This window comes from Sphingomonas beigongshangi, from assembly GCF_016820445.1.
GTDB lineage: Bacteria > Pseudomonadota > Alphaproteobacteria > Sphingomonadales > Sphingomonadaceae > Sphingomonas > Sphingomonas beigongshangi.
In genome coordinates this window covers 1-57266 of sequence record NZ_JADHDT010000009.1, presented here as the reverse complement: position 1 = coordinate 57266, position 57266 = coordinate 1, and the positions used below count along the sequence as shown (strand labels likewise).

General features: G+C 67.5%; 54 protein-coding genes, 2 tRNA genes and 1 pseudogene (1 of these 57 running past the window's edge). 27 read left to right on the top strand and 30 right to left on the bottom strand.

Going from position 1 to position 57266, the window contains the following annotated elements; genetic code table 11:
• The 10 genes from IQ292_RS16090 to IQ292_RS16045 form a co-directional block, all read right to left on the bottom strand.
• Nucleotides 1-257: the start of a demethoxyubiquinone hydroxylase family protein gene (locus IQ292_RS16090; RefSeq protein ID WP_238941177.1), read on the bottom strand. It extends 286 nt beyond the left edge of the window; the window shows 257 of its 543 coding nt (coding positions 1-257); its start codon is at nt 255-257; its stop codon lies off the left edge, out of view.
• The gene (locus IQ292_RS16085) at nt 254-736 is read right to left on the bottom strand and encodes a disulfide bond formation protein B (protein ID WP_203311340.1); all 483 of its coding nucleotides are present in this window, start codon (nt 734-736) and stop codon (nt 254-256) included. The genes IQ292_RS16090 and IQ292_RS16085 overlap by 4 nt, the downstream gene beginning before the upstream one ends.
• Before the next feature lie 10 nt (nt 737-746).
• Entirely contained in the window at nt 747-2108 is a 1362-nt protein-coding gene (locus tag IQ292_RS16080) for a S41 family peptidase (RefSeq protein ID WP_203311339.1), read from the bottom strand.
• Nucleotides 2109-2206: 98 nt separating this feature from the next.
• A complete protein-coding gene (locus IQ292_RS16075; protein ID WP_238941176.1) occupies nt 2207-3433 on the bottom strand; it encodes a murein hydrolase activator EnvC family protein in 1227 nt (408 codons plus the stop codon).
• Between the two features lie 62 nt (nt 3434-3495).
• Complete coding sequence (locus IQ292_RS16070) at nt 3496-3918, bottom strand: 23S rRNA (pseudouridine(1915)-N(3))-methyltransferase RlmH (protein WP_203311361.1); 423 nt, start codon at nt 3916-3918, stop codon at nt 3496-3498.
• A 2-nt stretch (nt 3919-3920) separates the two neighbouring features.
• Entirely contained in the window at nt 3921-4244 is a 324-nt protein-coding gene (gene rsfS / locus IQ292_RS16065; RefSeq protein ID WP_203311360.1) for a ribosome silencing factor, read from the bottom strand.
• Between the two features lie 70 nt (nt 4245-4314).
• Complete coding sequence (locus IQ292_RS16060; protein WP_203311338.1) at nt 4315-4923, bottom strand: nicotinate-nucleotide adenylyltransferase; 609 nt, start codon at nt 4921-4923, stop codon at nt 4315-4317.
• Nucleotides 4920-5204 (bottom strand): type II toxin-antitoxin system RelE/ParE family toxin, encoded by a 285-nt coding sequence (locus tag IQ292_RS16055; protein WP_203311337.1) that lies wholly within the window; start codon nt 5202-5204, stop codon nt 4920-4922. The genes IQ292_RS16060 and IQ292_RS16055 overlap by 4 nt, the downstream gene beginning before the upstream one ends.
• The gene (locus IQ292_RS16050) at nt 5195-5455 is read right to left on the bottom strand and encodes a CopG family ribbon-helix-helix protein (RefSeq protein WP_203311336.1); all 261 of its coding nucleotides are present in this window, start codon (nt 5453-5455) and stop codon (nt 5195-5197) included. Before IQ292_RS16050 ends, IQ292_RS16055 begins: the two co-directional genes overlap by 10 nt.
• A 36-nt stretch (nt 5456-5491) precedes the next feature.
• Nucleotides 5492-6745 carry a glutamate-5-semialdehyde dehydrogenase gene (locus IQ292_RS16045; protein ID WP_203311335.1) on the bottom strand — a complete coding sequence of 418 codons (1254 nt, stop codon included), beginning with the start codon at nt 6743-6745 and terminating at the stop codon, nt 5492-5494.
• Between the two features lie 63 nt (nt 6746-6808).
• Here IQ292_RS16045 and IQ292_RS16040 point away from each other — a divergent pair, with 63 nt between their 5' ends.
• Nucleotides 6809-7888 (top strand): DUF3667 domain-containing protein, encoded by a 1080-nt coding sequence (locus IQ292_RS16040; RefSeq protein ID WP_203311334.1) that lies wholly within the window; start codon nt 6809-6811, stop codon nt 7886-7888.
• Here IQ292_RS16040 and IQ292_RS16035 read toward each other — a convergent pair.
• The 9 genes from IQ292_RS16035 to ptsP form a co-directional block, all read right to left on the bottom strand.
• A complete protein-coding gene (locus IQ292_RS16035) occupies nt 7854-8528 on the bottom strand; it encodes a YoaK family protein (RefSeq protein WP_203311333.1) in 675 nt (224 codons plus the stop codon). The genes IQ292_RS16040 and IQ292_RS16035 overlap by 35 nt on opposite strands.
• A 13-nt stretch (nt 8529-8541) precedes the next feature.
• A complete protein-coding gene (locus IQ292_RS16030) occupies nt 8542-8721 on the bottom strand; it encodes a hypothetical protein (protein ID WP_203311332.1) in 180 nt (59 codons plus the stop codon).
• Between the two features lie 86 nt (nt 8722-8807).
• On the bottom strand, nt 8808-9716 hold the full coding sequence (gene bla, locus IQ292_RS16025) for a subclass B3 metallo-beta-lactamase (RefSeq protein ID WP_238941175.1): 909 nt from the start codon (nt 9714-9716) through the stop codon (nt 8808-8810).
• Nucleotides 9717-10054: 338 nt separating this feature from the next.
• Nucleotides 10055-10441, bottom strand: coding sequence for a hypothetical protein (locus IQ292_RS16020; protein ID WP_238941174.1), 387 nt, complete (start codon nt 10439-10441; stop codon nt 10055-10057).
• A 78-nt stretch (nt 10442-10519) separates the two neighbouring features.
• Nucleotides 10520-12484, bottom strand: a complete 1965-nt coding sequence (ftsH, locus tag IQ292_RS16015; RefSeq protein ID WP_203311331.1) for an ATP-dependent zinc metalloprotease FtsH — start codon at nt 12482-12484, stop codon at nt 10520-10522.
• Nucleotides 12485-12699: 215 nt separating this feature from the next.
• Nucleotides 12700-13728: a tRNA lysidine(34) synthetase TilS gene (tilS, locus tag IQ292_RS16010; RefSeq protein WP_203311330.1), complete on the bottom strand. Its 1029-nt coding sequence runs from the start codon at nt 13726-13728 to the stop codon at nt 12700-12702.
• Complete coding sequence (locus tag IQ292_RS16005; RefSeq protein WP_203311329.1) at nt 13691-14632, bottom strand: tetratricopeptide repeat protein; 942 nt, start codon at nt 14630-14632, stop codon at nt 13691-13693. Before IQ292_RS16005 ends, tilS begins: the two co-directional genes overlap by 38 nt.
• Before the next feature lie 95 nt (nt 14633-14727).
• Nucleotides 14728-15717 (bottom strand): helix-turn-helix domain-containing protein, encoded by a 990-nt coding sequence (locus IQ292_RS16000; RefSeq protein ID WP_203311328.1) that lies wholly within the window; start codon nt 15715-15717, stop codon nt 14728-14730.
• Nucleotides 15718-15825: 108 nt separating this feature from the next.
• Nucleotides 15826-18099 (bottom strand): phosphoenolpyruvate--protein phosphotransferase, encoded by a 2274-nt coding sequence (gene ptsP / locus IQ292_RS15995; protein WP_203311327.1) that lies wholly within the window; start codon nt 18097-18099, stop codon nt 15826-15828.
• 140 nt (nt 18100-18239) lie between these two features.
• Between ptsP and IQ292_RS15990 the strand changes: the two genes are divergently transcribed.
• Both IQ292_RS15990 and IQ292_RS15985 read left to right on the top strand, forming a co-directional pair.
• Nucleotides 18240-18989 carry an ABC transporter ATP-binding protein gene (locus IQ292_RS15990; RefSeq protein WP_203311326.1) on the top strand — a complete coding sequence of 250 codons (750 nt, stop codon included), beginning with the start codon at nt 18240-18242 and terminating at the stop codon, nt 18987-18989.
• A gap of 4 nt (nt 18990-18993) precedes the next feature.
• Nucleotides 18994-20406, top strand: coding sequence for a hypothetical protein (locus IQ292_RS15985; protein WP_203311325.1), 1413 nt, complete (start codon nt 18994-18996; stop codon nt 20404-20406).
• Nucleotides 20407-20445: 39 nt separating this feature from the next.
• Here IQ292_RS15985 and ruvB read toward each other — a convergent pair whose 3' ends face one another.
• Nucleotides 20446-21471, bottom strand: coding sequence for a Holliday junction branch migration DNA helicase RuvB (gene ruvB, locus IQ292_RS15980; protein WP_203311324.1), 1026 nt, complete (start codon nt 21469-21471; stop codon nt 20446-20448).
• Between the two features lie 148 nt (nt 21472-21619).
• On the opposite strand from ruvB, the gene IQ292_RS15975 reads away from it, so the two are divergent.
• Nucleotides 21620-21877 (top strand): GlsB/YeaQ/YmgE family stress response membrane protein, encoded by a 258-nt coding sequence (locus IQ292_RS15975; RefSeq protein ID WP_203311323.1) that lies wholly within the window; start codon nt 21620-21622, stop codon nt 21875-21877.
• Between the two features lie 176 nt (nt 21878-22053).
• Here the strand turns inward: IQ292_RS15975 and IQ292_RS15970 are convergent, their stop codons facing one another.
• A complete protein-coding gene (locus IQ292_RS15970; RefSeq protein ID WP_420853712.1) occupies nt 22054-22788 on the bottom strand; it encodes an SIMPL domain-containing protein in 735 nt (244 codons plus the stop codon).
• Nucleotides 22789-23025: 237 nt separating this feature from the next.
• On the opposite strand from IQ292_RS15970, the gene IQ292_RS15965 reads away from it, so the two are divergent.
• The 7 genes from IQ292_RS15965 to IQ292_RS15935 all read left to right on the top strand — a co-directional run bounded on the left by IQ292_RS15965 (nt 23026) and on the right by IQ292_RS15935 (nt 32580).
• A complete protein-coding gene (locus IQ292_RS15965; RefSeq protein ID WP_203311322.1) occupies nt 23026-24210 on the top strand; it encodes an efflux RND transporter periplasmic adaptor subunit in 1185 nt (394 codons plus the stop codon).
• A 5-nt stretch (nt 24211-24215) separates the two neighbouring features.
• Nucleotides 24216-27443 (top strand): efflux RND transporter permease subunit, encoded by a 3228-nt coding sequence (locus tag IQ292_RS15960; RefSeq protein ID WP_203311321.1) that lies wholly within the window; start codon nt 24216-24218, stop codon nt 27441-27443.
• Nucleotides 27444-27612: 169 nt separating this feature from the next.
• Nucleotides 27613-28881, top strand: a complete 1269-nt coding sequence (locus tag IQ292_RS15955; protein ID WP_238941173.1) for a DUF445 domain-containing protein — start codon at nt 27613-27615, stop codon at nt 28879-28881.
• A 111-nt stretch (nt 28882-28992) separates the two neighbouring features.
• The gene (locus IQ292_RS15950; protein WP_203311320.1) at nt 28993-30093 is read left to right on the top strand and encodes an ABC transporter permease; all 1101 of its coding nucleotides are present in this window, start codon (nt 28993-28995) and stop codon (nt 30091-30093) included.
• Nucleotides 30093-30995 (top strand): ABC transporter ATP-binding protein, encoded by a 903-nt coding sequence (locus tag IQ292_RS15945; RefSeq protein ID WP_203311319.1) that lies wholly within the window; start codon nt 30093-30095, stop codon nt 30993-30995. Before IQ292_RS15950 ends, IQ292_RS15945 begins: the two co-directional genes overlap by 1 nt.
• Nucleotides 30995-31957, top strand: coding sequence for an MlaD family protein (locus IQ292_RS15940; RefSeq protein WP_203311318.1), 963 nt, complete (start codon nt 30995-30997; stop codon nt 31955-31957). Before IQ292_RS15945 ends, IQ292_RS15940 begins: the two co-directional genes overlap by 1 nt.
• Before the next feature lie 5 nt (nt 31958-31962).
• Nucleotides 31963-32580, top strand: a complete 618-nt coding sequence (locus tag IQ292_RS15935) for an ABC-type transport auxiliary lipoprotein family protein (protein WP_203311317.1) — start codon at nt 31963-31965, stop codon at nt 32578-32580.
• 733 nt (nt 32581-33313) lie between these two features.
• Here IQ292_RS15935 and IQ292_RS15930 read toward each other — a convergent pair.
• A complete protein-coding gene (locus IQ292_RS15930; protein WP_203311316.1) occupies nt 33314-34195 on the bottom strand; it encodes a peptidylprolyl isomerase in 882 nt (293 codons plus the stop codon).
• Nucleotides 34196-34286: 91 nt separating this feature from the next.
• Here IQ292_RS15930 and IQ292_RS15925 point away from each other — a divergent pair.
• Both IQ292_RS15925 and IQ292_RS15920 read left to right on the top strand, forming a co-directional pair.
• Nucleotides 34287-34377: transfer RNA gene (locus tag IQ292_RS15925), tRNA-Ser, on the top strand.
• Between the two features lie 181 nt (nt 34378-34558).
• The gene (locus IQ292_RS15920) at nt 34559-34732 is read left to right on the top strand and encodes a hypothetical protein (RefSeq protein ID WP_203311315.1); all 174 of its coding nucleotides are present in this window, start codon (nt 34559-34561) and stop codon (nt 34730-34732) included.
• A gap of 141 nt (nt 34733-34873) precedes the next feature.
• Here IQ292_RS15920 and IQ292_RS15915 read toward each other — a convergent pair whose 3' ends face one another.
• Entirely contained in the window at nt 34874-36205 is a 1332-nt protein-coding gene (locus tag IQ292_RS15915) for a M28 family metallopeptidase (protein ID WP_203311314.1), read from the bottom strand.
• 304 nt (nt 36206-36509) lie between these two features.
• Here IQ292_RS15915 and IQ292_RS17835 point away from each other — a divergent pair, with 304 nt between their 5' ends.
• The 11 genes from IQ292_RS17835 to IQ292_RS15860 all read left to right on the top strand — a co-directional run bounded on the left by IQ292_RS17835 (nt 36510) and on the right by IQ292_RS15860 (nt 44526).
• The gene (locus tag IQ292_RS17835; RefSeq protein WP_203311313.1) at nt 36510-36866 is read left to right on the top strand and encodes a winged helix-turn-helix domain-containing protein; all 357 of its coding nucleotides are present in this window, start codon (nt 36510-36512) and stop codon (nt 36864-36866) included.
• Nucleotides 36867-37577: 711 nt separating this feature from the next.
• Nucleotides 37578-37805: a hypothetical protein gene (locus tag IQ292_RS15905; RefSeq protein WP_203311312.1), complete on the top strand. Its 228-nt coding sequence runs from the start codon at nt 37578-37580 to the stop codon at nt 37803-37805.
• Between the two features lie 30 nt (nt 37806-37835).
• Entirely contained in the window at nt 37836-38096 is a 261-nt protein-coding gene (locus IQ292_RS15900) for a hypothetical protein (RefSeq protein ID WP_203311311.1), read from the top strand.
• A 388-nt stretch (nt 38097-38484) separates the two neighbouring features.
• Complete coding sequence (locus tag IQ292_RS15895) at nt 38485-38760, top strand: DUF6356 family protein (protein ID WP_203311310.1); 276 nt, start codon at nt 38485-38487, stop codon at nt 38758-38760.
• A 14-nt stretch (nt 38761-38774) separates the two neighbouring features.
• Nucleotides 38775-40130, top strand: coding sequence for an FAD/NAD(P)-binding protein (locus IQ292_RS15890; protein WP_203311309.1), 1356 nt, complete (start codon nt 38775-38777; stop codon nt 40128-40130).
• A 62-nt stretch (nt 40131-40192) separates the two neighbouring features.
• Complete coding sequence (locus IQ292_RS15885) at nt 40193-42268, top strand: hybrid sensor histidine kinase/response regulator (protein WP_238941171.1); 2076 nt, start codon at nt 40193-40195, stop codon at nt 42266-42268.
• 150 nt (nt 42269-42418) lie between these two features.
• The gene (gene infA, locus IQ292_RS15880; RefSeq protein ID WP_203311308.1) at nt 42419-42664 is read left to right on the top strand and encodes a translation initiation factor IF-1; all 246 of its coding nucleotides are present in this window, start codon (nt 42419-42421) and stop codon (nt 42662-42664) included.
• A gap of 38 nt (nt 42665-42702) precedes the next feature.
• Nucleotides 42703-43305: a Maf family nucleotide pyrophosphatase gene (locus IQ292_RS15875; protein ID WP_203311307.1), complete on the top strand. Its 603-nt coding sequence runs from the start codon at nt 42703-42705 to the stop codon at nt 43303-43305.
• Nucleotides 43298-44251 (top strand): ribonuclease, encoded by a 954-nt coding sequence (locus tag IQ292_RS15870; RefSeq protein ID WP_203311306.1) that lies wholly within the window; start codon nt 43298-43300, stop codon nt 44249-44251. The genes IQ292_RS15875 and IQ292_RS15870 overlap by 8 nt, the downstream gene beginning before the upstream one ends.
• Complete coding sequence (locus tag IQ292_RS15865; RefSeq protein WP_203311305.1) at nt 44251-44421, top strand: DNA gyrase inhibitor YacG; 171 nt, start codon at nt 44251-44253, stop codon at nt 44419-44421. Before IQ292_RS15870 ends, IQ292_RS15865 begins: the two co-directional genes overlap by 1 nt.
• Nucleotides 44422-44450: 29 nt before the next feature.
• Nucleotides 44451-44526, top strand: a tRNA-Phe gene (locus IQ292_RS15860).
• A gap of 742 nt (nt 44527-45268) precedes the next feature.
• On the opposite strand, the gene IQ292_RS15855 is transcribed toward IQ292_RS15860, so the two are convergent.
• The 4 genes from IQ292_RS15855 to IQ292_RS17940 form a co-directional block, all read right to left on the bottom strand.
• Nucleotides 45269-45703, bottom strand: coding sequence for a hypothetical protein (locus IQ292_RS15855; RefSeq protein ID WP_203311304.1), 435 nt, complete (start codon nt 45701-45703; stop codon nt 45269-45271).
• 314 nt (nt 45704-46017) lie between these two features.
• Nucleotides 46018-47322 (bottom strand): hypothetical protein, encoded by a 1305-nt coding sequence (locus IQ292_RS15850; protein WP_203311303.1) that lies wholly within the window; start codon nt 47320-47322, stop codon nt 46018-46020.
• Between the two features lie 325 nt (nt 47323-47647).
• Entirely contained in the window at nt 47648-47824 is a 177-nt protein-coding gene (locus IQ292_RS17945) for a hypothetical protein (protein WP_476749647.1), read from the bottom strand.
• Nucleotides 47825-47845: 21 nt separating this feature from the next.
• A complete protein-coding gene (locus IQ292_RS17940) occupies nt 47846-47902 on the bottom strand; it encodes a hypothetical protein (RefSeq protein WP_476749648.1) in 57 nt (18 codons plus the stop codon).
• Between the two features lie 851 nt (nt 47903-48753).
• On the opposite strand from IQ292_RS17940, the pseudogene IQ292_RS15840 reads away from it, so the two are divergent.
• The 3 genes and pseudogenes from IQ292_RS15840 to IQ292_RS15830 form a co-directional block, all read left to right on the top strand.
• Nucleotides 48754-48875 (top strand): annotated as a pseudogene (locus tag IQ292_RS15840) (IS3 family transposase); the annotation flags it as partial.
• A 568-nt stretch (nt 48876-49443) separates the two neighbouring features.
• Nucleotides 49444-50022: a hypothetical protein gene (locus tag IQ292_RS15835; RefSeq protein ID WP_203311302.1), complete on the top strand. Its 579-nt coding sequence runs from the start codon at nt 49444-49446 to the stop codon at nt 50020-50022.
• Between the two features lie 128 nt (nt 50023-50150).
• Nucleotides 50151-50902 (top strand): IS5 family transposase gene (locus IQ292_RS15830; RefSeq protein ID WP_203311301.1). Its coding sequence is split into 2 segments (ribosomal slippage): nt 50151-50477 and nt 50480-50902, totalling 750 coding nucleotides; the frame shifts between segments, so codons are not numbered across the junction.
• Between the two features lie 1132 nt (nt 50903-52034).
• Here IQ292_RS15830 and IQ292_RS15825 read toward each other — a convergent pair.
• From IQ292_RS15825 to IQ292_RS15815, 3 genes are all read right to left on the bottom strand, one after another.
• Nucleotides 52035-53429, bottom strand: a complete 1395-nt coding sequence (locus IQ292_RS15825; RefSeq protein WP_203311300.1) for an HlyD family type I secretion periplasmic adaptor subunit — start codon at nt 53427-53429, stop codon at nt 52035-52037.
• On the bottom strand, nt 53426-55606 hold the full coding sequence (locus IQ292_RS15820) for a type I secretion system permease/ATPase (protein ID WP_203311299.1): 2181 nt from the start codon (nt 55604-55606) through the stop codon (nt 53426-53428). Before IQ292_RS15820 ends, IQ292_RS15825 begins: the two co-directional genes overlap by 4 nt.
• 1427 nt (nt 55607-57033) lie before the next feature.
• Nucleotides 57034-57266 (bottom strand): calcium-binding protein (locus IQ292_RS15815; RefSeq protein WP_203311298.1); only part of this gene is annotated, 233 nt, incomplete at its 5' end.

Genomic DNA, 57266 nt, shown 5'->3' with positions numbered 1-57266 from the left:
CCGGCGACATTCCAGAACGGCTGCATCAGCGTCGGGCGCACGCCGCGATCCGCGATCATCCGGTCGAAGAAGGCACGGTGGCGTTCTTCCTGCACCGCCATGTGGTGGATCGCGCGGCTCGCCGGGTGGCGATCGCCCAGCACCGCGAGCTGACCGGCATAGATGCGCGTCGCGCCATATTCCCCCGCCTGGTCGACGCGGATCATCGCCTTCACCGGCTCGCGCCGGTCGCCGGGCTTCCAGCTGGCTTTGCTCATCGGCTCTTCCTCATCAGCATCAGGATGGTGAACGCACCACCGAGCGAGAAGATCGCGTTGAAGCCGGCGAGCGAGATGCCGGCCAGCGTCCACTGCGGCGCGTCGCAGCGCACGACCGGCGCCTTCATCAGCGCGGCGAGGCGGTCCGCCGCGTTCATTCCGCGCATGTCGACCGTCGAGGTGCAGGCGGTGAAGCCGTTCCACCAATGATATTCGACACCCGCATGCGCGACGCCGATCGCGCCGGATACGGCGATCAGCAGCGCGGCGAGGATGACGCAGGTCTTGGCGACGCTCCGCTGCGGCACGACGAAGGCGAGCAGCGCGAAGGGCAGCGCGGCATAATGCGGCCAGCGCTGCCAGTGGCACATCTCGCACGGATAGAGATGGCCGAAGATCTGCGAGCCCCAGGCGCCGGCGAGCAAGGCCGCCGGGATCAGCAGCGCCAGCAGGCGCGCGAGTCGTTCGTTGCGCGTCATCGCCGGCCGGTCACTGCGCGGTCGCGGTGGGCGGCGTCTTGACGGGGCGCGGCTTGGTCGCGGCCGCGATCTGCGCCGGTCCGCCAAGCCGGGCGATCGTCTTCAGCGCGTAATAGAGCTGGAAGTCGTCGATCCCCTGCTTCTTCAGCTGCTCCGCCGTCATGCCGAAGCGCGGATCGTCCTTCGTATCCTCTTCCAGGATCTTGTCGTCCGCCTTGACCTCGTTGATCAGGTGGCGCCGCAGGTCCGCCTCGCGGAAGACGGGGCGCGACTTGAAGTCGGGATCGCTGATCTCGGGTACCTTGATGTCCGGCACGATACCGCCTTCCTGCACGCTGCGGCCCGACGGCGTATAGTATCGCGCCGTCGTCAGGCGCAGCGCGGTCTTTGGGCCGAGCGGCAGCAGCGTCTGCACCGAACCCTTGCCGAAGGTCCGCTCGCCCATGATCAGCGCGCGGTGATGATCCTGTAGCGCACCCGCGACGATCTCGGAGGCGGAGGCGGTGCCGGGATTGGTCAGCACGATCACGGGAAGGCCGTGCGCATCGTCGCCGGGCTTGGCGAAATAGCGCTCGATGTCGCTCTTCTCGCGGCCGCGCTGCGAGACGATCTCGCCATGGTCGAGGAAGGCGTCGCTGACCGCGATCGCCTGCGTCAGCAGGCCGCCGCCATTGTCGCGCAGGTCGACGACATAGCCGAGCGGGCGATGCCCCAGGCTCTTGTCGATCGCCATGATCGCCGCACGCGTGTCGGCGCCGGTGTTTTCGGAGAAGGTGTTGATATTGATGTAGCCGACGTCGCCGCGGACTTCCCACTTCACCGGCTTCTGGACGATCACCTCGCGGTTCATCGTGACGTCGATCGGCTTGTCGGTACCGGGGCGCACGAGCGTGAGGCTGATCTTGGTGCCGGGCTTGCCGCGCATCAGGCCGATCGCCTCGTCCAGCGTCTCGCCGTAGATCAGCTTGCCGTCGATATGCGTGATATAGTCGCCGGACTTGACCCCGGCGCGATAGGCGGGCGTGTCCTCCTGCGGCGCGACGACCTTCACCGCGCCGTCCTCCATCTGCACCGTCAGACCGAGGCCGCCGTAATTACCCTCCGTCTGAATGCGCAGATTGTCATAGTCGAGCGCGTCGACATAACTCGAATGCGGGTCCAGCGCGGCGAGCATGCCCTGGATCGCACCCTTGATCAGCGTCTTGTCGTCGACCTTGTCGACGTAATCGGCCTTCACGCGGTTGAACACGTCGAGGAACTGATCGAACTCGCGATAGGTGTCGGTGTCGACGGCGGCCATCGCCTGCGTCGCGAGCGGGATCAGGCAGAGCGAGCCGACAATCGCGGTCGCGGTAAGCAGCGGACGGGCCATCGAAATTCCTGAAGGCACTGAAAAGCGTCGGTCACCCTAGCCGAGTTCTGGCCGCAATCAAAGCGCGCGCCCGGCTTAACCGCGGCTGAGCGGGCGCATCAATCCAGCAGCGCGACGATATCCATGGGCCGTCCCCGGCGACGCAATTCCACCGAGACTTCCGGCTCGTCGCCGACGCGCGCCCGGCCGATGATCGCCCCGGCCGCGACCCGCACACCGGGCTTCACCGCCGTGGCGGCCAATCCCGTGACGAGGCTGGTCCAGCCGTCGCCGTGATCGAGGATGACGATCGTGCCATAGTCGCGGAACCGCCAGGCATAGCGCACGATGCCCGCCGCGGGCGCGACGACCGTGGCGCCGGGCTGCACGACGAAGGTCAGGCCGCGCGCGCGGACGCCGGCCGCGGACAATTCGTCGAATCCGGTGACGAGCCTTCCCCGCACCGGCAGGCGATAGACACTCGTCGGATGGGCCGGCGCGGTGGCGCCCGGGGCCAGCGGGCGCGGCAGTGGCCCGGGCAAGGCGGCGAGGTCCGAGGCGGTCGCCTGCGCATCGTCCGCCTGCGCCAGCCGGTCGACCAGATCGCGCGCGCGTTCGCCCAGCGCCAGCGCGCGATCCTCCTCGCTCATCGCATCATGACCGAGCGTCCGGCTGCGTGCGCGATGCGCCGCCTCGAGCGCGGCGAGCTGCGTTCGATCCGCCTCCAGTCGCGCCCGACCCTCGCGCAGCACGCCCTCGGCGAGTGCCGCCTGCGCCTGCAGCGCCCGTGTCCGGTCGATCGCGCCACGGACCTGCACCGTCGCCGCGCGTATCGCCGGCAGGGCGCCGCCCAGTACCGCCCGGACGTGGACGAGGTCGTCGACCGATCCTGGCTGGGCGACGGCGACGATCGCCGGTCGACGCGCCAGGGCCTGCAGCGCCGCGAGCAATCGTGCCACCGGCGCCTGCCGCGCCGCCAGATCGGCCCGCTGGCGTGCGAGCAGCAGCGCGACGAGCTGCCGGCGCGCCTCGGCCGCCGCCAGGTTCGCCTCCGCCGCGGTCACGCGCGCGGCCAGCGCCGCCTCCTGCGCCCTTGCCCGATCGGCGGCGTTGCGCTCGGCGGCGGCGCGTCGGCCGAGCGCCCGCGCACGCGCGACCGCCAGCGCCGAATCGCGTTTCGCCGCGGCCAGACGTTCACGCTGCTGGTCGAGCGACTGGCCGGTGGCGACGACACTGCCGGACAGGAGCAGAGCGGCCGGAAGCCACAGGAACACGCGGCGGAACGGCATGCGCGGGGGCATCCGGCGCGACGGAGGATGCGCGTCGCCGTCGGCCAGCCCCATCATTCGCCGTTGCCCCGCTATCCTGCCACCGATCGGATGAAACGCCCCCTGCCCCCCGGCCATGCCTATCCCTCCCGGTGATAGGGGTGGCCGGCCAGGATGCTGGTCGCGCGGAACAGCTGCTCCGCCAGCATCGCGCGCGCCAGCATATGTGGCCAGGTCGCGCGGCCGAACGAGACCAGGAGGTCGGCCTCGGCGCGCTCGGCATCGCCGAAGCCGTCCGCCGCACCGATCAGGAAACGCGTCTCGCGCACCCCGTCGTCGCGCCACCGTTCGAGCCTGCGCGCGAAGTCGATCGATCCGAGCATGTCGCCCTTCTCGTCGAGCAGCACGCGCCGCGTCTGCGGTTCGAGCGGCGGCATCCGTCCGCCGGTATCCGGCAGTTCGGTGACGCGCGTCGGCCAGGCGATCCGCTTCAGATAGCGGTCGACCAACTCGGCCTCGGGCGAGCGCCCGATCCGGCCGCGCGCGACGATATGGAGAAGAATGGCTAGGCCTGGGGTTGCGGCGCGGCCGGAGCCTCGCCGAACTGCCACATGCGCTCCAGATTGTAGAAGGAGCGCACTTCCGGCCGGAACAGGTGGATGATCACGTCGCCCGCGTCGAGCAGCACCCAGTCGGCCGCCGGCAGACCTTCGATGCGCACGATGCGGCCGCACTCCGCCTTGATCTTTTCGGCCAGCTTCGTCGCCATCGAGGCGACCTGCCGCGTCGAGCGGCCGCTGGCGATCACCATATAATCCGCGATCGACGACTTGCCGGCGAGCGGGATGGATACCGCTTCCACCGCTTGATCGTCTTCGAGGGAGGTCATGACAAGCCGATGCAGCGCCTCGACCTCTGCGGGATCGGACGTCGGAACGGCATGGGGGGTAGTCGCCAAGTTAGCTCCTGGGTTGCTGGGCCGGTTGGCGCCGGTGCCAGTCGGGATCGGCCGCGCGGGCCGCGGTCGCGGACGTCGGGTCGGGGCGGAAGTGCAGCAGCACGAGGGCCGGCAATCTCCACGTCGTCCAATCGCTCGCCTGGTCTGCGGGCCGTTGGAAGCGTCGCAGCCAGCCCATCGCGACGCTCGCGAGGGCGTCGTCGTCATACCCCGGACGCGCAATGACCGCAATCGGCATCGTGCGCGCGATCTCGCGCCAGCCGCGCCAGCGATCGAACTGCGCCAGATTGTCCGCGCCCATCAACCAGATGAAGCGCCGCTTGGGATAGCGGCGGCGGAGTTTGCGCAACGTGTCGAGCGTGTAGCGCGTGCCGAGACGCACCTCGATGTCGCTCGCGCGGATCGGCGCGCGGCGCGCCATCCGCCGCGCCGAGGCGAGCCGCGCGGCAAAGGGCGCCATGTCCGGCGCGCCCGCCTTGAGCGGATTGCCCGGCGATACCAGCCACCACGCCTCGTCCAGGTCGAGCGCGCGGATCGCCGCCAGCGTGATGCCGCGATGGCCGCGGTGCGCCGGGTTGAACGATCCGCCAAGCAAGCCGGTGCGGGTCAAGGTTCCAGCTGCCAATCCTCGCGCTCGTGGTGGACGCGGATGACCTCCACCGTATCGTTCTTGATGCGGTAACGGATCAGATATGGCGTGTCGAATACACGCAGGATGCGTTGGCCATCGCCATGAGGCCGGCCGCCGTGCGGAAAATCTTCCAGGAAACGTGCGCGATGCCGTATCGCGCCGACAATCCGCAACGCCGTCGCAGGCGTGGCATCCTGCTCCAACCAGTCGCTGATGCCGCGGATATCCCCAACAGCCAGGGGTGACCAGCTTATCCGCATCGCGCCCGATGCTTCGCGATCATCGCGTCGAGCTCAGCCATCACCTGTTCGTGAGGCACGCCTTCACCGCGATTGAGCGAATCGATACCGGCCTGAATGAACGCATCAAAGTCCGCATCGCTTTCTGCCGCACGGCGGATCGCCTGCGCCATGAAATCCCGGCTGCTGATCCCGCGACGCATCGCAACACGATCCACCAGCGCCATGGTTTCGGGATCGACATCGGTCGTTACGGGAAGAGCATCTGCCATGAGCAGAACATAGGCCGTCTCGCGACCCGGCTCAACTCAACCGCGCACCTGACCCGTGCCCCTGCCGATCCATTTGTAGGTCGTCAGCCCCTCCAGCGCGACCGGGCCGCGCGCATGGAGGCGACCGGTGGCGATTCCGATTTCCGCGCCAAGGCCGAACTCGCCTCCGTCCGCGAACTGCGTCGACGCGTTCCACAGCACGATCGCCGAATCCACGCCTGCCAGGAAGCGCTCGGCGACGCCTTCGTCGTCGGCGACGATCGCATCGGTGTGGTGCGAGCCGTGCGCGGCGATATGCGCCATCGCCGCCGCGATCCCGTCGACGATCGCGACGGCGGCGATCGCATCGAGATATTCCGTGTCCCAATCCTCCGCCGAGGCCGGCTGCAGCCCGGGGACCAAAGCCTGCGCGCGCCCGTCGCCGCGTACGACGCAGCCAGCATCGCGCAGCGCCGCGATCAGGCCGCCCGCGTCGGGGAAGGCGCGGTCGATCAGCAGCGTCTCCATCGCCCCGCAGACTCCCGTGCGGCGCAGCTTGGCGTCGAGGACGATGCGTCGCGCCATGCCGGGCTCCGCCGACCCGTCGACATAGACGTGGTTGATCCCGTCGAGGTGCGCGAGCACCGGCACGCGCGCCTCCGCCTGCACGCGCGCGACCAGGCTCTTGCCGCCGCGCGGGATGATCAGGTCGATGACCCCGTCCGCGCCCAGCATCGCCCCGACGGCGGCGCGGTCGGCGATCGGCACCAGCTGCACCGCGTCGGCGGGCAGGTTCGCGGCCACGAAACCCCGCAGCATGGCGGCATGGATCGCGGCATTGCTGTGCGTCGCCTCGCTGCCGCCGCGCAGGATCGCGGCATTGCCTGCCATCACGCACAACGCCGCCGCGTCCGCGGTGACGTTGGGCCGCGATTCGTAGACGATGCCGATGACGCCGATCGGCACCCGTACGCGGCACAGGTCCAGGCCGTTGGGGCGCGTCGTGCGATCGATCACCTGGCCGACCGGATCGGGGAGCGTCGCGACCGCCTCGACGCCCGCCGCGATCGCGGCGACGCGTCCGGCATCCAGCCGCAGCCGGTCGAGCATCGCCACCGTCAGCCCGCGCGTCTCCGCCGTCGCCATGTCCTGCGCATTGGCGGCGAGGATCGCCGCCGCGTCGTCGCGCAGCGCCGCCGCCGCCGCGCGCAACCCCGCCGCCCTGGCGGACGTCGACAGCCTCGCGAGCCCGGCGGCGGCGTCACGGGCGCGGCGTCCCAGATCGGCGATCAGCGATGCGGCATCGGTCATGCCTCCCGCGCTATCACGCCCTTCCCCCTTGCGCCACGCCCCGCGCCTTGCCACGCTCGCGCCATGTCGGGGGATATCGCAGCAGCAGCGGACATCATCACGGGCGCGCTCACCGCGCGCAGCGTGGAGCCGTCCGCGGGGGAAGGCCATGGCCATGGGGACGGCCTGTGCCTCAATTGCGGGACGCGGCTGATCGGCGCGCATTGCCACGCCTGCGGCCAGCCGGCGCACGTCCACCGTTCGATCGGGGCGATCGGGCATGAGATCGCGCACGGCGTCTTCCATTTCGAGGGGAAGATCTGGCGCACCCTGCCGATGCTGGTGACGCGGCCCGGCGACCTGACCCGCCGGTACATCGCCGGTGAGCGCGCGCGCTTCGTCTCGCCGCTCGCGCTGTTCCTGTTCACCGTCTTCCTGATGTTCGCGACGATCAGCGCGCTCGGTGGGGACATCGCCGAAATCGTGTCGCCCGAATCGATGGGCCGCAACGTCGTCACCTTCGCCCGCGGCATCGACAAGGCGCAGTCGAAGCTCGAATTACTGGAAAAGCGCCGCACCAGGCAGGTCGCCGCCGGCGAGGCGACCGCGGAAACGGACCGCGACATCCGCGCGCTGCGCACCACGATCGATGCGCTGAAGCGCACCCAGCCCGGCGCGAAGACGCAGGCGGGCGACGATCTCCCGTTCACCATCACCAATTTCAAAACCGGCTGGGCGAGCCTCGACCACGGGATCGACAAGGCGAACAAGAACCCCGGCCTCGCGCTCTACAAGCTGCAGTCGAGTGCCTATAAGTACAGCTGGCTGCTGATCCCCCTGTCGACGCCGTTCGTTGCACTGCTGTTCCTGTGGCGGCGGCGATTCGGGCTGTACGACCATGCGATCTTCGTGACCTACAGCCTGGCCTTCATGATGCTGATGGTCATCGCGCTGATGCTCGCCGGCGTCGTCGGACTGGGGGGCGGATGGATCGCCCTGGCGGTCCTGATCGTGCCGCCGCTGCACATGTACAAGCAGCTGAAGGGTGCCTATTCGCTGCGCCGCTTCTCCGCGCTGTGGCGGACGGTGGCGCTGCTCGTCTTCGCCTGGACCGCGCTGCTCGCGTTCGTCACGCTCCTGCTGCTCCACGGTCTGACCGACTGACGCCGCCGGGCGGCCCCGCGATCAGGGACAGGATCGCCAGCACCCCCGCTATCGCGGCGGCCAGCCAGATCGCATCCGTGCCGTACCAGCGCCGCGCCGCCGCACCGGCAGCCGCGCCGGCGGTCAGTGCCATCCACAGCGCGAGATGTGGAAGCCAGCCCCAGGCATCTTCGCCGCGGATCAGCGCCGCGATACGCTGGCCGAGGCGGACCAACGTACCCGTCATGTACGTCAGGCCGACCGTCACCTCGCCTTCGTGCGCGAAGATGGCGTTCTCCGCCCCCATCGCGACCGCGAGGACGAAGGCGGCGGCGATCCCGCCGGCCCGTCCCTCGACCACCGCCGCCGTCGCCAGCAGCAGCGCGACCAGGACGAGCACGGCCGGCGCCCGGCGCGCTCCTGCCGCCTCCGCCACCACGCTGCCGCCCGTCACGCCGAGGACGAACGTCGCTACGAGGCCACCGGCGATCGCGGCGGCATGGGTCTGGCTCGCCAGCCCGATGCCGAGCTGCGTCGAATTGCCGCTCATGAACGACACGAAGAACCCGCCCAGCGCGAGGAAGCCGACCGCGTCGACGTAACCCGCCAGCGCGGCCAGTCCGATCGCCAGCATCCGAAGCCGCCGCGGATAGCGTCGCATCCGGCGCGCGCCGTCAGTGCAGCTTGGCGATCGACAGCCCGTCCGCCTTGGCCCGCTCCTTCACCGATTCCTCGCTACGGGTCAGCGCCTTGGCAATCGCCTTCAGCGCCATGCCCTTTTTGGCGAGCGTGTGCAGCTTCTGGACCTCGTCGGGCTTCCAGGGCTGGCGATGTCGTTCGAAGCGTTCGGCCATGGCCGGCAGGGTAACGCAGTCGTTGCGCCGCGTCACCGTCGCATGAACCCCGGGTCGATGCGGCCGCCAAGGCCGGGCAGGCGCGCTCAGGGCTGGACGCGCGCCTCGCGGGTCAATCGTGCGTCGAGCCCTGAGCGCCCCGTCGCCGCATAGTCGCGGCACGCGGTCGGCGACGTCAGGGGCTTCGCCCCGGCCAACCGCTGATAAAGGTCGCTCGCACCGGGATGCGGCGTGATGATCAGGTCGCAGGGCAAGGCGGCGACCCGGGCCAGAGCCACGCGGAACGTGCGGACATAGGCTGGGTGATCCGTGAAGCGATAGGCGTCCGTCGACACCGCGCTGACGCTGTCGGCATAGGCGACGCGGCGGCAGGCGCGCCCGGCGCAGCTCGTCCACGTCCAGGACGTGCTGCCCGGCGCGTGGCCCGGCGTGCCATGGGCGGTGAGGCGGAGCGATCCGAGCGTCACGACCTCGCCGTCGCGGATCACGCGATCGACCTCCGTCCCCGCGAAGGGCGGCAGCGTGCCGCCGCGCTGCGGATCGGTCGCGGTCGGTTGCCCGCGCTCGATCGCCGGGCGTTGCGCCGCGGTGGCCACGACGCGCGCACCCGTCGCGCGGCGCAGCGCGGCAAGGCCGCCGACGTGATCGGCATGCTCGTGGCTCGCCAGCAGCAGCTTGACGTCGCGCGGCGCCAGGCCGAGCCGGCGGATGTTGGCAAGGATCGTCGGCGCCGCCTCGGCGGTCGCGGCATCGATCACCGCGGCGCCGCGGTCCCCCGCGATCAGCAGCACCGTGATGCCGCACGTGCCGATGTCATAGACGTTGGCGAAAATCCGCACCGGCGGCGCCGGGTCGCTCCACCCGTCCTTGCCCGCACAGGCGGCGCGATGCGTCGCGAGGGGGGCCGGATGGAGCGGCGCCGGCGAAGGTAGCGACGACGAAGCCGCCGCGGCCAGCATCGGCGCCAGAACCATCGTGATCGTCACCATATTCATCCCGCCGCTCCCTCATGCCGACCATGGCGTCCGCCGCGTCGTACAGGTGGCAGACCGATAGGGGATCGGCGGCCGCATGAGGACGGCCGCGGAACGTCGCGCACGATCATGCCCCTCGGCCTAGCGCCACCGCCGCTCGGCACGAGGATCGTCCGGGACGAAGCACCGTCCGACCACTCGGGAATCGCGGCATGGGGGCACACCCGACCCTATAGCTGGAATCGGCCTGACGCCGCCCCTTGCCGCCGACATTCTCCCCGGCCGGCCGTCGGGACGGCAGCGCAGACGTAGTCGGCGCTCGCGTCCCTCCGCCGCCGCTGCGCCCAGGACCGACCGGCTCAAATACCTTCGGCGCGCGCGCCGCAGGGGAAGCGCTTGGCGAGCACGCGCGCATAGCCGTCCTTCAGCGGCAGGCGCTTCTCCGCCGGCGACAGCGCGTCGAGGCCGGTCAGCATGTCGAGGATGCCCAGCGATTCGCCCTCTGGAATACAGGCGATCGGGGGTTTGCCCGCCGCGGCGCGGGCGGCACGATCCGCCTTCAGTGCGCGCGTCGCCGCATCCGCCTCCGCCTTTAACACGGGATAATCGGGATTGGTCAGCGCGGTGAAGGGATTCGCGCGCAGCGGCGCCGCCTTGGACAGGAAGGTTCCCACCGTCATCGCGGCGTCGGCGGGCGCCGCGATCAGCGCGACAGCGGCAAGGAACACGGGCATTCGAAACGACATCGGCGACACTCCAATTCGGAATGCCGCCGACTATCGCATCCTGCCTTTAGGCGGGCTGAACCGCCGCCGCCCCGCCCGTCAGGCGCCGAGCGGGCTCGGCTGGCCGAACGGGCCACCGGGGCGGCGCGTCTTGGGAATGGACGTGCCGGCGCGCGGCACGTTGGACTTGGGGCTCGGATCGGGCCGGCCGATTTCCTCGCCCGCGATCAGCTTCTTGATCTCGTCGCCCGACAGCGTCTCATATTCGAGCAACGCGCCGGCGAGGAGGTGGAGCTGGTCGACATGATCGGTCAGCACCTGCTTCGCCTTGGCCAGCCCACCCTCGACGATGCCCTTGATCTCGTCGTCGATCAGCTGCGCGGTCGCGTTCGACATGCGGACCGGCTGGCTGGAGGAATAGCCCAGGAACGACTCGCCTTCCGGCTGCGCATATTCGACCGGCCCGACCTTGTCGGACATGCCCCATTTGGTGACCATGTCGCGCGCCAGGCCCGTGGCGTACTGGATGTCGCCGCTCGCGCCGCTCGACACCTTGTCGTAGCCGAAGATGATCTCTTCGGCGACGCGGCCGCCCATGCTCACTGCCAGGTTCGCGTACATCTTGTCGCGATGATAGCTGTAGCTGTCTCGCTCCGGCAGGCGCATCACCATGCCCAGCGCGCGGCCGCGCGGAATGATCGTCGCCTTGTGGATCGGATCGGACGCCGGCTCGTGCAGCGCGACGATCGCATGCCCCGCCTCGTGATAGGCGGTCATCCGCTTCTCGTCCTCGGTCATCACCATCGAGCGCCGCTCGGCGCCCATCATGACCTTGTCCTTGGCCTCCTCGAACTCGGCCATGGCGACGAGGCGCTTCGACTTGCGCGCCGCCATCAGCGCCGCCTCGTTGACCAGGTTCGCGAGATCCGCGCCCGAGAAGCCCGGCGTGCCGCGCGCGATCGTGCGCGAGTCAACGTCGGGGGCGAGCGGCACCTTTTTCATGTGCACTTCGAGGATCTTGATACGACCCTCGATGTCCGGGCGGGGCACGACGACCTGGCGGTCGAAGCGGCCCGGACGCAGCAGCGCGGGGTCAAGCACGTCGGGACGGTTGGTGGCGGCGACGATGATGATCCCCTCGTTCGCCTCGAACCCGTCCATCTCGACCAGCAGCTGGTTCAGCGTCTGCTCGCGCTCATCGTTTCCGTTGCCGAGGCCGGCACCGCGATGGCGGCCGACCGCGTCGATCTCGTCGATGAAGACGATGCACGGCGCGCTCTTCTTGGCCTGCTCGAACATGTCGCGCACGCGGCTGGCGCCGACGCCGACGAACATCTCGACGAAATCGGAGCCGGAGATGGTGAAGAACGGCACGCCCGCCTCACCCGCGATCGCGCGGGCGAGCAGGGTCTTGCCGGTACCGGGCGATCCGACCAGCAGCGCGCCCTTCGGAATCTTGCCGCCCAGGCGCGCGAACTTGGTCGGGTCCTTCAGGAATTCAACGATCTCAGTCAACTCGGCACGCGCTTCGTCGATACCGGCGACATCGTCGAACGTGACCTTGCCTTCCTTCTGCGTCAGCATCCGCGCGCGGCTCTTGCCGAAGCCCATCGCGCCGCCGCCGGTGTTCTTCTGCATCTGCTTCAGCACGAAGAAGGCGATGCCGAGGAACAGCAGGAACGGCAGCGACTGGTAGAGCAGCAGCATCCACATCGACGTCCCCTCGTCCGGCTTTGCGGAGATGGTGACGTTCTTCTGCCGCAGGTGCGGGACCAGCGTCGGATCAGAGATCGGATAGGTGCGGAACTTGTCGCCGCTCGTACCGGTGCCGGTGATCACGTCGCGGCTGATCGCCACGTCCTTCACCGTACCCTCATCCACCCGGTCGAGGAACTTCGAATAGGGGATCGTGTTGCTGCCCGCCGCCGTCGTGGCGCCGCCGAACTGAGTCAGGAACAGTCCGATGGCCAGCAGGATGCCGACCCAGATCAACAGGCTTTTCATCCAGGGGCTGCCACCCCCGTTGTTGCCGTCGCCCTGTGGCTGCTTGTCGTTGTCGCTCATCCGGAAAAGCCTTTCGCGCACAAGATAGGCGCACGCAGGTTAATGACAATGGAACAGCCGCCCGTTTTGGCCGATCCGGGTGAACAGCCCGGCTCAGAGTCTGATCCACGTGCGTGGGCGGTGCCGGCCCTCCCCGAACTAGCTTTGCTGGACCGCACACTAGCGACGATACCGCAGGACGCGCGCGCCGGCCAGCGGCCGATGCGGAGGCCCGTTCAGCCCGTCCGTCGCGCGGGCGCCGGGCGGAATCGCCACTCGTCGCCGCTCGGCGCCGCGACTACGCCCGCCTGGGTGGCGCGCTTGCCGGCGGCAAGCGCATCGAGCAGCGCCTCGACGTTCGCGGCCTCGCTCCATTTCGGTGCCGACAGGCCCGCGGTCGCGATGACATGGCCGATCGCCCGGCGGGCGAGCCGCCGTGTCAGCTCGCGCGGCAGGCCCTCGACACGCACCCGCGCGCTGGCGCCGCTGACGCGCGCGCGCTCCGCCCAGAGCCAGTCGACGATCGCGCGCACGTCACCGTCCGCGTCGCCCAGCGCGGCGGCGGCGCGCGCCAGCTGCGGCGGCCCGAGCCACTCGTTGGCGTCGAGCAGGCGGCGGAATCGCGTGCGATCATGCGCCGGGTCGTGGTTGGCGGGATCGTCGACGAACGGAATCTCCAGCCGGCGCACGATCGCGCGCAGCTCGGCGCGCCGCCATTCCAGCACCGGCCGCACCACCACGACGCCGTCGATCACCGCGCGCGGCCGTACGCCGGCGAGGCCCGACAGGCCCGACCCGCGCGCCGCGCGCATCAGGAAGGTTTCGGCCTGGTCGTCGACATGGTGTGCGGTCGCCAGCGCCTTGGCGCCGATCGCGCGGGCATGGTCGGCGAGCAGCCCGTAGCGCGCGCTGCGCGCCGCCGCCTGAATGCTCGCGCCCGATATGGCGACATGCGGCGTCAGCGTCGCGTGCGGAACGCCGATCGCGGCGCAGTGCGCGGCGACCATCGCCGCTTCCGCCGCCGCCTCCGGGCGCAGCCGGTGGTCGACGCTCGCCGCCGCGATTCCGCCGGGCAGACCGCCCGCCGCCGCGACTTGCGCCGCCAGCGTCAGCATCGCCATGCTGTCCGGCCCGCCGGACACGGCAAGCAGCACCGGCGCGCCGGGCACGTGGCCCAGCGCGCGGATCAGATCGTCGCGGAACCGGTCGCTCTCGGCGACGATCGGCTCACTTGCACTTGGCGGCGGTACGGCCCTTCTCGACATCGGCCTTCATCTGGGAAGAGATCTTGCCCCCGTAAACGTCCGTCAGCTCGCCGTATACCTTGCAGGCGTCGGCGGGCTTGTTCAGCTTCATCAGCGCCTGGGCAAGGTAGTAGAGGCTGTCCGGCGCGCGTTCGCCGTCGGGCATCTTCTTGTAATTGTCGTAGAACGCCATCGAGGCGAGGCTCGGCTTGCCCTCGTCCAGATAGGCGCGCCCCAACAGGTTCTGCGCATAGCTCGCACGCTTCGACTTGGGATAGTCGGCGACGACCTTCTTCAGCTGTGCCTCGGCCTGGGGATATTGCTTCGCCGCCCAGAGCCGATAGCCGTACATATAGTCGTCCTCCGCCGCATTGCCGGTCGAAGGCTTGACGACGCCGGCGACCGCGCTCGTGTCGGCAGCCGCGTCGACGGGCTTCGCCGCCGCGGTATTGCGCGTGGGACGGGGCGCCGCAGGACGCGACGGTGCGGCCGCGGTATCACCGGCTAGGCTTTCATCGGACGTCACGCTGGTCGCGGCTGGCGCCGGCGCGGCCGCCAGCGTCTTCAGCTTCGCGTCGGTCGCGCGCTTGTAGGCGTCGAACTGATCCTGCAGCTGGCGCAGCTTGTAGCCGTTCTGCTCGATCTGGTCGGTCATCGACGCCATCTGCCCCTCCAGCGCGGTGACGCGGCTGGTCAGGTCGGCGACGGCGCTGGTCGCGGGTACGCCGCCCGCCTGAACCGGCGTATCGGGACGCGTCACCTCGGGCTGCAGATACTGGCCCGCGCCGCCCGGGAAGACCTTGCGCTGCACCGCGCGCATCTCGCCCTCCAGCTTGCCGACGCGCCCGTCCAGGTTGCTCTGCGCGAGCGCGCCGACGGGCATCAACGCGGCGGATGCCGCGAGCGTCCAGATAATCTTACGCATGGTCCTGACGCCCCCCGGCGTGCTTGGTGGTCAACAACCCGCTCTGCATAGCGGCATCCGGGGTGCTCCCGCCAGCCCCTCCCGGCGTCTGGCGCTTATGGCGCACTACCATTGCTCGACGGGCTGGTCGCAGCCGGCGGCGGCGCGTCCGCCGCCTGCAAATTGGCACGCTGGGTCTCGCTCAGCGCCGCGCCCGCCTCTCGGCGGGGGCGCGACGCGGCCGCGCGGCGCGGCGTCGATGCCGTGGCCGGTGCGGCCGCCGGAGCTGCCGCAGCGGCGGCCGGCAGGGACTGGTCCGAAAGGCGCGCGGCGATCGCGGCACCGTCGATCCGCACGTCCTTGATCGGCCGCGATCCGTCGCCCAGCGGCGGCACCGCCGAACCGTTCAGCGTCACCGTCAGCTTGTCCGGCCGCCCGACGTTGATCATCGGCTGCTTCGCGTCGGCGGGGACGTCATAGGTGTCGCCCGCCTTCATCGTGTTCTGGAACAGCTTCTTGCCATCGGCATCGTAGACGCGCAGCCACACCTCGCCGTTCGCGGTCAGGCGGACCTGCCCGCCCTGCACCGGCGCGGGGGTCGGCGTGGCCGAGGGCGCGGCGGCGGGTTCGATCGCCTGGCTGGCGATCGCCTCGCCCGACGGGGCGGCGGACTGGCGCGGCTGGAACAGGTTGGTCCCGTACCAGAGCGCGACGAGGATCAGCACTGCGAGCGCCACGCCCGCGCCGATCACCGCGACGCCGCGCGAGGGCACGCGCGCCGGATCGGCGGTCTCGTAGGGCACATATTCCGGCTGGCGCGGCCCGAGCCGGTCGAGCTCGCGGCGCACGTCCTGCGCCACGCTGACCTCGTCCAGCCCGACGGCGCGTGCATAGGCCTTGGAAAACCCCATCGCGTAGGTCGGCGCGGGAAGCTGGCCGTAGCTGCCCGTCTCCAGCGCCTCCAGATGCCGCTGCGGCACGCGGGTGCGGCCCGCGACCTCCGCCAGGCTCAAGCCGCGCGATTCACGCGCCGCGCGCAACCGGTCGCCCGCGGTGACGGGGGTCGTCGGTTTTGCATCGGGCTGGCCGCGATCGACCTCGTCCATTCTATTCTCCAAGGGAGGTGACGGTTCTTGATGGCCGTCGCTGACGGGCGGACATTCCCAGAGGGCATCAGGCATGTCAACGCGTTGGCGGAACGCTTGACCCGCCGTTCAGGCCAGATCGACGCCGTTCTCCGCCGCCCATGCCGCCAGCGCGCCGCGCATGTCACGCGGCGGCCTGGCGAGCAGCCCGTCGACGAACGCGCCGATCGCGCCGCGATCGAGGCTGCGCACCATCGCCTTGACCGGGCCGATCGCCGCCGGCGTGATCGACAGCCGCTCAATTCCAAGGCCGATCAGCGTCATGGCCTCCAGCGGCCGCCCACCCATCTCGCCGCAGACCGCCAGCGTGACACCCGCCTCGCGCGCCGGACCGATCACCCGCCGCAGGAATCGCAGGATCGACGGGCTCAGCCAGTCGTAGCGCTCGGCGAGCTTCGGGTTGGCGCGATCGGCCGCGAACAGGAATTGCGTCAGGTCGTTCGTCCCGACCGACAGGAAATCGATCTCCGGCAGCAGCAGGTCGAGCTGCTCGGCGAGCGCCGGCACCTCCAGCATCGCGCCGTAGCGGATCTCGAGCGGCAGCCGCCGGCCGCGCCCAGCCAGCCAGCTGCGCTGCGCCTCGAACAGGGCCTTGGCCTCGGCGAATTCCCATGCCTCGCTGACCATCGGGAACATGACGTTGAGCGTGCGCCCCGCCGCCGCCTCGATCAGCGCGCGCGCCTGCGCCTTCATCAGGCCCTCGCGCTCCAGCGCCAGGCGCAGCGCGCGCCAGCCCATCGCCGGATTCTCCTCGTCGCCGTCGGCGTGCTGCAGATAGGGCAGCGCCTTGTCGCCGCCGATGTCGACGGTGCGAAACACCACCGGCCGCTCGCCCGCCGCGTCCAGCACCTCGCGATACAGCCGCTGCTGCCGCTCGCGCTGCGGCAGGGTGGCGGAGACGAGGAACTGGAACTCGGTGCGGAACAGGCCGATGCCGTCCGCGCCCGTCACGTCGAGCGCGGCCGCGTCGTCGCGCAGGCCGGCGTTGACCATCAACGTGACGCGGTGCCCGTCCTTGGTCACCGGCGGCACGTCGCGCAGCGCGGCGAAGGCCGCCCGCCGCTTCTGTCGCAGCGCCAGTTTCGCGTCGAATGCCTCTTCCATCGCCGCCGATGGGCGCGCGAAGACATTGCCCGCGACTGAATCGAGCAGCAAAAGGTCGCCTTCCGCGATGAGCCGACGCACATCGCGCACCCGGCCGAGCACGGGCACGCCCATCGCCCGCGCGACGATCGTCACGTGCGCGGTCAGCGACCCTTCCTCCAGGATCACGCCCTTCAGCCGCCGCTTGTCATATTCCAGCAGTTCCGCGGGACCCAGGTTGCGCGCGATCAGGATCGTGTCCTGGCGTAGGCCCAGCTGCGCCGCGGTGCCCATCTGTCCGGACACGATGCGCAGCAACCGGTTGGACAGGTCCTCCAGGTCGTGCATCCGGTCCGCCAGCAGCGGGTCGTCGATCTGCCGCATGCGCTGGCGCGTGCGTTGCTGCACCCGTTCGATCGCCGCTTCCGCGGTGAGGCCGGAATCGATCGCCTCGTTGATCCGCCGTGCCCAGCCCTCGTCATAGGCGAACATCTTGTACGTCTCGAGCACCTCGCGATGCTCTCCGTCGACGCCGAACTCCGCCTCGCGCGTCATCCGCTCGATCTGCTCGCGCATCTTGTCGAATGCGGCATAGACGCGGTGCCGTTCGGCATCGATGTCCTCGGCGACGGTATGTTCGACGATGACGCGCGGCTGGTGGAAGACGGCGAGGCCCGATCCCATGCCCTCGACCAGCTTGAGGCCCATCAGCCGCACCGCCGCGGTCGACTGGACCCGGTCCTTGGCGGCGCCCGCCGTATCGATTAGCCCGGCATTGGCGATGAGCTCCGACAGCACCATCGCCACGGTCTGCAGCGCCTCGATCTCGACATCCTGGTAGCGGCGCTGCTCCGAATGCTGGACCGCGAGCACGCCCACCGCGCGCTCGCGGCGGATGATCGGCACGCCGGCGAAGCTGTGATAGCGCTCCTCGCCCGTCTCGGGCTTGTAGGCGAAGTCGGGATGGCTCGCCGCCTCGTCGAGGTTGAGTACCTCGACGCCCTCCGCGATCGTCCCGACCAGCCCCTCGCCCAGCGCCAGCTTGGTGACGTGCACCGCCTCCTTCGCCAGCCCGCGCGTCGCGAACAGTTCCAGCACGCCCTCGCGCAGCAGGTAGATCGAGCAGACCTCGCTATCCATCGCCTCGGCGATAATGCCGACGACGGCGTCCAGCTTCGCCTGGGCGGGATTTCGGCCCGCCATGACATCGTGCAGGCGGGTCAGAATTTCGCGGGCGGAGGCGGCGGCCGAACTGGGCATGGTCGTCGGCTATCAGAAGCGATCGCGGCATGCCACGCAACATTCTTTTGCAGGCAATGGAACAAAAGCCTCATTTCCGATCCGATTGTTGGCGTGATCCGCCTTGTGCGCCAACGGTCGATCCGTGAAGAGGATCGAATATGAACGAATCTTCCCTCCCGCCGCCGGCCCTCGCGGTCCGCGGGCTCGCCAAGCGCTTCGATCGGCCGGTGATCGCCGACCTCGACCTGACGATCCGGGCGGGCGAGCTCTATGCGCTGCTCGGCGCCAACGGCGCGGGAAAGACGACGACGCTGCGCATGGTGACGGGGCTCGCGCGCCCCGATGCCGGAACGATCCGGATATTCGGCATCGACGCGCGGCGCGACCCGCTTGCCGCCAAGGCGATCACCGCCTGGCTGCCCGACGATCCGATGCTCTACGACAAGCTGACGCCGTCGGAATATCTCGCCTTCGTCGCGGGCCTGTGGCGGATGGAGCCGGGCCATGCCGCGGCGGAGGCGGAGCGTCTGCTCCACTGGCTGGACCTGTGGGACCAGCGCGATGCACGGTGCGAGGGCTTCTCGCGCGGGATGAAGCAGAAGGTGGCGCTGGCCGGCGCGCTGATCCACGATCCCAAGCTCCTGATCCTCGACGAACCGCTGACCGGGCTGGACGCGGCGATGGCGCGCAGCGTCAAGGACGCGCTGCGCGCGCAGGTCGATGCGGGCAAGACCGTGATCGTCACCACGCACATCCTCGATGTCGCGGAACGGATGGCGGACCGGATCGGCATCCTCGCCGGCGGCCGCCTGATGGCGGAGGGGACGCTCGCCGACCTGCGCCACCAGGCCGGGACGGAAGGGATGACGCTGGAGGACACGTTCATCCGCCTGACGGACGGGCGCTGACGCGATGGCGCGTCCCGGTTCGCTCGGCTGGCTCGTCCGCCACGAGATGCGCCTCGCCTGGCGCGGTCGTCCGCGCGGCTGGGGCGGCGCGCTGATCGTCGCCGTCCTGCTCGCGATCTACGTCCTCGGCGGGATCGCGCTCGCGATCGCCATCCGCGACCTGCCGCTGCGGCCGCACCCGGTGCTCGGTCCCTGGCTGTTCGGCGCGACACTGCTGATCGCGTCGCTGATGACGACGCAGGCGATGCTCGCGAGCCAGCAGACCCTGTACGAGACGCGCGACCTCGACCTGCTGCTTACCGCTCCGCTGCCGCCGCGCATCGCCATCCTCGCCAAGCTGCTCGGCATCGGCGCGAGCGTCGCGACCACCAGCGCGGGGCTGCTCTTTCCGATGCTGGTGCCGATCGCGCTGCTGGGGCATCCGCGGCTGCTCGGCGCGGTCGCGCTGGTCCTGCTCGTCGCGCTCGCCGCCGCGGCGGTCGGCCTTGCGCTGACGCTCGCGCTCGCCCGAGTCGCCGGACCGCGCGCCGCCCGCACCGTCGGCCAGGTCGCAGCGGCGCTGGTCGGCGGCGGCTTCTTCCTGGCCTCGCAGGTCGCCGCGCATGCGAAGGACGGCGCGGCGCGCGGGCTGATCGGCTGGTTCGAGGCGCATGGCCTTGGCCGCGCCGGCTGGAGCGCGCTGCCGATGCATGCCGCCTTCGGCGACGGCATGGCCCTGTCGCTGGTCGCCCTCACCGCGTTCGGCGTGTTCGCCGCGGTCGGCATCGTGCTCGAGCGCCAGTTCCTGTCGACCTACACCGACGGCGGCATGCACATGACGCGCCGGCGTGCCCCGCGCCGCGGCATGGCCGGCCTGTTCCATGCCTCGCTTCGCCGGACCGTCTTCGCCAAGGAATGGCGCCTGCTCGCGCGCGACCCGGCGCTGATCGCGCAGATCGCGATGCGGCTGATCTACATGCTGCCGCTCGTCTTCGTCGGGGTGCGCAACGGCGGCGCGACCGCGCCGGTGCTTGCGATGGCGGGCGTGCTGATCGCCAGCCAGCTCGCGGGCAGCCTCACCTGGCTCGCGGTCGCGGCGGAGGACGCGCCCGATCTCCTCGTCGTCGCGCCTGTCGATCCCGCCGCGGCACGGCGCGCGAAGCTCGCCGCCGCGTTGACCATGGCCGCGCCCTTCGCACTGTTGCCGGCGCTGGTGATCGCGCCGACGACGGTCGCGGGGGCGATCGTGACACTGTTCGTCACCACGCTGGCCAGCATCGCCACGGGCTGGGTCGAGATGGCGATGGCCAAGCCGGCGACGCGCAGCCAGTTCGCGCGTCGGCAGAAGGGCTCGCTCGCCGCGACGCTGCTCGCGCTGCTGATCGCCCTGGTCGGCGGCGGGATCGCGGCCGGCGCGGTATTCTTTCTGTCGCGCTGAGGGTTTCGCCGATCCGCCTTCCGGTGCGGTGGCGGGCGGTCAGGCGTCGAAGAGACCGTCCTGGCTGCCGACGGGCGGGTTGAGGCCGAGGTGCTTCCACCCGCCCGCGTTGAGCACGCGGCCGCGTGCGGTGCGGGCCACCAGGCCGAGCTGGATGAGATAGGGTTCGATCACCTCTTCGATCGTGTCGCGCGGCTCCGACAGGCCGGCCGCCAGCGTCTCGACCCCGACCGGGCCGCCGCGATAGATGTCGGCGATCATCGTCAGATAGCGCCGGTCCATCGCGTCGAGGCCGAGCGTATCGACCTCCAGCCGGTTGAGCGCGCGATCGGCGACCCCGGCGTCGACCACCGCGGCACCGGCGACGTTGGCGAAGTCGCGGACCCGGCGCAGCAGCCGGCCCGCGATACGCGGCGTGCCGCGCGCGCGTCGCGCGATCTCGGCGGCGCCGTCGGGCGCGATCCCCAGGTCGAGCAGCCCCGCGGCGCGGCTGACGACGCGGGTCAGTTCCTCGACCGTATAGAATTGCAGCCGCACCGGGATGCCGAACCGGTCGCGCAACGGCGTGGTCAGCAGCCCCTGGCGCGTCGTGGCCCCGACCAGCGTGAAGCGCGGCAGGTCGATGCGCACGCTGCGCGCGGAAGGCCCCTCCCCGATCATCAGGTCCAGCGCGCGATCCTCCATCGCGGGATAGAGCACCTCCTCGACCGCCGGCTGCAGGCGGTGGATCTCGTCGATGAACAGCACGTCGCCGTCCTCGAGGTTGGTAAGCAGCGCGGCGAGGTCGCCCGACTTGGCGATGACCGGCCCGGACGTGGCGCGAAAGCCGACGCCCATCTCGCGCGCGATGATCTGCGCCAGCGTCGTCTTGCCGAGGCCCGGGGGGCCGAAGAAGAGGACATGGTCCAGCGCATCGCCGCGACCGCGCGCCGCCTCGATGAACACGCGCAGGTTCTCGCGCGCCGCCTGCTGGCCGACAAAATCGTCGAGGCTCCGCGGGCGCAGCGCCGCATCGACATCCTCGGGGCGGCGGGCGGCGGTCAGCAGGCGGTCGGCGTCGGTCACGCTTCGTTCCGTAGCGCGCGGGTGCGGCGCCGCAAAGGAAAATGACCTGTCAAGAGCATTTCGTCGCAACCGAAACGCTCGCGGAACATTTCGCCTGCCTCGAGAGTATTTTTGGCAGAGCCCGCGCACGGGCTGAACGGAGGGACCTATGGGTATCATTCTTTGGCTTATCATCGGCGGCGTCATCGGCTGGCTGGCCAGCATCATCATGCGCACCGATGCGCAGCAGGGCATCTTCCTGAACATCGTCGTCGGCATCGTCGGCGCCTTCATCGGCGGCCTGATCCTGTCGGGCGGTTCGATCAACAATGCTCCGCTGACGCTGACCTCGTTCCTGGTGTCGCTGCTCGGCGCGGTGGTCCTGCTCGGGATCGTCAATCTGGTGCGTCGCGGCAGTGTCCGCTAAGCCTTCACCCGGCTGGACGCGAAAAGGGCCGCCCGGGCAACCGGGCGGCCTTTTTAGTGCCTCGACATTCTCATTCCTCCCCTGCTTTTGCAGCGGAGGGGGCAGCCAAGCAGAGCCGGCGCGTGGGCGTGGGGCTGCCCCCCATCCTCCCCGCGGCGCGGGGAGGGCCCTGGCCGTCACTGCAGCAGGAAGCGAACCGACAGCGTCACTGTGACGTCCTTTTCCCCAGGCGCGATCTGCGTCGGCGCGGCCTCGGCCCGTACGCGCATCATCATCATCGGCCGCACCGGATCGCCGCCGCCGGCGTCCTGCCCGGCCTCGGAGATCGAGACGACGCGCACGACGCGGAGCCCGGCCGCCGCGGCATAGATGTCCGCCTTGGCCCGCGCCCGCTTGACCGCATCGGTACGGGCCTCGTCCAGCGCCGCGTCGGGCTTGTCGATCGACAGCGTCGGCCCATCGATCTGGTTCGCCCCCTGGGCGACCAACGCGTCCAGGATCGCGCCCGACCTGGCGACGTCGCGGAAGCGGATCGTCACGCTGTTCGTCGCCTGATATCCGGTGATCGCCGGTGGCTGGTTGTCCGCGTAGCGATATTGCGGGGCGAGGTTGACCGTCGCGGTCGCGATGTCGCGGTCCGCGACGCCGGCACGCTTCAGCGCCGTCAGCACGCGCGCCATGCGCTGGGCATTGTCCGACAGCGCCGCCGCCGCGGTCGCCGCCTGCGACACGACACCGGCGCGGATCGTCGCCAGATCGGGCACGCGCGTCGTGCGCCCTTCCGCCGACACCTCCAGCACGGCACCCGACGCCGGCACCAGAGGCTCGACCGTCTGAGCGGCGCCCTGCTGCGCGGCGGCCGGCGCACCCGCCAGCGTCGCGGCCACCACCATCGCCATCGATCCCGTCATCAGCTTCACGTGCCTGGTCTCCCTATCGTTGCGGATCCGTCCTGATCCGTGTGGAACGCTCCGTGGCGCATGCTGGATCAACCTCGGCTGAACGGGGCTTTTCCTTGCGGGGCCAACGGCTTTCGGGCATGTCCGCGACCGCTCGCCGGCGGGGCTTGAGCTTGGTGATATATTCATATAACACAGCTGTTCGCAACGCACGTGCCTGCGCAACGGCACTAAGGGGACGGGACGGGCATGAACTACGAGACGGGATCGATCGGGCACGAAGAGCGACTGGCGCTCCCCGGCGAGCCGGCACCCAGCGGGCGCCTGCGCAAGATCGTCGTGGCCGTCGTCGTCGTGCTGGCGCTCGTCCTTGCCGGCTGGCTGCTGTTCGGCCGCAAACATGCCGCGCCGCAGACCAAGGGCCCCGAACAGGCGCCGCTCGTCACCGTCGTCGTCCCCGGCCGGCAGCTGGTCGATCGCACCGTCAACGCGACCGGCACGCTCGCCGCGAAGCGCGACCTGCCCGTCGGCGTCGCCGGCGAGGGCGGCCTCGTCACGCGCGTGCTCGTCGAACCCGGTCAGTGGGTGAAGGCGGGTCAGGTCCTCGCCACGGTCGACCGGTCGGTCCAGCAGCAGACGGCGCAGAGCCTCGCGGCACAGGTCGCCGTCGCCAAGTCGGATCAGGACATCGCACAGGCGGAGCTCGAGCGCGCGCAGGCACTCGTCGACCGCGGCTTCATCTCCAAGGCGGATCTGCAGCGCAAGGCCGCCACCCGCGACGCCGCCGCCGCGCGGGTCCGCGTCGCGCAGGCCGCGCTTCGCGAGACGCAGGCGCGCAACGGCCGCCTCGACATCCGCGCGCCCGCCGGCGGCCTGGTCCTCACCCGGCAGGTCGAGCCGGGCCAGATCGTGAGCGCGGGGTCGGGCGTGCTATTCCGCATGGCGATGGATGGCCAGATGGAATTGCGCGCGCAGGTGGCGGAATCGGATCTGTCTGGCTTGCATGTCGGATCGCGCGCGACGGTGACGCCGGTCGGCAGCACGCGCAGCTTCCCCGGCTCGGTATGGCAGCTGTCGCCCGTCATCGATCCGCAGACGCGACAGGGCACGGCGCGCGTCCAGATCGCCTATGACCCCGCTCTCCGCCCCGGCGGGTTCGCCACCGCGACGATCGTCGGCGGCGCGGGCCAGGCGCCCCTGCTGCCCAACTCGGCGCTGCAGAGTGACGACAAGGGCAGCTTCGTGTATATCGTCGGCAAGGACGACAAGGTCGAACGCCGCAACGTGAAGGTCGGCGAGGTGTTCGACACCGGCATCACGATCGCCAGCGGTCTCGACGGCACCGAACGCGTCGTCCAGTCGGCGGGCGGGTTCCTGTCGCCGGGGCAAAAGGTCAAGCCGGTGGTGCGCGCCGCCACCCTCAAGGCGAGCTGAACGTCATGAGCTTCCGCAACATATCCGCCTGGGCGATCCGCAACCCGGTGCCCCCGATCGTCCTGTTCGTCGCGCTGACGCTCGCGGGCATCGTCTCGTTCATGCAGATGAGCGTGAACAACGATCCGGACATCGATTTCCCGGTCGCGATCGTCGTGATCAGCCAGCCCGGCGCGGCGCCGACGGAGCTCGAGAACCAGGTCACGCAAAAGGTCGAATCGGCGCTGCGCAGCCTGCAGGGCGTCGACGAGATCAATTCGACGGTGACGGAGGGCCAGTCGCAAACGGTGGTCCAGCTCGCGATCGGCACCCCGATCGATCGTGCGGTCGAGGACGTGCGCAGCGCGATCCAGCAGATCCGCAGCAACCTGCCCGACGGCATCCTCGAACCGCAGGTATTCCGCGCCAACACCACCGACAACGACCTCGCCAGCTATTCGGCGATCTCCAGCGACATGACGGTCGAACAGCTCAGCTGGTACATCGACAATACCGTCACCAAGGAGCTGCTGTCGGTGCCCGGCATGGCGGCGGTCAACCGCAACGGCGGCGTCAGCCGCGAGATCCGCGTGATCCTCGACCCCGCCAAGCTGCAGAGCCAGGGTCTGACCGCCAGCCAGGTCAACCAGCAGCTGCGCGCGATCAACCTCAACGCCGCGGGCGGCCGCGCCCAGATCGCGGGCGCCGAGGAATCGCTGCGCGTGCTCGGCAACGCCAAGAACGCCTATCAGCTCGGCCAGACGCTGATCCCCGTCAGCGCGGGCCGCACGGTGCGGCTCGCCGACATCGCGCAGGTCCGCGACCTCTACGCCGAACAGCGCAGCCGCGCCGCGGTCGATGGTCGCCAGGCGATCAGCTTCGACTTCCAGCGCGCCAAGGGCGCGTCGGACGTCAGCGTGTTCAACGGCGCGGTCAAGAAGCTTGCCGACCTCGAGAAGCGCAACCCCTCCGTGCATTTCGTGCTGCGCTCGAACAGCGTCAAATACACCGAGATGCAATATGAAAGCGCGATCCACGCGATGATCGAGGGCGCGATCCTCGCCGTGCTCGTCGTCTTCCTGTTCCTGCGCGACACCCGCGCGACGCTGATCTCCGCGCTCGCCATCCCGCTGTCGGCGATCCCGACCTTCTGGTTCATGGATCTGCTCGGCTTCAACCTCAACCAGATGACGCTGCTCGCGCTCAGCCTGGTCGCGGGCGTGCTGGTCGACGATGCGATCGTGGAGATCGAGAATATCGTGCGCCACATGCGCATGGGCAAATCGGCCTATCAGGCATCGATCGACGCGGCGGACGAGATCGGCCTCGCCGTACTGGCGACGACGATGGCGATCGTCGCGGTGTTCATGCCCGTCAGCGTCATGCCGGGCATCTCCGGCCAGTATTTCAAGAATTTCGGCCTCACCGTCGTCGTCTCGGTGCTGATGAGCCTCGCGGTGGCGCGCATGGTGACGCCGATGATCGCGGCCTATTTCCTCAAGTCCGCCGGTCCCGCCAGCCATGGCGAGGGGCGGTTGATGGACGCTTATATGGCGGTGCTGCGCTGGACGCTCGACAGCAGCCGGGCGAAGGCCAGCGCCGCGCGCGGCGGCCTGCACCGGATCACCAGCCGGCTGCGCGACCATCGCGCCTGGGTGTGCGGGATCGGCCTGCTGTCGTTCGTGCTGACGCTGGTTATGTTCGGGGTGCTACCGATGCAGTTCAGCCCGGAACAGGACAATGACACCTCGACCGCGACGATCGAGATGGTGCCCGGCACGACGCTGGAGCAGACCGACGCCGTCGTTCGCCAGGTCGCCGACTTCCTGCGCAAGCAGCCCGACGTCGCGTCGGTCTACGCGCGCACCGGCCAGAACGGCGCGGTCAACACCGGCCGCGTCAGCGCGACGCTGAAGGACGACCGCAAGCTGAAGAGCACCGAGTTCGAGCGCAAGCTGGCCCCCGAACTCGCCAAGATCCCCGACGCGCGCGTGAGCTTCCGCTCGCAGTTCGGCTGGGGCTCGTCGGGCCGCGACATGACGGTCGTGCTCGGCGGCGACGATCCCGACCTGCTGATGAAGACCGCCAACCAGATCGTGGCGGAGATGAGCAAGCTGCCGACGCTCACCGCGCCGCGCGTGTCGGGCAACATCATGCGGCCGGAGATCGTGATCAAGCCGCGCCTCGACCTCGCCGCCAATCTGGGCGTGACGACGCAGGCGCTATCCAGCGCGATCCGCATCGCGACTTTGGGCGACATCGACCAGAATTCGGCGCGCTTCTCGCTGTCGGACCGCCAGGTGCCGATCCGCGTCGCGCTGGACGAGGGCGCGCGCACCCAACTGTCGACGATCCAGAACCTGCCCGTCACCACGCAGAACGGCGGGTCGGTGCCGCTTAGCGTCGTCGCCGACATCGGCCTCGGCGCGGGACCGACCAAGATCGACCGCGTCAACCAGCAGCGTCAGCTGACCGTCGGCGCGGACCTCGCGCCCGGCGTGCTGTCCGGCGTCGCGCAAAAGCAGATCGACGCGCTTCCCACGCTCAAGAACCTGCCGATCGGGGTCAACAAGCTGACGCTCGGCCAGGCCAAGTGGCAGGGCGAGATGATCCACAACTTCATCATCGCCGTGATCAGCGGCGTCTTCCTCGTCTTCGCGGTGCTGGTACTGCTGTACCGCCGCGCGCTGCCGCCGTTCGTCAACATGGGATCGCTGCTGCTCGCCCCGCTCGGCGGTCTCCTCGCACTGTGGGCGACGGGAACGCCGGTGTCGCTGCCGGTGTTCATCGGCCTGCTGATGCTGCTCGGCATCGTCGCCAAGAACTCGATCCTGCTGATCGACTTCGCGCTGGAGGAGATGGCGAAGGGCGTAGACACGCTGACCGCGATCGTCGACGCGGGGCACAAGCGCGCACAGCCGATCGTGATGACCACGGTCGCGATGGTCGCGGGCATGGTGCCGACCGCGCTCTCGCTGGGCGGCGACGGATCGTGGCGCGCGCCGATGGGCATCGTGGTGATGGGCGGCCTCGCCCTGTCGACCCTGCTGACCCTGCTGATCGTGCCTGCGGCGTTCAGCCTGTCGGTGGGCATCGAGCGTTTCGTCGGGCCGCGCCTCGGCCGGCGACTGCTGACCTATCGCCCCGGCGACGACGGCAGTGCGGTGATCGGCCTGGCGGGCGAGCCGCAGGGTCCGCGCCTCGGCCCGGCGCCCGGCCGCATCGGCTTCGAGGGCGACCAGCCGGCGGAGTGAGGCCGGTCCGCCCCGGCCACCCCAGCCTCCTCCGCGCGGGTGGAGATCCGGACGCACGAAGGCCGTGGCGCACACGGACCGCGCTCGGCGTCTTTGGATACCCGCCCGCGGCGGGAAGACGAACTTGCCCCCTCTTGAACATTCCCCGCGTTCGGGGATTGTTTCGGTGATGACCGCCCTCTCCCGCGCACGCACCCTGCCAGAGGCGCCGCCCCCCGCCCTGGTGCGCATGCGCGTGGTCGCGACCGCGCTGCTGGTCGCGATGGCGGCGCTGTTCCTCGCCAGTCGCGCGCTCGCGCCGCTGCATCCCGGCTGGGGCTTCGTCCAGGCGTTCAGCGAGGCGGCGATGGTCGGCGGCCTCGCCGACTGGTTCGCGGTCACCGCCCTCTTCCGCCACCCGCTCGGCGTGCCGATCCCGCACACCGCGATCGTGCCGCGCAACAAGGACCGGATCGGCGATACGCTCGCGGTCTTCCTGCGCACCAATTTCCTCCAGCCCGCGGTGATCGCGCGCCGCATGCGCCGCTTCGACGTCGCGGGCGCGATCGTGCGCTGGCTGACCGATCCGCCGGAAGGCGCTGGCGGCCGCTTCCGCGCCGGTGCGTCGAAGCTGGTCGCGCAGCTGCTCGAGGGGCTCGACCCCGCGCGACTCGGCGGCATGGTCAAGGCGGGCATCGCCGGCCGGCTTCGCGAGACGGCGGTCGCTCCGATCCTCGGCCAGTTGCTCCGCGCGATGATCGCGGACAATCGCCACGCCCCCCTGCTCGATTCGGCGATCCGCTGGGCGGCGAAGGCGCTCGCCGCGAACGAGCATCTCGTCCGCCAGATGGTGCACGACCGCGCGGGCTCGATCCTGCGCTGGACCGGCCTCGACGAGACGGTGGCGGACAAGCTGATCGACGGGCTCGACAGGCTGATCGCGGACATGGGCGAGCATCCGGACCATCCGATGCGCCTCAAGATCGAGGAGGGGCTCGACCGCCTCGCCTGGGACCTGCAGCACGATCCCGATACCGCCGCGCGCGTCGATGCGATGAAGGCGGAGCTGATCGACAATCCGGCGCTGCAGCGCTGGCTCGACGGCCTGTGGGAACAGGCGCGCGGCCGCTTGCTCGCCATCGCCCGCGATCCCGAAAGCGCGATGCAGGGACAGCTCGGCGACGTGCTGCGCCAGCTCGGCCAGACGTTGGGCAACGACCCGCGCCTGTCGCGGTCGATCAACCGCTTCGTCCGCCGCACCGTCGTCGGCATCGCCGCCGATTACGGCGACGGCATCGTGCGGCTCGTCTCCGAAACGGTGCGCGGCTGGGACGCGCAGACGATCACGCGGCGACTCGAGAATGCCGTCGGCCGCGACCTCCAGTACATCCGCATCAACGGCACGCTCGTCGGCGGACTCGTCGGCCTCGCGATCCACGGCGTGGACGTCCTCATTTGACGCACACCGCCCGTTTTTACCGGACATGAATGCGACGAAACCGGACGAAGCGTCCGCCGCATGCATGATGCGGCTTGCCGATTCCCATGCGATGGCTCAAGAGCGTAGCCGATGAGCGCGACAGCCGATTTCAGCGAGGATGGCAGCGGCACGCTGCGCTTCTCCGGTGACCTGTTGCTGCGGTCGATCGGCGACCTTCCCGCGCGGCTCGATGCGATTTCCGGCCACGTCGCGACGATCGACCTGTCCCATGTCGGCCGGATCGACACCGTCGGCGCCTGGCTGATCCACCGTCTCGCCGCACGCACCCAGGCGGGCGTGGAGGGTCTGGACGAGGACGGCCGCCACCTGTTCGACCAGGTCGCCGCCGCCGACCAGCCCGTCGCGCTGCGCACCGACCGGCGCGGCATCGTCGGCCAGCTCGTCGGCGAGGTCGGCGACGCCGTCATCATCGCGTTCAAGACGCTGTATGGCCTGCTCGGCTTCCTCGGCGCGACGACGCTCGCCTTCGCCGCGATCCTGCGCCATCCGTCGCGCTTCCGCTTCAACGCCACCGTCCACCGGTTCGAGGTCGTCGGCGTCCAGGCGCTCGCCATCGTCGGGTTGATGAGCTTCCTGATCGGCATCGTCATCGCGCAACAGGGCGCGGTTCAGCTTCGGCAGTTCGGCGCAGAGGTGTTCACGATCAACCTCGTCGGCCGCCTTACCCTGCGCGAGCTCGGCGTGCTGATGACCGCGATCATGGTCGCGGGCCGCTCCGGCTCCGCCTTTGCCGCGCAGCTCGGCACGATGAAGCTGACCGAGGAGATCGACGCGATGCGCACCATCGGCGTCTCTCCCATGGAGGCGCTCGTGCTGCCGCGTACGATCGCCGCGGTGCTGCTGATGCCGCTGCTCGGCTTCTATTCGTCGCTGATCGCGATGATCGGCGGCGGCCTTTTGTGCTGGATCGGTCTCGACATCCCGCCCGTCACCTTCATGCAGCGCATCCGCGAGGTCGTGCCGATCACCGACCTGTACATCGGCCTGATCAAGGCGCCCGTGTTCGGCGCGATCATCGCCATCGCCGGCTGCTTCCAGGGCATGCTGGTCGAATCGGACGCGGAGCAGGTCGGCCTGCGCACCACCTCGGCGGTGGTGCAGGCGATCTTCCTGGTCATCGTGCTCGACGCCTTCTTCGCGGTGTTCTTCACCTGGGTCGGGTGGAACTGATGGCGCACCCCGTCGGCAAGCGCGGCGACGACGCGCCGATCATCCAGGTCCGCGGGCTGAAGAACGCGTTCGGCGTTTCGATCGTCCACGACGGCCTCGACCTCGACGTGCGGCGCGGCGAGATCCTCGGCGTCGTCGGCGGATCGGGCACCGGCAAATCCGTCCTGATGCGCTCGATCATCGGCCTGCAGACGCCGGTGGAGGGCGAGATCACCGTCTTCGGTGAGCCGACGATCGGCCGCGAGGAGACGGAGGCGGTCGAGATCCGCAAGCGCTGGGGCGTCCTGTTCCAGGGCGGCGCGCTCTTCTCGACGCTGACGGTCGCGGAGAATGTCGAGGTCCCGCTGCGGGAATTCTACAAGGACCTGCCGCCCGCGCTGATGGCCCAGATCGCGTCCTACAAGGTGGTGATGACCGGCCTTCCCGCCGACGCGGGGCCCAAATACCCCGCCGAACTGTCGGGCGGTATGAAGAAGCGCGCCGGCCTCGCCCGCGCGCTCGCGCTCGATCCGGAACTGCTCTTCCTCGACGAGCCGACCGCGGGCCTCGACCCGATCGGCGCCGCCGCCTTCGACAGCCTGACGCAGTCGCTGCAGAAGACGCTGGGGCTGACCGTCTTTCTGATCACGCACGACCTCGACACGCTCTATGCGATCTGCGACCGCGTCGCGGTGCTCGCGGACAAGAAGGTGATCGCCGTCGGCACGATCGACGAGCTGCTCGCGCTCGACCACCCCTGGATCCAGGAATATTTCAAGGGACCGCGCGGCCGCGCCGCGATCGCGACGCAAGAGGCGCAGGAGCGCGCCGAGGCGCATCCGACCGAGGTCAAAGAACAGCAACTCCAGGACTCCGGTGCCGCCGCCACCGAGACCCCCGCGCAGCAGGCGAGGACCGACTGATGGAAACCCGTTCCAACCATGTGATCGTCGGCGCGGTCGTGCTGATCCTGCTCGCCGTCCTCGCGATCTTCACCGTCTGGATCGCGCGCCTGGGTGGCGCCCGCGAAAAAGAATATGACATCTTCTTCAAGCAGAGCGTCGACGGTGTCGCCAAGGGATCGACCGTCACCTATTCCGGCGTGCCCGTCGGGCAGGTCAAGGAGATCGTGCTGTGGAAGCCCGATCCCCAGTTCGTCCGCGTACGCGTGACGGTCAACGACGACACCCCGATCCTGCAGGGCACGACCGCGACGATCCAGGGCAGCTTCACCGGCACCAGCACCGTCGCGCTCGACGGCGGTCGCAAGGGCGCGCCCGAGATCAAATGCCCCGACGAGCCCAATGCGCAGCTCTGCCCCTATGGCGTCCCGGTCATCTCGACCAAGCAGGGCGGCATCGGCGCGATCCTGAACAGCGCACCGCAGCTGCTCGAGCGGCTCTCGACGCTGACCGAGCGGCTCACCGGGCTGCTCTCCGATCGCAACCAGGCGTCGATCGCGGGCATCCTCGACAACACCAACCGCCTGAGCGCGGCGCTCGCGGATCGCGGGCCGGAGATCGCCGCGACGCTGGCGCAGACGCGCGTCGCCATCCAGCAGGCCGGCAATGCCGCGGAATCGATCGGCAAGCTCGCCGACACGACCAACGGCGTGCTGTCCGACGACGTCAAGCCGACGCTGCAGAATCTCAACGGCGCGATCGCTTCCGCCCGCAAGAGCGCGGACACGCTCAACGAGGCGATCCAGGATGCGCGTCCGGGCCTGCAGACCTTCTCCAAACAGACGATCCCGGAAGCGAACCGGCTGGTCCGTGACCTGCGCATCACCGCCACCGCGCTGTCGTCGATCGCCGACAAGGTCGATCAGGGCGGCGCCAGCTCGCTGATCGGGCAACAGAAGCTCCCCGACTACAAGGGCAAGTGACCGCCATGCAGACGCACCCAACACGCCCCGCGCGCCGTTCCGGCCTGCTCCTCGCGGTCGCCGCCGCACTGCCGCTCGCCGGCTGCATCAGCTTCGGTGCGAAGCCGCCGCCCCAGTTGCTGACGCTCCAGTCGGACTATGCGCCCGCCCAGGGGGCGGTGCAGGATTCGGCCAAGGCGCGTTCGATCGTCATCCAGGTGCCGACCAGCCCGGCGGCGATCGCGACGGCGCGCGTGCCGGTGTGGACGACGCCGACTGAAGTCGCCTACGTCAAGAACGCGCAATGGTCCGAACCGCCGTCGCGGCTCTTCGCCCGCCTCCTCTCCGATGCGGTGACGACGCGCGGCAACATGGTCGTGCTGTCCAGCATCCAGTCGGTCGGTGATCCCAGCGCGACGCTCGCCGGTGAGCTGCGCCAGTTCGGCTTCGACGCCGGCCAGCGCCAGGCGGTCGTCGTCTATGATGCCGCGCTGACCCGCGCGGGCAAGACGACAGTGGAAAAGCGCCGGTTCGAGGCCCGCGTCCCCGTCGCCACGATCGACGCCGCCAGCGCCGGTACCGGCCTCAGCCAGGCCGCGAACCAGGTCGCGGCGGACGTGGCGGCCTGGGTCTCGCAGGGCTAATTACAGCCGAAGCGGATCCATCTTCGTTTTCCTACGGATGGGCCTAAGTGCTATGGTGGGCGAAGCGGTATGCTGCCCGCTCATTCTCATCGGTCATCGCTCCGCGGTCGAGACGGCTGCCGGATGGCGTGCGCCGCCCGGCAGCGGCGCGTGACCGGCAGACGGGGCCCTTAAACACTGCGACCTTTGTGACCTTTGGGCATCCGGATACCCGTCGGTCGGCCCACGCTTCCCGGACGGGGCCATCTGACGCCATTCGACGAAGCTCCTGCAACGGCTGACCCGATACCTTGGATACGGGCCCGGCCCGTATCGAGCGTCGAACCCGATCCGGATCGGCGGCATGGCGCAGCCCCAGACGGGACCGGCCCGGAGACATCGAGCGCGGCGCGTCTCTCGCTGCGGCCTCGCTCAGCGTCATGTCACCAGGCCTGGCCTGCTCCGCCTCCCCTCAGGCCCTTACACCGCCAGGCGCCTCAGGGTGCGCGCCGCACGGCGGGCAGCACGTCGCACATCGCCGCGCCGCCCAATCGGCGGCATGACGCAGCCCCCGACGGGACCGGACCGGAAAAATTGAACGCGGCGCGTCTCTCGCTGCGGCCTCGCTCAGCGTCAGGTCACCAGGCTTGGACCCGCGCCGCCTCCCCCTCAGGCCCTTACACCGCCAGCCGCCCCAGCGTTTGATCACGTGCGTGGAAGCGGTATCGGCCCTTCAGCGTTGCTGGATCGCACGTTAGGGCGCGCGCCGCACCACGGGCAGCACGTCGCATACCGCCGCGCCGCCCAGCGATACCAGCGGCGGCGGCGGAACCTCGCGCCGGGCCACGGCGGCGGCGAAGCGAGGATTGTCGGCGGCGCGATACTGGAAATGGGGTCGCTCCGCAGCTGGCAGGTCGCTCGCCAGACGCACGGAGACGATCGGCACGCGTTCGCTGTCCTTGTCGTACATGCCCATCGGCGCATCGCTGCGCGGCAGGCCCGACAGATATTGCATGCCCTCGACGATGCGGCCGACGACCGTGTAATTGCGGTCCAGCCGCCGCGCTGACTGGCCGATCGGCGTGAAAAGCTCCGCGCCGCTGCCCGTGCTCGGCAGGTCGTTGCGGGCGACGCCGACCATGCCGTAGCAATGCGTCAGCCACGCCGCCTTGCCGTCGGTCGCCACCGGCCAGCCGTCGGCGGTGATCCCGGAAGCGGTGGAATAGCTGTCCGGCCGCCGCATTCGCACCGCAGGCGCGAAGCTGGCGATGTCGAACTCCGCTGCGGGACTGTCCGTAATGCCGGGGGGCAGCGGCTTCTTCTCGGTCGCGTCGCCCCATTGCGTCACCCAATTCTCCTGCACGCGATAGACGCTGGTGCCGTCCCACCAGCGCGCCCTCGCCAGCGCGCGGATGTTGGCGACATGCGCGGGAGCCAGATGGGGCGCCAGGCGGATGACGACCTGCCTGCCGGTGGCGAGCGTGACGATCAGCAATTCGTCGTCCGGGATCGTCCGCCAGTCCGCCGGCAGCGGATCGGACGGCAGGGGCGCGGCCGGCGGCGGCGCGACCTGGATCGGCGCGAGCGGAGCGGCTGCGGACAGGGCGACGGCGGCGAGCGCGGCAAGGCTGGTCATGCGGCGCAGACTGGCGCGGTGGCGCGCGATACGCAATCGCCTTGCGAACCGCCCCGCGAACCGCTAGGCGCGCATCCTTCCGGGAAGATGCGGAGCGGTGGCCGAGTGGTCGAAGGCGCTCGCCTGGAAAGTGAGTATACGGCAAAACCGTATCGAGGGTTCGAATCCCTCCCGCTCCGCCACCGGCTGATCCGGCCCCGCCCCGTTTTTACTGCCATCAGTGAAGGGCCCAGCGCTCGCCGTCTGCCGCGATCAATCGGTGCTCGAGCTCCGCTCGACCAAGTCGACGACCGACACGATGTGACCGGCGGCCAGCCCCATGTGGTGGCGTACGCAGGCTCGCGCGACGCTGCAGTGCAAGCAATGACTATCACCATCGGTCAGGGTGCGACATTTTTCGATATGGTAGCGAAGCATGACCTCGTGCAGCTGCGCGACTGGAGCAGCCGCGAACGCCCGCATGTCATTTTCCTGTACCGCACGCTGCTGATGGTGGTTGTGCGCGATCATCGCGACCTCCACCGACTCACTACATGATCCGTAGATGAAGCCGTATCGGAACTATCGGAGATTCTCAACCGTTTGCAGCATATTTTTCAGAATGGTGCCTTTGTGCACCCATCCGCCGGACGACCCGCTAGCGGTGAGACGGCGCTGCTCTATCCCAGTGGCCGGGCGTCATTCGGTAGGACGGCCTCCCTTTGCCCATGTCGGAGTGAAGCGGCTGTCGGCAAGCCAGCGGATCGGCTTCATCAGCGACTCGATCGCCCGCACCATGAACGCTCCGTCGATACGATCCGGCGTGTCCAGCGGCGTATGATAGGTATCGACTTCGCCGTACCCTGAAACGGTATGCGCAACGACGCCGCGGAGCGCGAGCGCGTAATTGTCCGAACGCTGGAAATAATGCTGTTCGGGATAGGGATCGGCGTCGACGAGTGCCCCATGCGCACGCAAGGCCGCGCCCAGATCCGATCGCTCGTACCCGGTCATCATCAGGCGGTCCGCCGCCAGTTTCGGCACGCGGGCCCCAATCATCTCGAATTCGATGTTCGCGGCGATCTGGCTGAGCGGAACGGGGGGATGGTCGCCAAACCAGCGCGAACCGAAGCCGCCGCGTTCCTCGGATCCATAAGCGACGAACAGGATGCCGCGTCGCGGCGCCTTGCCCGAGGCCATCGCGCGCGCGATCTCGAGCAGTGCCACGGTACCCGACGCATCGTCGTTCGCCCCCGGCCAGATCGTCCCGTCCGCACCGACCCCGAGATGGTCGAGATGGGCGGTGAGCAGCAGCACGCCCGCCGCGGGATCACGCCCCGGAAGGTAGGCGATGGCATTGGTCGTCACGTCGTGGGACAGGGTGAAGGGGATCGACAGGACGGCCGTGGCGCCTTGCCGCTGCAGGCGCGCCATCGTCGCAGGGCCGACCGCGACCGTCGCGTTGCGCGCGCCAGGAACCTCGTCGGCAAAGGACATCGGCAGGCTGGGCCGGCCGCCGCTCGCTTCGGTGGCCCGCCGGCTATTCGCGTCCGCCGCGACGATCGTGACACTGGCGCCGAGGTCGGTCCGTGTTTTCGCGATGTCGCCACGTGGCGCGGCGGCATCGGGCACGACCAGCACCGACGCCTTCGTGCCGGGTGCGACATGCCCGAGCACGGCGACCTTGCCACCCCACACGCCGCCGGCACCGCGTAGCAGCGTGACGTCGCTTGCCGCGACACCGTCGATCAGAAGCTCTGCCGGTGCTGCCTGTACCTGGCGCAGCACCGGTATCCGCTGCAGGAAGCCGGTCATCCCTGGCGCGCGCTGCAGGCCATAGCTTTGCAGTTGCGATGCGACATAGGCAGCCGCGACCGCTTCGTCCGGTGTCGCGCTGCCGCGGCCCCGCAATTCCGGTCCCGCGAGAAAGTCGAGATGCGCCCGCACACGCGCGGGGCTGACGTCGCTCCGCGCCTGCGCGACGCCGCCCGCCGTCATCAGTGCCAGCGCCAGAATGATTGCGCGCCTCATGTCATCCCCCGATTGTCGCATTTTTCGCTGCTATGCGCTCCCCCGTCCGGCATGTCACGAGCCGGGACGGACTTGCCGTACCGCACACCCGATCGGCGGGGATGCGGAGGGCCGCTGCCACGCCGCGAGCAGCGGGCGATCGTCCAGCGATATCGCTCTCGACGCACGAACCGGTCCATTTCGATACGGGTCGTCCGGCGATCAATGGCCGTTCACCGCAGTGCGCTTGACGCGCGACGCAATCGGTACCCGAGACACGAGACGGCATAGCGCCACCGCTGTTCCTGCGTACGAGTAGCCTACCTTGACCTGTATCTGCCCTAGTTGCGGCTATAATCTTCGACGGGAGCAGCCCGTCGTCGACGGGCCGTTTTCCTATGATCCGACCACACCCGCCTTCTGCATCGATGGCCAACCCGTACAATGCCGGCCCCAGGTCCGCGAAGTTCTGGGAAGCCTGATGCAAGTACGCGGACGCACGTTGAGCTTCGACGTCCTCGCGGACCGCCTGGGATCAGGCGCGGCGCGATCCGCGCGGCTGATCGACGTCGCACTCTATGAAGCTCGCCGCATCTTCGACGCGTCGCCCTATCCCTGCCCCATCGAGCGTGTGCGCGGCTCCGGGCTACGCTGGACGTTTTCCGAGTCAAAGCACGAATAGAGCGGCGCGCCGGATTGCCGGCCTATCGCGCCCTTGCAAACCACCGGTGCGGCAATGGGGCCGACCCCGTCGGACATGGCGTGGACGTTGCGCGCGAAGACGATCGTGCAGACGCGGCTGCCATTCGGTCGGCGCAGCGCACGCCGCTCACCGTCAAACCCGCTCGCCCACGACGCGGCGGGCGGCGCGACGGAGCGTGGCGACGATACGGCGGACCAGGCAGGCTTGAGACAATTGCATCCAAATTGATGGAAGGCCAGTGCAACTGCCTTGCCTAGCCGTCAAAATTTACCATACTGTGCCCTCGAAAGTCCGCCGGGGGGTGGCATGGTCGAGGGAAGCGGGACATGATGTTCGTGGGCAAGATTCTGGTTATCTGGGTTGCGCTGTCCGCCGTCGCGGTGGCTGGCTTCGGTGCCTTGAGCTTGCGGCAGACGAACTGACGCCTCTGCGGCCTTGGCTGGCCGGCACGTCGCTTGCCGAAGATGCGCCAATCGAGACCTCCGTCGACAGCATCCGCGAGCCGAACCACCGCTAGGGCCATTCCGTCGCGGGTCATCCAGTAAAGATGTACGGTCGCCTCACGCCCTCCGTCCCCCCTTCGTCCAGGCCAGTTCCAAAATGCGGGAGAAGTCCCGGCCGGAAGATTTCTTCCTGAGCCGAATGGATTGCCGTGCGTTGATGCTGTTCTGACGTCCGCAGGAGCACGACATGCCCAATCCGAACGAACCCACCCACGATCGCGGCGATTTCGGGGATCTGCCCATGCAGCCGACCGGGTCCGGGCCAGCCGATCTCGAGGTCGCTTATGAGCAGATGCGGTTGCTGGAGGAAGCCGAGAGCAAGTCCGGCACCGTCCTCGGCTCCGAGACCGCTGCCCCGATCATGCCGGTCGACGATACGCCCGCTGCGGCGGAAAGCGAAGCGCACCCCAGTTGAGCCTCTCGATCAGGGCGTGGATCCTGCGCCATGATCGGCGACGACCGGGCACTGCCACCGCTTCGCGCGACATGCTCGCGGCCGATACGTCTGGAGCGGGCGTGCGGCTATGGGCAGACCTCAGATATGCTCGGCCCGGTCGATCGACGCATTCATGGCGTGCCGCCGGAATCCGGACATGACCGATCGGCCGGCGAATGGCAGAGATCACGCAAGGTTCGAGGCGACACGCTGATCAAGGAAGTGGCGCTCTGCGAAAGGGAAAAGCGGAGCGCCACTCCGGGCCGTTGAGGCAAAGCGACTACGCTTCGGGTTCAGCCTTGTTCCGAAATGAAACATCCGCCCTCCCCCATTCGGCGCGGCCCTGTAACGGAACATCCGGGTCCAGACGACACGGGGCGATAGCGCCGTCGGCGACCGATCGGTTCGTCCGTGCAGATCGAGAATTCGACTGCTTTGCGTTCGGCACGCGGCGAAGCGGAACGTCGCCGGGGCCGGACGCGTCGACGCAATCGGGATAGCTCTTGGGCGCATATAGCTCTCGGGCCGGTATATCTGTTGGGGAAGCCAGCGCCGGTGACGATGGGCAGGGCTCGCGACGGGTCAGGCCGCAGTCCTTGCCACTTGCCGGACCGGCGCAGGGGATCGTAACCTGACCGGCCCCGGAGGTGACCGACCAATGCGATCCCTGCCCCAGATCATCGAGGCGACCTTTGTCGCGCATCCACGCCACGTCGGTGAAAGCTATCGCGCGCATGCGGCGACCGCGTTTCGCTTCGGCGGCGCAATGATCGGCGGCGGGATCGCCTGCATCGTTCACGGGCTTGTGCCGGCGCTGTTCACGACCACGGGCAGCGCCACGGTTCGCCGCCTCCACGCGCAGATGCACGGGCGCACGCATGCCGCGATAGAGGCGGAAAATGCCGCGAGGGGCTGCCTCTCCTACGAAATCTGAGTAGACGCGCCGGCATGATCCGCCATGTCGCAATCGTCGGCGCGGGCTTCTCGGGCACGCTGCAGGCGATCAACCTGCTACGCCACGACGGGCCTCGCGCCACCCTGGTCGAGCGGGCGCCGGTGCCCGGCCTCGGCATCGCCTATGGCGCCGCGCATCCGAGCCATGTGCTCAACGTGCGGGCGGGGAACATGAGCGCCTTTCCGGACGAGCCGGATCATTTCGTGCGGTGGCTGGCGGGCAAGGGTATCGCGGACGCGGCGGGCACGTTCGTACCGCGCGTCACCTATGGCGCCTATCTGCGCGACCTGCTCGATGCCGCGCGGCAAAGCGCTGGCTCGCGGCTGACCGTAATAGGCGGCGCAGTGAGCGACGTGGTCGCGGACGGCAACGGCGCGTGCCTCTGCCTGGACGATGGGCGGCGCATCGCCGCGGATGCGGCGGTATTGGCGGTCGGCAATCTGCCGCCGCACGATCCGCCCGGTTTCGATCCAAACGCCCTGCCCGCCTCGCTCTATCGCAACGATCCCTGGGCAGCCGATGTCGCGGACGCGCTTGGCGACGACGATACCGTCCTGATCATCGGTACCGGCCTGACGATGGTCGACGTCGCGCTGATGTTGGAGGCGCGCGGTTTCCGCGGGCGTATCGTCGCGCTGTCGCGCCGGGGGCTGGTGCCTCGCGAGCATGCCGCGCCCGCCCCCAATCCGGACCGGCTGCGCGAGCGTCCTGCGACGGTGGCTTCCGGTCTCGTCGCTTCGGTGCGGACCAAGGGCCATGCGGTCGGATGGCGCCAGGCGGTCGACGAACTGCGCCCGTTCACGCAGGGCATGTGGGCCAATGCGAGCGAAGCGGAGCGCGCGCGCTTCCTGCGCCATCTGCGCCCCTGGTGGGACGTCCATCGCCACCGGCTGGCACCGGCTGTCCATGCGCGTTTGCGTGCGATGCAGGACGAAGGCCGCCTGATCGTGGCCGCGGGCAAGACGCTCGATTTCGTCGAGGATGCAGGCGGCGTCGCGGTGCGCTGGCGCCCCCGGGGGGCGGATATGCCGGAGACGCTCGTTGTCCAGCGCATCGTCAACTGCACCGGCCCGCAGGGCGACCTGTCACGCACCACCGAGCCGTTGCTGCGCCGGCTGGCGGATCGCGGCACGATCCGGGCGGATATCGCGCATCTCGGCATCGATGTGGACGAGGCGGCGCGCACGATCGCGCGGGACGGACGTGCCAACGACTGGCTCTACGCCCTCGGGCCGATGACCCGTGGCGCATTCTGGGAAATTGTCGCGGTGCCCGACATCCGGACGCAGACGTGGAGCGTCGCGCGCAAACTGTCCAATGCGCACTGGGTCGGCGGCGAGGGACTGTAAAGACGCCATTGATTTCGTTTAGTGCCTTATGTCGCGTCGGCACTGCGGATAAGAGACCCGTGATGATCGACGCCGCGCCCGAACACGTCATGCCGCCGGAGCTCGGCTTTCTCCAAGGCGGCGGGCGGGCGACGCGGTTGATCCTGGCGCGGGACTGGACGGACCATCCCCTTGGCGGGCCATCCGGCTGGCCGATCGGCCTCAAGAATGCGCTCGGCCTTGTCCTTAACTCGCCCGAATCGATGATCCTGTGCTGGGGCGAGCAGGACCTGCACTTCTTTTTCAACGAAACCTACTGCCCGCTACTCGGCCCCCGCGTGGACTGGGCGATGGGTGCTCCGTTCAACGAGGTCTGGGCGGATGCGTGGGAACAGGCGAAGCCGATCATCGACGACGCTTTCGCGGGCCGGAGCATGCGATTCAACGACCTGCCATGGAAGCTCGATACCGATCGCGGCGCGGCGGACACATGGTGGTCCTTCTCCTATTCCCGCGTCCTCGACGAACGCGGCGGGATTGCCGGCCTGTTCATCTTCACCAACGAGACGACCGCGCGCGTGCTCGCCGATCGCGCCCTGGCGGCAAGCCAGGCGGCGCTGACCGCACTCAACGAGACGCTGGAACGACAGGTCGAGGAACGCACCGCCGAGCGCGACCGCATGTGGAACACGTCGCCGGACCTGATGGTCGCGCTGTCCCCGGAGGGCATCTATCGGCGTATCAATCCGGCATGGCAGACGGTGCTGGGTTACGATCCCGCCGATGTGATCGGCGCCTATGCCACCGATTTCACGCACCCGGACGACCTTGCGGCGACGCAGGCGGCATTCGAGACCGCACAAGCGGGTACGCTGCCGAACTTCGAGAACCGCTTCCGCCACAAGGACGGCAGCTATCGGTGGATTCAGTGGGTCGCGGCGCCAGGTCCCGACGAAGTGTTCGCCATCGGTCGCCATGTCACCGACGCCAAGACGGCGGAGGCGCGGCTGCGCGAAACCGAAGCGCAACTGCGCCAGGCGCAGAAGATGGAAGCGGTGGGCCAACTGACCGGCGGCATCGCCCACGATTTCAACAACATGCTCACCGGCGTCATCGGCAGTCTCGACCTGCTCGGGCGGCGACTGGGCATGCAGTCCGATCCGCGGGTCACGCGCTACATCGAAGCGGCGACGACCTCGGCGCAGCGTGCGGCCGGCCTGACGCAGCGGCTGCTGGCCTTTTCCCGCCGCCAGCCGCTCGATGTCCGGGCGACCGACGTCAATATGCTGGCCACCGGGCTGGAAGACCTGCTCGCGCGCACCATCGGCGAGAATGTCGCGCTCGAACTGGCGCTCTCCGACGCGACGTGGCCGGCGCTGACCGATCACAACCAATTGGAAAGCGCGCTGCTCAACCTCGCGATCAACGCGCGCGACGCGATGCCGGCGGGCGGGCTCCTGACGCTGGAAACCGGTAATCATGTCATCGCTCCCGGCAGCGGCGCCGACGTCGAACCCGGCGACTATGTCCGCGTCGCCATGACCGACACCGGCACCGGCATGCTTCCAGACGTGGTCGCGCGCGCCTTCGACCCCTTTTTCACCACCAAACCGATCGGCGTCGGCACCGGCCTCGGCCTGTCGATGATCTACGGATTCGTCCGCCAGACCGGTGGGCATGTCCATATCGAGACGCAGCCGGATCGCGGAACGACCGTCGCCCTGCTGCTGCCGCGGGCAGCGGCGTCGGTCGTGCCGACCACGACGGCCGCGGCATCGCCGCGCCGCGCCGCGCGCGCGGGCGAAACCGTGCTGCTCGTCGAGGATGATCCGGCGGTACGGATGCTGGTAACGGACCTGCTCGGCGACCTCGGCTATGCGGTGTGCCCGGCGGCCGACGGCAGCGAGGCGCTTGCGCGGCTCGAGGCACTGGGGCGTGTCGACCTGCTGATCACCGATATCGGCCTGCCGGGGATCAACGGGCGTGACCTCGCGGACTTGGTGCGGGCACGCCGACCGGGACTCAAGGTGCTGTTCGTCAGCGGCTATGCCGAACAGGCGATGGTGCTGGGCGACTTCCTCGCGGAGGGTATGGCGCTCATCTCGAAGCCGTTCGACGTCGACGTGCTGTGTCATCGCATCCGTGCGATGCTCGACTGACGCTTGCGACGGGGGGCCCCGCTCCCCACATCCGTTGTCGCGGCACGCAAAGCATCGAACCGAAGCGCGGCGGCGGCGGATCGCCCGTGCCTTCCCTTTTTGTGCCCTTCGCGCTAAGGGCGCACCGCACGATTTTCGACAGAGGTTTGTTTGGCCAAGGAAGAACTGCTTGAGATGCGCGGCCGCGTGGTGGAATTGCTTCCCAACGCGATGTTCCGTGTCCAGCTTGAAAATGACCATGAGATCCTGGGTCACACCGCCGGCAAGATGCGCAAGAACCGCATCCGGGTGCTGGTCGGCGACGAGGTGCTGGTCGAACTGACGCCCTACGACCTGACCAAGGGTCGTATCACCTATCGCTTCATGCCCGGCCGCGGCGGCCCCGGGCCGGCCTGATCCTAGATCATGCCGGCGCAAGCTCGCGGGCGCCGCTCGTGAGCGCGCCGCATCCCGCCCCGGCGTCGCAGCCGACGCTGGTTCTCGCCTCTTCGTCGCCGCGGCGTCGCGATCTGCTCGCGCGGATCGGGGCGGTGCCCGCGCGGATCGCCGCGCCTGCGATCGACGAGAGCCCCCGTCCGCGCGAACTCCCGCGCGCCTATGCGCTGCGCCTCGCGGTCGAGAAGGCCGAGGCCATCGACCGGGCGGCCGGCGAGGTGGTGATCGCCGGCGACACGACGATCGCGCTGGGCCGCCGCATCCTGCCCCCCGCGGAGGACGAGGCCGTGCAACGTACCTTGCTCTCGCTCCTGTCCGGTCGCCGCCATCATGCCGTGTCCGCCGTCTGCGCGATCGACGCGAAGGGTGCGGTACGCACGCGCCTCGCCGACACGATCGTCGCGTTCAAGCCGCTCTCGCCGGCCGAAATCGATGACTATGTCGCAAGCGGCGAGGGTCTGGGAAAGGCCGGAGGCTATGCCATCCAGGGCCGTGCGGAGGCGTTCGTGCGCTTCCTGCAGGGCAGCCATTCGGGTGTGATCGGCCTTCCCCTGTTCGAGACGCGGGCGCTGTTGATCGCATCCGGCATCGCGCTTGGCTGAGTCCGGCGCCGTCTGGCTCTACGAAGCGGGGATCGGCGAGGACCGCGCCGCTCTTGTCGTGGACGGCCGGATCGTCGAGGCCCGGATCGCGCTGCCCGATGCGTTGCGACTGGGTACGGTCGCACAGGCACGGCTGGTCGAGACGCTGGCCGGTCAGGCGGGGCGTCTCGACATCGCGGGACGAGAGGTGATCATCGCCCGCGTCCCCGGTGGCGTCACGCAGGGCGCGCGGCTGATGGTGGAGATCGTGCGAGAGGCGATACCCGAGGCCGGGCGGCCCAAGCCGGCCCGGGCGGTGGCGACGGACAAGATGCCGGCGGACGGCCCCGATCTTTTCACCCGCCTCGGCGCAAGCGGCGTCCCCGTCCGGCCGATCGCCGCACACGCGCCCGACGCCCTGGAAGCGGCGGGCTGGTCCGAGCTGCTGGAGGAGGCGGCCAGTGGCGAGATCGCCTTCCCACTCGGTAATTTGCGACTGTCTCCGACGCCGGCGATGACGCTGTTCGACGTCGACGGACCACCGCCGCTCGCTCCCCTGGCACTGGCGGCGGCCACTGCGGTGGCGCAAGCCGTCCGTCGCCATGGCATCGGCGGCTCGATCGGCATCGACTTTCCCACCCTGCCCGATAAAGCCACGCGCCAGGCAGTGGCCGAGGCGATCGACGCGGCCTTGCCGCAGCCGTTCGAACGAACCGCGGTCAACGGCTTCGGCTTCCTGCAGATCGTCCGGCCGCGCCCGCGCGCCTCGCTGCCCGAGCTGCTGCGCGCCGATCCGGTCGGCGCCGCGGCACGTGCGACGCTGCGCAGGCTCGAGCGCGAGCCACCTGGCGCGCCACGCCGCCACCGGCTGCCGCCCGCCGTATATGACCGGCTGATGGCGGAACACGCATGGATGGCGGCGCTTTCCCGCCGAACCGGTCTCATCCCCCAATTGGAGCGCGCCTGATGCCCGCCACCTGCCCGATCTGCGACAAGCCGGCCGACCCGGCCCACGCCCCCTTCTGCTCGCGCGGGCACAAGGATCGCGACCTCCTGCAATGGCTCAGCGAAGGTTATCGCATCCCCGTGGCGGAGAATCACGAAGACGGGCTGGACAGCGGCGAATCCGCCCACTAAAGGCCGCGCTTCCGAACGCGGTTCGGCAAGCCTAGGTAGCTCAGTTGGTAGAGCATGCGACTGAAAATCGCAGTGTCGGCGGTTCGATCCCGTCCCTAGGCACCACCACTTTTCAGCTTTGTGATCCTGCACGCTAGCGGGCATGGTTCAAACGCTTACGATGCTCTGAGCCACGCTTAGGCAATGCAAAATTTGCGAGATAGCCGTTTCGACCGAGCCCGCTTCGCTTCAGTAGATCGGCATCAGAAGCGGCGCACGACCGCAGGAAGCATCTCTACCTGCTCCATCGTGAAGCCAAGTGCCAGGAAAGACATCACATCGTCGGCGCGGCGGGCCGCACGTCGGGATACAGCGCCCGAAGGCGAGCGAGACGGGGGAGTAACAGCAGCTCCGCCGCGAGGCTCGAAAGGTTGAGCCGCACGGTCCCGACCGCGTCGCCGCGCAGCGCGCCAGCCTCGTCGATGGCATCTTCGAGGCTGGCGACCGCAGGTACCTGCCTGGCGTAAAGCAGTTCCCCCGCCTCGGTGGGACCGACGCTTCGCGTCTTCCTGACAGCAGCCGCAGCCCCAGCCTCTCCTTCAGACGGCGCAGGGTTCGGCTGAGGGCGGATGGCGTCACCCCGAGGCGCGGGGCGGGCCGCAGGCGCGTCCTTGATGACCCGTTCGGCTGAGCGCCGAGGGTTACTCGGGGCGATCGAACCAGTGCCCGACCCCTGATCGCCATGGCGCCACGATGAGGGAGCCGGAGTTGCGCTCTACCGGAGGAGGCGCCCTGCGTAAGAGCGGGCCGGCCGGACCGGTACCGCGTCAGCTCCTCTGCGGGCGATCGAACCAGACCGCTTCCCAGATCATGTCGAAGTGAGCCAGCAGCCAGGTCGACCAGCTGTCGGGGACGGATCAACCTTTCTCATCTGCGGCTCCATCGCGGCCGCCTTTCCGAGAGCGCGGCGTACCGTTCGGGTGAGCACGGGGAGCAGTTCCTCCGTCACCTCGCCCGAATCCCACCATCGCCATCCCCCTGCATTGGCTCCGACGCTGTTTCGCAGAGCGTTCGCGTCGGACGTCGCATGCTCGGCGGAAGGGCCGAGGCCCAGTTTCTGGCACAGGGCGACGTCCGAGCCGGAGTCCAGGCAGGACAGCACCTGATTGACTATCGCATCGTCTCCGTAGGTCAGGTCGAGGCCGTCCCGAACCGCCGCCCGGAGACCGCCGCCCGGCGGGAGCAGCAATCGCACCAGCGGCGCCCCGTCGCGGATCACGATGGTGCGCTCCGGCGCTTCCATCAGTTCTCTTATCCGCGCGTTCCACGCTCTCGCAGTCCGGCCGAGCCGCCCCCTCTTGTACTTGTGGTCATCGACTTCGGCGACGACGGGTACGGGCAAGCACGAGGTCGATTGCGGCCTCTCCAAGCTCCTGCCAGGGAAGCTCGGCGAGAGGCCGTCCGTGCATGAGCACGTTGGTATCGGGGAAGATCAGTCTGGCGGGAGCGTCAGTCATCCCTATGGCATACAGCAGTCCGCGGGGCTGCTGAAGCGGACGTTCCCACGCGTTTGCGGGTGCCCCCGGGTTCCTGGCCGCGGAGACGACGGGTCGTCGGCTACAGGAGAGGGCTGATCGCCGGATCCGGATCGCCGAACTCGATCTCGATCCAGTCGTCGTCGTTCTCGTCCGTCTGCACGACCGATATGGACCGGGGCAGCCTTCCCTGTCGAAGGTTGGCGAGGACCACTGCCTCCACGACGTTCGGGCGTCCGCCTCCGGTCCCCTCTGCCCTGACATGCTTCGCCCCGTCGTCTCGGATGGTGCGAAGCCCGGCCAGGATCTCCGTGAACTCCCTCGAGCCGATGCGGATCTTCCCGCCGTTCATCCCGTAGCCTCCATGGTGACCGAGGTCGTAGTCGTCCTCGCGCGCCCGAAGCGCCGCGTTGACCGGCATCATGACCGGGCGAGGCATGGCGTCAATCATCTTGCCGAACAGATCCTCGAGCCGAACACCCAGACCCCGATCCCGTGCGATGAGCAGAGGGGCCACATGCCGCGTGGGCGACCCGGCCCGACCGAAGCGGTAGGACTCCTCGGCCACCGAGAGCAGCAGGACGAAGTCGACTGACGTGCATTGCCGAAGCAGTTCGGTCGCAATATCGCCGGGCCCCTTGTCGCTACGCCGCGTCGGCAGCTCTCGCAGTGCCGCGCAGTCCCCGTCTCCCACGACGATGCCGGTGATTCCTGGAGCGCCGCGTAGCTGATCCGCCTTCTTCCGCAGCGCCTTCCACAGAGGGTTCGACGTGAGGCTGGCAGGGACGTCGTATGTGGCATGGCCACCCGAGCTGTAGCGGCCCCGCGCCGGATCGATCGACAGCACGAGACCGGCCCTCTCGTCGTCGATCTCAACATGGAACGTCGTCGCCCCGGCCCTCATCTGCTCCCGGAGACGAGGCACAATCGCTTCGGCCACGAACTCCCGGATCCGCTTACGGGGCGGCAGCCGCAGGCTACGTCGCTCGCCCGCCCTCACCCTCTCCGTGCGATCGAGCACGCGCAGGTCCGCCCCGCCCGGCGGCATGCCGAGCCTGGTCTTGGCGGCTTCGATCTCCTGGCCGAGCAGCTGGAAGGGATTGGCCTCGTCGAGACCGTCGTCGGAAACGCAGGTCACGTCGGCGGTGAACGCCAGCCGTCCGCCCTCGAATCGGACGTCGGGGCGTCGCCCGGATGCGAGCGGCTGCTCGTAGGCCAAGGTGCCGCAGAACGAGAGGCCGTGCAGGACGACGACCTCCCACATCGCCGCCATGCGATCGCGGCCCGCGACGTTCAGGCGCCTGCTCAGAGCCTTCACGGCGTCTTCCGGCATCGCCTGCCGCAGTTCGTCCAGGCGGCGTTGCAGGGCGCGACGCGCGAATATCATCGGCCGTGCCGAATGCCGCCGCCCCGGTGGGCGTGGCGGCCGGCTCGATCGCGTCGAGCGTCAGCGCCGGATCGCGCCAGGAGCGGCAGGTTGTTGAGCATGCCGGTCACATCCCTCTGCCATGCCCTTCCGTTCGAAGGGCGCGCGAACATCGCCTTGGACGGACATGCTTCTCGCGGCGAATTGGTGCGCTGGCAACAGCGCAGGCCGCCATGGGCCGCCTCTGGCGATCGTCCTCGCCTCGACCATGCGCCGCCGAACTCAGAAGGTCGATCGACGCCATGTCTCTCTAATACGGGCACGGCCTGCTCAAGTTCAGCCGGGACTATTCGCGCGCGCCGCTCTGCGAGGGCGCCTTGCCTGTGGTTCTGGCGGAACGGGCCGCCCGCGGCTTGACGGCCTTGGCCTCGGGCTCCGCCTGGGCCGGCTTGCCCGGCTTCCGCCCGAGGCCGATCTTCTTGGCCATCGCGCGGTGGCTCTCCGAATAGGCTTCGGCGACCATGGGATAGTCCGGCTTGAGGCCTCAGCGCGCCCGATATTCCTCGGGGGTCAGGCCGTGCTTCGAAACATGTCGGCGCATCGTCCTGTAGGGCTTTCCATCGATCATGGAGACGATATGCTCCTTCTAGGAAAGCGACCAGCGCACCGGTACGGCCGGCTCGTGAACCGGAGGGGGCGGCGCCGCTGGCGGGGTCGTCGCGGCGTCAAGTAGCGACGAGACGGCTTGATGCATCGCCGTCAGGACGCCGGCACGTCGTCCGCCGCCATGCGGGCGTTGAGATTGCCCAGCCACGCGATCGTCAGTGCCGCGGCGAACTCGGTCGTGCGCACGTCGACAGGATCGCCCATCTGCATTCGTCTCCAGCGTGATCGAGCATCCAGAACTAGACGAATCCCGTCTAGCATCAAGTTGCGCGAACTCGGTCGCCCGCAGCCCTACGCCGAGATCGTCAACATGCTCGCCCCGTTACGATTTCGTCGGCGAAGGGTCACGTCGCCCGGATCGGCCGGTTCCCAAGGTCGCAACGGCACGGGACCGGTGGCCCGTCGAACCATCCTTCCCTTCGCCATGCTCGCCCTGTTATGCCTCAGGTGGCCATCGCTATCTTAGCCCCGGAAACGTCGCGGCATCCCTCCCGAGCGGCGAAGAACCAAGTGCCTGGCGCCGTCCGTTCGCGGGCGGACGAGCGGCGGAGGGCGCACGTCGCGCCGCCGCCGGACCTGCGGTAGGCGCCGTTCCGGCGGTTCCCGCGATCGCGGCCCGATCGGCTGCCCGCGCGATCAGTCTCGCGCACTTCTGCGACGGGACGGCTTGCGTGAGAACATGGAAGACTGCGATCCTGGTCGCGCCTTGCCTGAGCAGCGTGTTGCCGACGGAGCATGGCCGTGCGCCGCCGAGGTAGCCCTGCCATCGGTATAGCGGGTTCCTGTGTCCGGCCACATAGCAGCCTGGGCTACCGCCCACCCGCCCCAGAAGCGGCGACGCCGCCATTACCGGTTCCGGTTCGCTCAACCTACGCCCGGCAATGGCGGCGGAGACGACAATGCACTAGCTGACAACCCGGACCACTCAATGTGGGCTGCTCAATTCATCCAAGGGGCGAGCGTGGTTGGCCAAATGTTCGCGCGCAGTGATGCAGACCAGGGTTTGGCCGGGCGCGGCGTAACTCCACTGCGGCTGCGCTAACATGTAGGGCAGATTGACAGCAGCGGCTCAGCCCAGCGTCAACTGATGCTCGCCAGGTCCGGCGTAATCGGGGGGAGGGCGATCTAGCCGCGGCTCCTTCCATGGTAAGTAAGCCAGATTCACTCGCCGAGACATGTAGGCATTTGCCCGATCTGAGCGGCTCAGGCTGATTTCATTCTAACATAAAGCTTGGTTGAAAGGCGGCAATGTATGGAATGGCCTAGACCGCTGCAATTGGGGCTAGGCCCGACGAGTTCCAGCGATCGCCTATACAGCATTGCGATGTGCGTTACTCCGCAGACGACATCGTCATATCCCCACGAGACGGCCGGTCGAGGGTAAGAATTTGTCAAAGCATTCCGTCACATGATTTCCTTCCTGTGCAACGGAACGGACCTGGCGCTTCAAACGCGCCCTTTAAAATAGCGAGAGTCATGCCAACCATCATCCGCGACGATCTTAGCGACCGCCTCATCCATCTGACCAAGGGCGAGCCTGAGCAGGCCCTGGTGTCCTTCGTGTCCATTATCAACCAACGGAAACTGATCGGCGGGACGGGATTCATCAAGGGGCAGCACCGCTGCGTATGCTTTAGTGAGGCCCCGATCTCCAAAGTCGGCTTCCTTCTCGCGCACCCGCGAGGCGAGGTTAAGTACAAGCCTTTTGGCGTCATGTTCAGAAAAAGCTGGATCTACAAGAAGGGGGGCCGCCCCGTTTTCTATCAAGCCGATGATGATTATGCCAAGCTGCCATCTGAGCTCCAGCACCTTCACGTGCGCTTCGACCTATCCTATTCACCACCAACCGACCACACGTGGGAGCGGGAATGGCGCCTACGTGTAGACGAACTTCGTTTCGGACCCGACGACGTGTCACTGATCTTACCCAACCGTGCCGCGCTAGATAGCGTTATAGAAGAGCATCAAAGTACAGCCACGCCCTTTCCTTGGAGATACATTTTGCTTGAAGATTTGGGGGTGCCGGTAAATCATGGAATTACAACGGGATCCTGAACGGAGATGCATTTCTAGGCGGCGGGATGGGAACTGGTGGCATCCACTTAGGGTCCAAACTCAATCAGCGGGTTGAGGCGGAGCGGCTTTCCTGATTCAGTGCGGGTGTGGATCACGGGAGTGCGGGCATGGCGCTGTTCTGGTTGTCGGACGAGGCGTGGTCAGCAATCGAGCCCCATCTGCCGAAGAACCAGCCGGGAGCGCGGCGGGTGGACGACCGGCGGGTGATCTCGGGCATCCTGCACGTGCTGAAGGTCGGCTGCCGCTGGTGCGATTGCCCGGCCGAGTACGGGCCGTCGACGACGGTGTACAACCGGTTCAACCGCTGGTCGCACCGGGGCTTCTGGCTCAAGCTGCTCGACGCTCTGGTGGATGCGGGCGCTGTGACGAGAAGCACCGCCATCGACAGCACCTATGTGAAGGCACAACGCGCGGCGTTCGGCGCAAAAGGGGGCGTTCGGCGCAGGCGATCGGCCGCTCACGCGGCGGGTGTACCACCAAGGTCCATGCGCTCACCGACGTCATCGGCCGTCCCTATGCGCTGATGCTAACGCCCGGCAACGTCAGCGACGTGAAAGCCGCGCCTGCCCTCCTCGAACGCGCCGGGCGCATGCGCTACCTGCTCGGCGATAAGGGCTATGATGCCGACCAGCTTCGCCGCCTGGCCCGCGATGCCGGCGCCGTCCCGGTGATCTCCGGCCGACGCAACCGCAAGCACGCCATCCGCTACGACAAGAACCGCTACGCCGGTCGCCACCTGATCGAGAACGCCTTCTGCCGCCTCAAGGACTTCCGTCGTGTGGCGACCCGCTATGACAAGCTCGCCGCCAACTTCCTCTCAGGCGTGGCACTCGCAACTGCCATCGCCTTCTGGCTCTGAACAGCCTCGTGGGTGGCAAGCCGCGATAGGACGTGAGATGTAGGTGTTCATGAAGTTGGGCATCTACGGTCATGCCGCTCGGGTCGGCCTGTTGCTTGTCACGATTGCGTGCGCCGGAAGCTGTTCGGCCCCGCCAAAGCGGCTCAGCTCGACGGAGGCGAAGATCTGTCGGGCCCAAGGCGGCTATGAAAGCCGCGCTCCATTTGGAAGTCCGTTCTGCCAGTTCCATTACGGTGACGCTGGCAAGAGCTGCTCCGGCGAGACCGACTGCCAAGGCAGATGCCTCTTCTATTTGGACGGTCAGTCACACGAGCCAAAGGTCGGAGACAGCGTCGCCGGTAAGTGCGAGGCCGAACGTTCAAGCTTCGGCTGCTATGGCACCGTCGAGGCAGGCAAGCTGGCTACCGACGAGGGCTGCACTGGTTGAGTCTTGGCCCTAGGGAGATCCGGCCGCGAGTTCGACCAAGTCAGGATAGAGCGGCCAAGGCTATCGAGCACACCCGAAACGGGCGCGTCGCCGACCCGCAGGAAATCGATAGCTTCGATCACGCCGGACCAGCTCAGCCTCGCGCCATTTACCTAAACGGCCAACATCTCCCGCTCACGGCTTTGGCCAGCTCTTTCGTTTGTAGCGTTAGGTCCTGATCGACACTTATGACACGCGCAGTGGAGACGATGAGCGACCGCGGTTCGGATTTCAAGCTCAGGGTCCTGTCGTCCGCGAAATCACTGCCCTTGCCGAGCGTCGCGGGCTACCGTGCATGATGGTCAGTGACAACTTCACCGAGCTGACCATTCACGCCATCCTTGCCTAGTGCCAAGACACCGGCGTCGAATGGCATTACATTGCTTGGCAGGCCACAGTAGAATGTCTCCGTGGAATCGGTCAATGGTTACTTGCGCGACGAGTGTCTGAACTAGCACCCTTTCCCCTCGCAAACTGCGGCGGGACGGATCATGGAGGCATGGCGGACAGACTGCACCACCGCGCATCCGCACAACAGACTCGGCAGCTTGTCGCCCGCCGATTTCCACCAACCGCTTCCGCCAAGGGCATGAGGATACCGAACCTGACTTAACAGTGGCTTGCAAACGGCGAGCAGGTCAGGCGCCATGCTAGATCAAACGTATTTTACCTCTCCCTCGCCGCCTCTTGCCGCGCCTTGTCTATCGGGCTCACTAGATAGCTCAATATTGACCGCTGTCCTGTCCTAATATCGGCCGTCAGAGCCATGCCCGGATACATTTCTCGTGCATCACCATCACGCCCAATGTGAACTTTACTTAACGAAACCCTCGCCGTGTAAATTAATCCAAGTTTCTCGTTTTCGATCGCATCCGATGAAATACTTTCAACGCGACCTGTCACCGTTCCGTAGCGTGTAAAAGGAAATGCCTCAAGCTTAATTGTAACCGGCTGCCCGATGCTTACGAAGCCAGCATCCTTGTTGAGAACCTTGACTTCCGCCACCAAAGATCCGCGGCTCGGCACAATGACCATAATAGGCTTGGCAGCTTCGAGAACTCCACCGAGGGTGTGCGCACTAAGTTGCGTGACCGTCCCATCCACTGGACTGACCAACCGCTGCAGGCTGGAGCGCTGCCGGGCTTTATCGAGCTCTCCCCGACGGAGGAGGGCATCCGCCTCCGCCTTGGTGAGATCCTCCAAGATCTTCGTCCTAGCCGCAGCCCGTGACTGAATGACGCTGCTTCCAGCGGCGGCCATCTGCGCTGCTGCCTTCTTGGTAGTCTGTAGAGCGATGTCGCGATCCCGCGCGGCAGCAAGTCGCTGCCGGCGCATTTCGAGGACTTTAAGCTTTGATACGAAGCCTTTAACGAGAAGCTGTTCATTTGCCGCGATTTGCTCGTCGAGCAGCGGCAATGTCTCGGCGAGCTTGGCAGCCTGCACGGTGGCTTCGCCATGCGCGGATATTGCTGCCAATTGGTCGGCGTGATGCGCTGCAGCGGTCGCGACTATGTTTTGGAGCTGCGCACGGGCAAGCGCGGCCTGCCCGCTGGCCACGACAGCCGAAGTGCCCGGTGGAGCTCGGAAGACGAGCCCATGTCCATCAAGAGCAGACAAGATCGCACGCGCCCGCGCGGCGTCAAGCTCGGCCGTCTCCAAGGCTTTTTCCGCCTGTGCGGTATCAGCACTCGACACAGTGGGATCGAGTTCGATGAGCGTCTGCCCCGCACGGATGCGTTGCCCGTCACGTACGTAGATAGCCTTTACCACACCGGCTTCAGCGGCTTGAATAAGCTTAACATTGTCGATGGGGATCAACCTGCCTTGAGCCGATGCCACCACGTCGATCCTAGCGAGGGTCAACCATAGAAGAACGATCGCCAAGCCGATCAGCAGCAACCAGCTGGTTGCTCTTGCAGTCGGTGACACCGGCTGCTCAACTAGTTCCATGGCAGCCGGAAGGAACGATACCTCCTCGGTCCGGACCAACGCCTTCGCCCGGGCTTTTTCGTCAGCAAGAGCCATCCTTGCCACGTTCCAATGACGGCTGAGCACGTTCATGGCTGACCTCTCACCCCCATCTGACGGCGATAAAGGTCCGCGTAACGGCCGCGCAGGCGGAGCAATTCTTCGTGGCTGCCAACTTCTACGACCCGCCCCTTCTCAAGAGTCATGATACGATCGCATTGCCGTATCGCCGACAGACGATGGGCGATGATCAACACGGTGCGACCTCGCGCCATTGCATTGAGATTAGTCTGGATGATCTCCTCGCTTTCAGCATCTAAGGCTGAGGTCGCCTCATCGAGAATCAGGATTCGCGGCTGCGTGACCAAGGCGCGGGCGATCGCAATCCGCTGTCGTTGGCCACCCGACAAATTGACGCCGCGCTCCTCGACGATGGTGTCGTATCCTTGCGCGAGCGAGAGGATAAAGTCGTGGGCACCCGCCAGCCGGGCCGCAGCCATGACGCGATCGAGCGGCATGGCGGGATTGCCGAGTGCGATGTTCTCGCGGATAGACCGATTGAACAAGAGGTTTTCCTGTAGGACGACGCCGATCTGCCGACGCAGCCACGCGGGATCAATCTGGGCAATGTCTACACCATCAATGAAAATCCGACCTGCGGCTGGGGTGTACAGCCGCTGCAACAGCTTAGTTAGTGTCGACTTGCCGGATCCTGAAGAGCCTGCGATTCCCAGAGTGCCGCCTGGCGGTAGCTCGAATGTGATGTCGTCGAGCGTCCAAGGACCGTCGAATGTGTAGCGAAACCTGACACTTTCGAAACGTATCGCACCGTTGAGTGAAGGCAAGGCGGTACGCGATCCGGCACCTGGCTCCACGGGTGTGTTGAGGACGTCCCCCAGCCGATCGATGGAGAGGCGGACCTGCTGGAAGTCCTGCCACAGCTGCGCGATCCGGATGACGGGACCGGAAACTCGCTGCGCGAACATGTTGAAGGCGACGAGGCCTCCGACGGTCAAGGCGCCGACGATGACCTCCCGCGCTCCGAAGAAGAGGATCGCGGCCATGCTCATCTTGGAAATCAGCTGGACCGCTTGGCTGCCGGTGTTGCCGAGGTTGATGACGCGTTGATTGGCGGCGCTGTAGCCCGCGAGCTGACGCTCCCAGCGTTCCTGCCATTGCGGCTCAACCGCGGCGGCCTTGACCGTCTGCATACCTGAGACACTTTCGACGAGAAGCGCGTTGTTGGCGGATCCACGCTCATACTTTTCGTTGAGCCGTCGCCGCAGAGGCGCGGTGACGAGGACGGACACACTGATGTAAGCAGGGATCGTCACGGCGACGATCCAGAAGAGCGTAGAAGAGTAGATCCACATCGCAACGAGAAACACAATGGTAAACACTGGATCGACGAGCACAGACAGGGACGCGTTGGTTAGGAACTCGCGGATGGATTCGAGTTGGCGGATGCGAGTCACCGTATCGCCGACCCGCCGCCCCTCAAAGTATGACAGGGGCAAGCCGAGCAGATGACGGAATAGTTTGGCGCCGAGCTCAACATCGAGCTTTTGACTAGTCTCTGAATAAAGCCGAATGCGAAGCCAGCCAAATGCCACCTCCCAAATCGATACGGCGACGAAACCGGCTGCTAGGACTTGAAGTGTGGCCAGCGTATTATGAACGAGAACCTTGTCGACTACGACTTGAAAAAACAAGGGGGCAGCCAACCCAAGGAGGTTGAGGGCGAGCGTAATAAGAAGCACTTCCCCAATCAGCTTGCGATAACGCACGATTTGCGGGATGAACCAAGTAAAGTCGAATCGACCTGCAGCGCCGCCAGCACTTTCGCGGGTGGTAATGAGGATCACCTCTCCCGACCATATATCGGTGAAAGCTTGGTGATTGCGCTTCTCCACTGGGTAACCTGGACGTTGGATCAGGACGTCGTCACCACCCACTCGACCGATTACAAACCAGCCGGACGGACCTCCGCCTATAACAGGCAGCGGCAGCCGTTCGAGCACCGCCATGGTCGCATCTAAACTCTTGGCACGAACGCCATCACGCCGCTTTGCCAAGCGCAGGATATCGGCTGAGTCGAGCGCTCGGTCATGACCGAGCTCATGGCGAAGCTGGTTGGGATCAACGGCGATCTTGTGCATGGCTAGTATCGTCGCCAAGGCAAACACCCCCGTCTCCGAATTTCCCGCGGATCTATCGTTTACTTCCTTGTTCACACGCTTTCCCCGGCGCTGACTTCTGAGAATATTCATCGAGCATTCCGTACACCGAACCAATATAATATCAATGTTTACTTGTAATATCGGACGATTTTTCGATTTTGCTCGCTATCATATAGCGCTTAGGTCGCCTATAGGATGTCGAAAGGCGGCTGCACGTATTATCTTTCCTCTTTACGGCAATGGATGCTAGATTGCACTTCAACGATCAATTAGGACAAATATTGGTCGGACATTCGTGGTTGTTCTATTGCACCACTAAATCAAATGAGATAAGTAAATTTCGGATTTTATAGTGTAGGCATAAAATTTCCATGATAGGATATAATTTATTACCAGCGTCCCTGTGATTTGCCAGCAATATTCAGCTCTTGATTGATCACACATTTAAACATGAGAACCGAAGGCGGGCGTCAAGCAAATACAATGTGCGCGCCTTGGCGCGCTCAGAGCTTGTGTTCGGATACAGCCAAAGACCGACTGTAATTGTAGCGCCTTTCCCCGTTTCTCATCGGCCTAGATCTGGATTTTCAGGCTACCTGAGCCGCCCCCCCGTACTTTGGCCTCTCTGCTAGTCGTCATTCAGCATCTGCCGGCAATGGCTGGTCGTGCGGCGCTGACCGCTTCACCAGCGAAATCCGCGGATTCTCGCCGATGGCGCTCTGCCATCGCGCCTCGGCGAAGCCGTGTCGCCGAGCCTTCGCTTTGTTGCACCGTGGCCTCGGGGGCTTGTGAACCCATGTTGTTTGGACGCTTCGCAAGAAACTAGTCGCTGAAGTGTTCGATGTGCGCATTGAATGTCGGCTTGCCCCATCGACTCAAGTCCAGCGTGACACGGCGGGACTATGCCCATAGGTCCAAGACGCGCGAGATGAACTCTTCCTTTGTGAACGCGGACCTTTCGCGATCCAATCGGATTACGATCAAACCTGGATTGACCGTAATCCGAATGTCTCGTCCCGCAGCAAAGCGTTAAAGAAGCGCAGGTCGGCCACGAGCTGCCTCAGCTTGATGCTCTCCTCTTCGCGCTATCCCAGCCGCCGCATCTCCGACGACATCAGCCCCGCACATTTCTCGCGCCATGCGCAAAACGTCGTCTGGCTAATCCGTTTTTGTTTCGGCCTGCCTCGCCAACACTCGTGCCGTATTCTGCGCACTTCACAACAAGTCCAATATGCGCCTTCCGAGAAATTAGATCATCTTATGCTCAGTCCGCTTCTTGCGCCATCTTTTACGATTAAAGACTCCCACTCAAGGCGGTCCAGGAAACGGGCGGCAGGTCACGGCTCGCTTATACAGGCTGCATATCTCGAAATTTCGCCCGAAAAGTAGGGGGCGGAGCTGAAATTAGCAACAGCCCCCATCTTTGTCTCAGTTGAACCAATACGTCGAAAGATAGGTCAATTTGCAATCACGCACATCAGGTCAGCTATTAATGCGCATATTGGCAAAATCTATGATCAAGAGGATGTTTGAGCGAATATTTCACGAGCAAGCGGCTCCACCCGATCGTAAAGTGAAAGATTACTTGTAAATGCTCCCTGCGCTTCAAATGAGGCGGCAGCCTCGATCATTTGCGCAGCGTATCTATATACCATCGTGCTTGCTTCGCTTGTTGCAGCTTGCTGGATGGCAGCCCGGTCCCACGTGGTGCCATCGGCGAACTTGATCTGCTCGATCCCATAAGCAGCAT

Coding starts and splice junctions, on each gene's coding strand:
- IQ292_RS16085 (WP_203311340.1), bottom strand. CDS start 736: ATGACGCGCAACGAACGACTCGCGCGCCTGCTGGCGCTGCTGATCCCG.
- IQ292_RS16080 (WP_203311339.1), bottom strand. CDS start 2,108: ATGGCCCGTCCGCTGCTTACCGCGACCGCGATTGTCGGCTCGCTCTGC.
- IQ292_RS16075 (WP_238941176.1), bottom strand. CDS start 3,433: ATGATGGGGCTGGCCGACGGCGACGCGCATCCTCCGTCGCGCCGGATG.
- rsfS (WP_203311360.1), bottom strand. CDS start 4,244: ATGACCTCCCTCGAAGACGATCAAGCGGTGGAAGCGGTATCCATCCCG.
- IQ292_RS16055 (WP_203311337.1), bottom strand. CDS start 5,204: ATGCGGATAAGCTGGTCACCCCTGGCTGTTGGGGATATCCGCGGCATC.
- IQ292_RS16050 (WP_203311336.1), bottom strand. CDS start 5,455: ATGGCAGATGCTCTTCCCGTAACGACCGATGTCGATCCCGAAACCATG.
- IQ292_RS16045 (WP_203311335.1), bottom strand. CDS start 6,745: ATGACCGATGCCGCATCGCTGATCGCCGATCTGGGACGCCGCGCCCGT.
- IQ292_RS16040 (WP_203311334.1), top strand. CDS start 6,809: ATGTCGGGGGATATCGCAGCAGCAGCGGACATCATCACGGGCGCGCTC.
- IQ292_RS16035 (WP_203311333.1), bottom strand. CDS start 8,528: ATGCGACGCTATCCGCGGCGGCTTCGGATGCTGGCGATCGGACTGGCC.
- IQ292_RS16030 (WP_203311332.1), bottom strand. CDS start 8,721: ATGGCCGAACGCTTCGAACGACATCGCCAGCCCTGGAAGCCCGACGAG.
- bla (WP_238941175.1), bottom strand. CDS start 9,716: ATGAATATGGTGACGATCACGATGGTTCTGGCGCCGATGCTGGCCGCG.
- IQ292_RS16020 (WP_238941174.1), bottom strand. CDS start 10,441: ATGTCGTTTCGAATGCCCGTGTTCCTTGCCGCTGTCGCGCTGATCGCG.
- ftsH (WP_203311331.1), bottom strand. CDS start 12,484: ATGAGCGACAACGACAAGCAGCCACAGGGCGACGGCAACAACGGGGGT.
- tilS (WP_203311330.1), bottom strand. CDS start 13,728: ATGTCGAGAAGGGCCGTACCGCCGCCAAGTGCAAGTGAGCCGATCGTC.
- IQ292_RS16005 (WP_203311329.1), bottom strand. CDS start 14,632: ATGCGTAAGATTATCTGGACGCTCGCGGCATCCGCCGCGTTGATGCCC.
- IQ292_RS16000 (WP_203311328.1), bottom strand. CDS start 15,717: ATGGACGAGGTCGATCGCGGCCAGCCCGATGCAAAACCGACGACCCCC.
- ptsP (WP_203311327.1), bottom strand. CDS start 18,099: ATGCCCAGTTCGGCCGCCGCCTCCGCCCGCGAAATTCTGACCCGCCTG.
- IQ292_RS15990 (WP_203311326.1), top strand. CDS start 18,240: ATGAACGAATCTTCCCTCCCGCCGCCGGCCCTCGCGGTCCGCGGGCTC.
- IQ292_RS15985 (WP_203311325.1), top strand. CDS start 18,994: ATGGCGCGTCCCGGTTCGCTCGGCTGGCTCGTCCGCCACGAGATGCGC.
- IQ292_RS15975 (WP_203311323.1), top strand. CDS start 21,620: ATGGGTATCATTCTTTGGCTTATCATCGGCGGCGTCATCGGCTGGCTG.
- IQ292_RS15970 (WP_420853712.1), bottom strand. CDS start 22,788: ATGACGGGATCGATGGCGATGGTGGTGGCCGCGACGCTGGCGGGTGCG.
- IQ292_RS15965 (WP_203311322.1), top strand. CDS start 23,026: ATGAACTACGAGACGGGATCGATCGGGCACGAAGAGCGACTGGCGCTC.
- IQ292_RS15960 (WP_203311321.1), top strand. CDS start 24,216: ATGAGCTTCCGCAACATATCCGCCTGGGCGATCCGCAACCCGGTGCCC.
- IQ292_RS15955 (WP_238941173.1), top strand. CDS start 27,613: ATGACCGCCCTCTCCCGCGCACGCACCCTGCCAGAGGCGCCGCCCCCC.
- IQ292_RS15950 (WP_203311320.1), top strand. CDS start 28,993: ATGAGCGCGACAGCCGATTTCAGCGAGGATGGCAGCGGCACGCTGCGC.
- IQ292_RS15945 (WP_203311319.1), top strand. CDS start 30,093: ATGGCGCACCCCGTCGGCAAGCGCGGCGACGACGCGCCGATCATCCAG.
- IQ292_RS15940 (WP_203311318.1), top strand. CDS start 30,995: ATGGAAACCCGTTCCAACCATGTGATCGTCGGCGCGGTCGTGCTGATC.
- IQ292_RS15935 (WP_203311317.1), top strand. CDS start 31,963: ATGCAGACGCACCCAACACGCCCCGCGCGCCGTTCCGGCCTGCTCCTC.
- IQ292_RS15930 (WP_203311316.1), bottom strand. CDS start 34,195: ATGACCAGCCTTGCCGCGCTCGCCGCCGTCGCCCTGTCCGCAGCCGCT.
- IQ292_RS15920 (WP_203311315.1), top strand. CDS start 34,559: ATGACTATCACCATCGGTCAGGGTGCGACATTTTTCGATATGGTAGCG.
- IQ292_RS15915 (WP_203311314.1), bottom strand. CDS start 36,205: ATGAGGCGCGCAATCATTCTGGCGCTGGCACTGATGACGGCGGGCGGC.
- IQ292_RS15905 (WP_203311312.1), top strand. CDS start 37,578: ATGCCCAATCCGAACGAACCCACCCACGATCGCGGCGATTTCGGGGAT.
- IQ292_RS15900 (WP_203311311.1), top strand. CDS start 37,836: ATGATCGGCGACGACCGGGCACTGCCACCGCTTCGCGCGACATGCTCG.
- IQ292_RS15895 (WP_203311310.1), top strand. CDS start 38,485: ATGCGATCCCTGCCCCAGATCATCGAGGCGACCTTTGTCGCGCATCCA.
- IQ292_RS15890 (WP_203311309.1), top strand. CDS start 38,775: ATGATCCGCCATGTCGCAATCGTCGGCGCGGGCTTCTCGGGCACGCTG.
- IQ292_RS15885 (WP_238941171.1), top strand. CDS start 40,193: ATGATCGACGCCGCGCCCGAACACGTCATGCCGCCGGAGCTCGGCTTT.
- IQ292_RS15865 (WP_203311305.1), top strand. CDS start 44,251: ATGCCCGCCACCTGCCCGATCTGCGACAAGCCGGCCGACCCGGCCCAC.
- IQ292_RS15855 (WP_203311304.1), bottom strand. CDS start 45,703: ATGGAAGCGCCGGAGCGCACCATCGTGATCCGCGACGGGGCGCCGCTG.
- IQ292_RS15850 (WP_203311303.1), bottom strand. CDS start 47,322: ATGATATTCGCGCGTCGCGCCCTGCAACGCCGCCTGGACGAACTGCGG.
- IQ292_RS17945 (WP_476749647.1), bottom strand. CDS start 47,824: ATGGTCGCCGAAGCCTATTCGGAGAGCCACCGCGCGATGGCCAAGAAG.
- IQ292_RS15835 (WP_203311302.1), top strand. CDS start 49,444: ATGCCAACCATCATCCGCGACGATCTTAGCGACCGCCTCATCCATCTG.
- IQ292_RS15825 (WP_203311300.1), bottom strand. CDS start 53,429: ATGAACGTGCTCAGCCGTCATTGGAACGTGGCAAGGATGGCTCTTGCT.
- IQ292_RS15820 (WP_203311299.1), bottom strand. CDS start 55,606: ATGAATATTCTCAGAAGTCAGCGCCGGGGAAAGCGTGTGAACAAGGAA.